A 57,196-nucleotide genomic window follows, 5' to 3' on the forward strand; every position below is an offset into this window, starting at 1 on the left:
TCGGGCATTCTTATGGGTGTTCATCCGGTTTGGAAAGTTGAGTTCACTGGGGGTTTGGCGATTCCCAGTCTCTCAAAACCTCTCCGGGTGAACACCCGCAATAACCTATTGAACCTTCACACCTAGCCAAGCTGCGCGGCGACCGCCAGGGCGGAGCGCACGGCGCCTTCGAGCGTCGCCGGGTACGGGCCTTCCACATAGTCCCCGCAGGCCCACAGGCCGGGTGCGACGGTGATCGGCGGCCGGCGCAGGCCGGGAAGGCAAGCGAAGGTCGCGCGTTTCTCCACGACCGTCTGCAGCGGCTGCAACTGCCAGCCCAGGGCGCCGGCCTGCGCCAGCACTTCGGACTGCAGGGCCTCTTTCTCGCGCAGGCTGGCGCTGGCCACGAAAGCGAGCAGGCCCTCGGGTCCGCCCAGCTGGCCGCGGTCGAACACGAATTGCGCCGGGCCACCATGCAGCGCGAGCATCGGCTGCGGCAGGCGCGGCCCGCCCCGTGCGTACACGGTGGCGATCGCCTCGAAGGACAGCGAGCGGGCCGCTGCGATCCAGTCCGGCGCCGCGATTGTGCTGTCCGCCACCAGCCGTGCCGCTTCCAGCGAGGGCGTGGCGAGCACCACGGCATCGAAGCCTTCACCGTCCAGAGTCCACGCCTTGCCCGAGCGCGCCAGGCCCTGCACGCGCGCACCGATGCGCACCTGGGCGCCATGCGCCGACAGCCACGCGCTCGCCGCTTGCGGGAACAGGCGCCCCAGGTCGTGCCGCGGCAGCAGCAGGTTGGAGCCGCCCCAGTCCCCATGGCCGCGGCCGAACAGGGAATCGTGCAGGACGCGCAGGAAGACCTGCGCGCTCGCCCGGTCGGCCGGCGTGTTCAACGCCGCCACGCACAAGGGATCGATCAGGCCTTCCCGCACGCGCGGCGCCAGCCCGCGGGTGAGCTCCGCCACGGTCAGGGCGGCGTCACACCGGAAACCCGAGAGCCGCCAGCCGAGCGCCGCGCGCAGCAGCGAGAGCTTGTCGCGCGCATCCCAGCCACGCGCCGCCAGGATGCCGCCGAACGCGTCCCAGGGGGCGGGCCAGGAGGGCAGGGCGAGGCCGTGCCCGCGCGTGTCCTGCAGCACGAGCGGCAGGCGCAGCAGGCCGGCGTGCAGGTCGACGCCGACCGCTTCCATGAGGGCCAGCGTTTCGACATAGGCCCCGATCAGGATGTGCTGGCCGTTGTCCACGAACACCTCGCGGCCGTCGGGGAGCGCCAGCGGCAGGCTGCGCGCGCGTCCTCCCGGCGTGCGGGCGGCCTCGAAGACGCTCACCTGGTGGCCGCGGCGCACGGCATCCACGGCCGCGGCCAGGCCGGCCCACCCGGCGCCCACGATGGCGACGCGCCGCCTCACGTGCGGCCCAGGGCCTGCACCTTCCAGGCGAGCCACAGCTTGCGCACGGGAGTGAGGCTGATGCGCTGGTTCAGCACCTGGAAGTCGTCCGCTTCGATCTCGCGCAGCAGGGTGCGGTAGATGCTGGCCATCATCAGGCCGGGCTTTTGCGCGCGCCGGTCCTGCGCCGGCAGCAAGGCCAGGGCCTCTTCGTACAGGCCGTGCGCCCGTCGCGCCTGGAAGCGCATGAGCGCCACGAAGCGCTCGGAGTGCTTGCGCTGCAGGATCTCGTTCGCCTTGACGTCGAATTGCTGCAGCTCGCTCACCGGCAGGTAGATGCGCCCGCGCATGGCGTCCTCGCCCACGTCGCGGATGATGTTCGTGAGCTGGAAGGCGAGGCCCAGCTTGTGGGCGTACTCGGTGGTCCGAGGCTGCGTCTGGCCGAAGATGCGCGCCGCCACTTCTCCTACGACGCCGGCGACGAGGTGGCAGTAGCGCTGCAGCCCGGGGAAGTCGAGGTAGCGGGTCTGCTCCAGGTCCATGTGGCAGCCGCGGATCACGGCCTGCAGGTGCTCCTGCTGCAGGTCATAGGGCGCGACGTGCGGCATCAGCGCCAGCATCACCGGATGCGAAGGCTTGCCCGCGAAGGACTGGGCCACCTCGGACTGCCACCAGGCGAGCTTGGTGTGGGCCACGCCCGGGTCGGTCACCTCGTCCACCACGTCGTCCACCTCGCGGCAGAAAGCGTAGAAGGCCGTGATGGCGGCGCGCCGCGGCGGCGGCAGGAAGAGGAAGGCGTAATAGAAGCTGCTGCCCGAGGCGGCGGCTTTCTGCTGGACGTACTGTTCCGGCGTCATGTGGTTCTTGTCAGAGCCGGGATTTTCACATCCGCGCCGCATGCCACAGCATCGCGGGCAGGTCGAAGGCGCGCAGATTCGGCCGCTGCTGCAGCGTCCGGTGGCCGAGCGCGTCGATGTGCCGCAGGATGCGCAACCCGCCTTGGACGACCAGGCGCAGCTCCCAGCCGGCGCGGCCGGGCACCGTGTGCACCAGGGGCGCGCCTGCCAGCATCAGCGAGCGGGCCCATTCGCACAGCTCGCGCACGAGGGCAGGCGCTTGCGGGTGCGCGGGCCAGCTCGCGGGGTTGGCAGGATCGAGGCCGTGGCGTCGGCAGTCCTCGGCGGGAAGGTAGTAGCGGCCGCGGGCGACGTCCTGGCCCAGGTCCTGCCAGAAGTTGATCAATTGCAGCGCGGTGCAGATCGCATCGCTCTGCGCGAGTGACTGGGCGCCGCCGACGCCATAAAGATGCAGGAGCAGCCGGCCGACCGGGTCGGCGGAGCGGCGGCAGTAATCCTGCAACTCGGCCCGGTCTGCATAGCCTTCGCCAGCCCCGGTCTTGCGCACGTCCTGCCGGAAGGCGTCGAGCAGGTCGTAGAGCGGCTGGCCGGGCAAACCGAACGCGCGCACGGCCTCGCTCAGTGGAGTGAATACGAAAGGCCACTGTCCAGAAGGAGCCCTGTTGCCGGCAAGGCACGCAGCAAGGTCGTTTCTGTATGTAAGCAGCTCTATGTCACGCTCGCCTGCTGTCGAGTTGCCCTCATCCGCGATATCGTCAGCCGTACGGGCGAACCAGTAGATCGCCGCGACCGGTTGACGCAGCCGGGGAGGGCAGAGCCAGGAAGCGACGGGGAAGTTTTCGTAGTGGTCGACCGGCCGGTGCCGGTCGTCGGGGCGGGAGCTCACGTCCTGATTGTCGCTTGACAAGCTCTGCGGCCGATCCTAGATTACTAACCGGTCAGTCATTAGCGCGCCGTGCTGCTCTGCAACAGTCGCGCGCGCGCCCTGAGTTCACGGATTCCGCCAATGGTCACATCCCACCCCTCCCGCCACACCCTTGTCCTGGCACTGGCCATGCTGCCCGCCACGTGGCTCGCCGGTTGTTCCCACGGCGAAGCGCCGCCGGAGCCGGTCCGTGCGGTCAAGGTGGTCACCGTCGGCGCATCCGCCATGCAGTCGCAGAACGAGTTCTCCGGCGAGGTGCGCGCCCGCGTGGAGGCACGCCTGGGCTTCCGGGTCGCCGGCAAGATCACGCAGCGGCAGGCGGAGATGGGACAGCATGTGGAGGCCGGCGCGCTGCTCGCGCAGCTCGATCCGCAGGACTACCGTCTTGCCGCCGAAGCGGCGCGGGCGCAGGTCGCCGCTGCGGCCACCAATCGCGATCTCGCCGCCGGGGACTACAAGCGCTACCAGACCTTGCGCGAACAGAACTTCATCAGCGGCGCGGAGCTGGAGCGCCGCGAGAGCACCTTGAAGGCGGCGCAGGCCCAGCTCGAACAGGCGCAGGCGCAGCTGGCTTCGCAAGGCAACCAGGCGCGCTACACGACGCTGGTCGCCGACGTTTCGGGCGTGATCACGGCGGTGGAAGCGGAAGTGGGTCAGGTGGTCGCGGCCGGCACGCCGGTCGTGCGCATTGCCGTCGATGGTCCCCGGGATGTGGTGTTCGCGGTCCCGGAAGACAAGATCGCGGCCGTGCGCCCGGGCACCGAGGTCACCGTGCGGCAGTGGGCGAGCAACGGCACGTTTGCCGGCCACATCCGCGAGGTGGCCGCCAGCGCCGACCCCGTGACGCGCACCTACGCGGTCAAGGTCTCGCTGGACCCGGCGGCGCAGCCCCCCCTGGGCGCCACCATGGCCGTCGCGCCGCAGGCCCTGGGCCATGCGGGCGCGGTCGTCATCAAGATCCCGACCAGCGCGCTGCGCCAGGAAGGGCAGGGCTCCGCCGTGTGGGTGCTCGATCGCGCCACCATGACCGTCAAGCTGCAGCCGGTCCAGGTCGCCACCGCCGACGGCAACGACGCGGTGATCTCCGCCGGCCTGCAGCCGGGGATGACCATCGTCGCGGCCGGCGTGCACGTCCTCTCGCCGGGCCAGAAGGTCACGGTCTGGCAGGACAAGACCTCCGCCGTGCCGCCGGTGGCCACGCAGGACCCGGCCAAGGCGATGGGCGCGGCCCAGGCGGCCACCTTGCCCGCTACGCGCTGAGGCCGGCATGGACGACACCGACAAGCGCGAGCGCTTCAACCTCTCGCGCTGGGCACTCGAACACCCGGCGCTGACGCGCTACCTGATGGTCGTGCTGCTGGCGCTGGGCGTCGCCGCCTATTTCCAGCTCGGACAGGACGAGGACCCGCCCTTCACCTTCCGCGCGATGGTGATCCAGGTGTTCTGGCCGGGCGCGACGGCGCAGCAGGTGGCCGACCAGGTCACCGACAAGATCGAGCGCACGCTGCAGGAAGTGCCGTACACGGACATCATCCGCAGCTACGCCAAGCCCGGCGAGACCCTGATCGTGCTGCAGATCAAGGACTCCTCGCGCGCCTCCGAGGTGCCCAACATCTGGTACACGGTGCGCAAGAAGGTGGGTGACATGCGCGGCACGCTGCCCGCGGGCGTGTCGGGCCCCTTCTTCAACGACGAATACGGCGACGTCTATGGCGTGATCTACACGATCGAGGCGGAAGCGGGCTACAACTACGCCGAGCTCAAGGACTTCGCCGACGACGCGCGCCAGCAGTTGTTGCGCGTTCCCGATGTCGCCAAGGTGCAGCTGTTCGGCGTGCAGGACGAGAAGCTGTTCATCGAGGTCTCCCAGAAGCGCCTCTCGCAGCTCGGGCTGGACTTCAACCAGGTGCTCGCGCAGCTGGGGCAGCAGAACGCCGTGGAGTCCGCCGGCACGGTGCAGACCCCGTCGGACGTGCTGCAGGTGCGGGTGGCCGGGCAGTTCCAGGCGGTGGAGCAGCTGCGCTCGATGCCGATCCGCGGCGCTTCCGGCAACCAGATCCGCCTGGGCGACATCGCCGAGGTCAAGCGCGGCTACGTGGACCCGCCGCAGGTGAAGGTGCGCCACGACGGCAAGGAAGTGATCGCGCTGGGCGTGTCCATGGCCAAGGGCGGCGACATCATCCGCCTTGGCGAGTCGCTCAAGACCGCGACCAGCCGCATCGACGACAACCTGCCCGCCGGCGTGCGGCTGGTGCAGGTGCAGGACCAGCCGCGGGCGGTCTCCTCCTCCGTCAACGAGTTCGTGCACACGCTGGTCGAGGCGGTGGTGATCGTGCTGGCGGTGAGCTTCATCAGCCTCGGCCTGCACCGGCGCCCCGGCGCGGCCGCCCTGCCGTTCTGGCGCCGCTGGTACGTCGACACGCGGCCGGGCCTGGTGGTCGGAATCACCATCCCGCTGGTGCTGGCGGTGACCTTCCTGGCGATGTCCTACTGGGGCATCGGGCTGCACAAGATCTCGCTGGGCTCGCTGATCATCGCGCTGGGGCTGCTGGTCGACGACGCCATCATCTCGGTGGAAATGATGGTGCGCAAGATGGAAGAGGGCTACGACAAGGTGCGTGCCGCTACCTTCGCCTACGAGGTGACCGCGATGCCCATGCTCACCGGCACGCTGATCACCGCCACGGGCTTCCTGCCGATCGGCATGGCCCGCTCCACCGTGGGCGAATACACCTTCGCGATCTTTGCCGTCACCGTGATCGCGCTGGTCCTGAGCTGGTTCGTCTCGGTCTACTTCGTGCCTTACCTCGGAACGTTGCTGCTCAAGGCCAAGCCGGTGTCCGCGGAGCATCACGAGCACTTCGACACGCCCTTCTACCGCGGCTTCCGGGCCACCGTGGACTGGTGCGTGGAACACCGGTGGAAGACGATCGCCGCGACCGCCGCGGTGTTCGCGCTGGGCGTGCTGGGCATGGCGAAGGTGCAGCAGCAGTTCTTCCCCGATTCGAGCCGGCCGGAGATCCTGGTGGACATCTGGTCCGCCGAGGGCACGTCCTTCGCCGCGACCGAGGACGTGACGCAGCGGCTGGAAAAGCGCCTGCTGCGCACGCCCGGCGTGGTGGACGTGACCAGCTGGGTGGGCTCGGGCGTGCCCCGCTTCTACCTGCCGCTGGACCAGATCTTCCCGCAACCGAACGTCGCGCAACTGATCATCCTGCCCAAGGACCTGGCCATGCGGGAGAAGCTGCGCAGCCAGCTCCCGGCGCTCCTGGCCCACGAATTCCCAGAGGTTCGCGCCCGCGTCAAGCTGCTGCCCAACGGACCGCCGGTGGCGTATCCGGTGCAGTTCCGCGTGCTCGGCCCCGACCCGGTGCAGCTGCGCCAGCGTGCCGACGAGGTGAAGGCGGCCATGCGGCAGAGCCGCAACACGCGCGGCGTGAACGACAACTGGAACGAGTCGGTCAAGACGCTGCGCCTGGAAGTCGACCAGGACAAGGCGCGCACGCTGGGCGTGACCAGCCAGTCCATCGCACAGGCGAGCCGCACCATCCTGAGCGGCACGCCGGTCGGCCAGTACCGCGAGGGGGACAAGCTGATCGACATCGTGCTGCGCCAGCCGCTGGACGAGCGCAACGCCATCACCGACATCGCCAACGCCTACCTGCCGACGGCCTCGGGCAAGTCGATCCCGCTGACCCAGATCGCCAAGCCGGTGTTCACCTGGGAGCCCGGCGTGATGTGGCGCGAAGGGCGCAGCTACGCGATCACCGTGCAGTCCGACGTCGTCGAAGGCTTGCAGGGCGCCACCGTGACCGAAGAGCTGCTGCCCAAGCTGCGGGCGCTGGAGCGCGCCTGGCCGACGGGCTACCGCCTCCAGGTCGCCGGTGCGGTGGAAGAGAGCGGCAAGGGCTCCGGCTCCATCATGGTGGGCCTGCCGGTGGCCGCATTCATCATCTTCACGCTGCTGATGCTCCAGTTGCACAGCGTCAGCCGTGCGCTGCTGGTGTTCGTGACGGGGCCCCTGGGCATCGCGGGCGTCGCCGCCTCGCTGCTGGTGCTGAACCGGCCTTTCGGCTTCGTCGCCATGCTGGGCGTCATCGCGCTCATGGGCATGATCCAGCGCAACTCGGTCATCCTCATCGACCAGATCGAACAGGACCGCGCTCGCGGTGTCCCGGCCTGGGAGGCCATCGTCGAGGCTGCCGTGCGCCGCCTGCGGCCCATCGTGCTGACCGCCGCTGCCGCCGTGCTGGCCATGATCCCGCTGTCCCGCTCCGTGTTCTGGGGGCCGATGGCGGTCGCGATCATGGGCGGCCTGGTGGTCGCGACGGTGCTGACCTTGCTGGCGCTGCCGGCGATGTATGCGGCCTGCTTCCGGGTGAAGCGGGCCGATTCTTCCCGGATCGAAGGCCATCCGCAGGCCTTGCCCGCATAAAGGCTAAAATCGACGGTTGACCGGATTCGAGCGGGCTGCCGGGTTCCCCTGGCGGCCCGCTTTCCCTTTCAGTGACCAGCGCGGGTGGCGAAATTGGTAGACGCACCAGGTTTAGGTCCTGACGCCTTCACGGGCGTGTCGGTTCGAGTCCGACCCCGCGCACCACGCGTTTAACCCCTCTCGAGAGCATCATGGCCGTGACCGTAGAAACCCTGGACAAGCTGGAACGCAAGATGACGCTGACGCTGCCCGTCAACGCCATCCAGTCCGAAGTCGATTCCCGCCTGAAGAAGCTGGCGCGCACCGTCAAGATGGACGGCTTCCGCCCGGGCAAGGTGCCGATGTCCGTCGTGGCACAGCGCTACGGCTACTCGGTGCAGTACGAGGTGATGAACGACAAGGTCGGCGAGGCGTTCGCCGCGGCCGCCAACGAGGCCAAGCTGCGCGTGGCCGGCCAGCCCAAGATCACCGAGAAGGAAGGCGCGCCCGAGGGCGAGCTGGCTTTCGACGCCGTGTTCGAGGTGTACCCGGAAGTGAAGATCGGCGAGCTCGCGGAAGCCGAGGTCGAGAAGGTCAGCACCGAAGTGACGGACGAGGCCATCGACCGCACGCTGGACATCCTGCGCAAGCAGCGCCGCACCTTCGCCCAGAAGCCTGCCGGCAGCAGCGTCGAGGCCGGTGACCGCGTGACCGTGGACTTCGAAGGCAAGATCGACGGCGAGACCTTCTCCGGCGGCAAGGCCGAAGACTTTCAGTTCATGGTCGGCGAAGGCCAGATGCTCAAGGAGTTCGACGAGTCCGTGCGCGGCATGAAGGCGGGCGAGAGCAAGACCTTCCCGCTGGCCTTCCCGGCCGACTACCACGGCAAGGACGTCGCCGGCAAGACCGCCGACTTCATGGTCACCGTCAAGAAGATCGAGTCCGCCAACGAGCCGGAGGTGAACGAGGCCTTCGCCAAGTCGCTGGGCATCGCCGACGGCACCGTCGAGGCGCTGCGCGCCGACATCCGCAAGAACCTGGAGCGGGAAGTCAAGTTCCGCCTGCTGGCCCGCAACAAGCAGGCCGCCATGGACGCCCTGGTCGCCAAGTCCGAGCTGGACCTGCCGAAGTCGATCGTGCAGAACGAGATCGACCGGCTGATCGAGAGCCAGCGCAACGAGCTCAAGCAGCGCGGCCTGAAGGACGTGGAGAAGCTGCCGATCCCCGAGGAGATCGTCCGCCCGCAGGCCGAGCGCCGCGTGCGCCTGGGCCTGGTGGTCGCCGAGCTGGTGCGGGCCAACGGCCTGGAAGCCAAGCCGGACCAGATCAAGCAGCACATCGACGAACTGGCGGCCTCGTACGAGCGCCCCGCGGACGTGGTGCGCTGGTACTACGGCGACAACCGCCGCATGGCCGAGGTCGAGGCGATCGTGATTGAAAACAACGTGACCGAATTCGTCTTCAACAAGGCCAAGACCGTCCAGAAGAGCGTCGGCTTCGACGAGCTGATGGGGCAGAACCAGGCGTAAGCCACGCCGCGGTTGCCCGGGGCCTGGATGCTCTTGCGAAAGGGTGTCCAGGCCCCAAGTTCATTCAGGCTAAAGTACAGCCAGTCTTCGGAGCGAAATCCCCCCATGAGCGCACTTGATACCCAGGCCCTGGGCCTGATCCCCATGGTCATCGAGCAGTCCGGCCGCGGCGAGCGGTCGTACGACATCTATTCGCGGCTGCTGCGCGAACGGGTGGTGTTCCTCGTCGGCCCGGTGAACGACCAGACAGCCAACCTGGTGGTCGCCCAGCTGCTGTTCCTCGAGTCCGAGAACCCGGACAAGGACATCTCCCTCTACATCAACTCCCCGGGCGGCAGCGTCAGCGCCGGCATGGCGATCTACGACACGATGAACTTCATCAAGCCGTCGGTGTCCACCCTGTGCATCGGCATGGCGGCGTCCATGGGCGCCTTCCTGCTGGCGGCGGGCGAGAAGGGCAAGCGCTTCGCCTTGCCCAACTCCAAGATCATGATCCACCAGCCTCTGGGCGGCATGCAGGGCCAGGCGACGGACATCGAGATCCACGCCCGGGACATCCTGCGGACCAAGGGCACGCTGAACAAGATCCTGGCGGAGCGCACCGGCCAGCCCCTGGAGAAGATCGAGCGCGACACCGATCGCGACTATTTCCTCGAGGCGGATGAGGCCAAAACCTACGGCCTCGTGGACCAGGTCATTGCAAAAAGACCGTAATCCCGCCACAGCGCGGTTGCAGGACAGCAACGACGGCGCCTCCGGGAAACCGGGGCGCCGTTTGTTGTATGGTTATCATTGAACACGTCACATAGGCAGCACACATGGCCGACCGAAAAGGCTCCTCCAGCGAGAAAACGCTTTACTGCTCGTTCTGCGGGAAGAGCCAGCACGAGGTCAAGAAGCTGATCGCGGGACCCTCGGTGTTCATCTGCGACGAGTGCATCGACCTGTGCAACGAAATCATCCGGGATGAGCTCCCCGCGGGCGACGAACAGCGCGAGGCGCGCGGCGACCTGCCGACGCCGGCGGAGATCAAGGGCAACCTCGACAACTACGTGATCGGGCAGGAAGCCGCCAAGCGCGCGCTCTCCGTCGCGGTCTACAACCACTACAAGCGCCTGCGCCACAAGGACAAGGCCAAGAAGGACGAGGTGGAGCTCACCAAGAGCAACATCCTCCTGATCGGCCCCACCGGCTCGGGCAAGACGCTGCTGGCGCAGACGCTCGCGCGCATGCTGGACGTGCCCTTCGTGATGGCCGATGCCACCACGCTGACCGAAGCCGGCTACGTCGGCGAGGACGTCGAGAACATCATCCAGAAGCTGCTGCAGAACTGCAACTACGAGGTGGAGCGGGCCCAGCGCGGCATCGTCTACATCGACGAGATCGACAAGATCTCGCGCAAGTCCGACAACCCGTCGATCACGCGTGACGTGTCCGGCGAGGGCGTGCAGCAGGCGCTGCTCAAGCTGATCGAAGGCACGATGGCCAGCGTGCCGCCGCAGGGCGGTCGCAAGCACCCGAACCAGGACTTCCTGCAGATCGACACGACCAACATCCTGTTCATCTGCGGCGGCGCGTTCGCCGGGCTGGAGAAGGTGATCGAGCAGCGCACCGAGGCGTCCGGCATCGGTTTCTCGGCGCGCGTGCGCAGCAAGGCGGAGCGCAGCCTCACGGACATGTTCCGCGAGGTGGAGCCCGAAGACCTGATCAAGTTCGGCCTGATCCCCGAGCTGGTGGGCCGCCTGCCGGTGGTGGCGACGCTCGCGGAACTGACCGAGGACGCGCTGGTGCAGATCCTCACCGAGCCCAAGAACGCGATGGTCAAGCAGTACGGCAAGCTGCTGTCCATGGAAGGCGTGGAGCTCGAGGTGCGCCCCAGCGCCCTGAAGGCGATTGCCCGCAAGGCGCTCAATCGCAAGACGGGAGCGCGCGGCCTGCGCTCGATCCTCGAGCAGTCGCTGATCGACACGATGTTCGAACTGCCGAACATCAGCAACGTCGAAAAGGTGGTGGTCGACGAGTCCACCATCGAGGAGAACAAGCCCCCGCTGCTCGTGTACCGAGAGGCGGCGAAGAAGGCATGACCTTCGCGCTTGCGCTTCACATCACGCCGGCATCGCCGGCCCTGACGCGGTCTTCCTCCGCATGATGAAATGACCTTGCGGCTCACCGGTCATTTCATCATCGAGCGCTGCGAGGTCATTCCGTCCTTCTTTTCCCCTGGTTTTCGACCCAGTCCGACCCTGAAAGGGAGCGGCCGGGTTGAAAATGGCTTTTTGCCGGCTATCTATGGCTGGTCACCCTGAGGATTTCCATGTCCGCATCCACAAACCTGCCTTCCGAGCCCATGGACCTGCCGCTCCTGCCTTTGCGGGACGTGGTGGTGTTCCCCCACATGGTCATCCCCCTGTTCGTCGGCCGGCCCAAGAGCATCAAGGCCCTGGAAGCCGCGATGGAGGCCGAGCGCCGCATCATGCTGGTCGCGCAGAAAGCGGCCGCCAAGGACGAACCCTCCGTCTCCGACATGTTCGAGGTGGGCTGCGTCTCCACGATCCTGCAGATGCTGAAACTGCCGGACGGCACCGTGAAGGTGCTCGTCGAGGGACAGCAGCGCGCCCGCGTGGCCAAGATCACGGACGGCAACGCCCACTTCACCGCCACCGTCATCCCGGTGGATTCCGGTGAGGGCACCGATGCCAAGTCCGCGGAGATCGAGGCGCTGCGCCGCGCCGTGCTGCAGCAGTTCGACCAGTACGTCAAACTGAACAAGAAGATCCCGCCCGAGATCCTGACGTCCATCGCTTCGATCGACGATCCGGGCCGGCTCGCGGACACCATCGCGGCGCACCTGCCGCTGAAACTGGACAACAAGCAGGTCGTCCTGGATCTCGCCGAGGTCAAGGAACGCCTGGAGAACCTGTTCGAGCAGATCGAGCGCGAGGTCGAGATCCTCAACGTCGACAAGCGCATCCGCGGCCGCGTGAAGCGGCAGATGGAGAAGAACCAGCGCGACTTCTACCTGAACGAGCAGGTCAAGGCCATCCAGAAGGAACTCGGTGAAGGCGAGGAAGGTGCCGACATCGAGGAGATCGAGAAGAAGATCAAGGCCGCCAAGATGCCCAAGGACGCCAAGAAGAAGGCGGACGCGGAACTCAAGAAGCTCAAGCTGATGTCGCCGATGTCGGCCGAGGCGACGGTGGTGCGCAACTACATCGACGTGCTCACGGGCCTGCCGTGGGCGAAGCGCACCAAGGTGAAGCACGACCTCGCGTACGCCGAGGAGGTGCTGAACGAGGACCACTACGGCCTCGAGAAGGTCAAGGACCGCATCCTCGAATACCTCGCGGTGCAGCAGCGCGTCGACAAGGTCAAGGCGCCCATCCTGTGCCTGGTCGGCCCTCCGGGCGTCGGCAAGACCTCGCTGGGGCAGTCGATCGCGCGCGCGACCGGCCGCAAGTACGTGCGCCAGGCCCTGGGCGGCATGCGCGACGAAGCCGAGATCCGCGGCCACCGCCGCACCTACATCGGGGCGCTCCCCGGCAAGGTGCTGCAGTCGCTGGCGAAGATCGGCACGCGCAACCCGCTGTTCCTGCTGGACGAGATCGACAAGCTCGGCCAGGACTTCCGCGGCGACCCGGCCTCCGCGCTGCTGGAGGTGCTGGACCCCGAGCAGAACCACACCTTCAGCGACCACTACGTCGAGGTCGACTTCGACCTGTCCGACGTGATGTTCGTGGCGACGTCGAACTCGATGAACATCCCGGCGCCGCTGCTGGACCGGATGGAAGTGATCCGCCTCTCCGGCTACACCGAGGACGAGAAGACGGCGATCGCCATGCGCTACCTGCTGCCCAAGCAGATGAAGAACAACGGCGTGAAGGACGAGGAACTCGACGTCACCGAGGATGCGGTGCGCGACGTGGTCCGCTACTACACGCGGGAAGCCGGCGTGCGTTCGCTGGAGCGCGAGCTCTCCAAGATCTGCCGCAAGACGGTCAAGGGCCTGCAGCTGAAGAAGATGACGCCGCAGGTCGTGGTCACGCCCGAGAACCTCAACGACTTCCTGGGCGTGCGCAAGTTCACCTACGGGCGGGCGGAGCAGCAGAACCAGGTCGGCCAGGTGGTGGGCCTCGCGTGGACGGAAGTCGGCGGCGACCTGCTGACGATCGAGGCCGCGCTGATGCCCGGCAAGGGCAGCATCCTGCGCACCGGTTCGCTGGGCGACGTGATGAAGGAATCGGTCGAGGCCGCACGCACGGTGGTGCGCAGCCGCGCCCGCGCCCTGGGCATCAGGGACGAGATGTTCGAGAAGAAGGACATCCACGTCCACGTGCCCGATGGCGCCACGCCCAAGGACGGTCCGTCCGCGGGCGCCGCGATGACGACGGCCATGGTGTCCGCGTACACGGGCATCCCCGTGCGCGCCGACGTCGCCATGACCGGCGAGATCACGCTGCGCGGCGAAGTCACCGCGATCGGCGGCCTGAAGGAGAAGTTGCTGGCGGCCCTGCGCGGCGGCATCAAGACGGTGCTGATCCCGGAGGAGAACACCAAGGACCTGCAGGACATCCCCGAGAACGTGAAGAGCGGGCTGGAGATCGTGCCGGTCAAGTGGATCGACAAGGTGCTGGAGGTCGCGCTGGAGCGCCAGCCGACCGCCTTGCGCGACGACGAGCCGCCGACGGTTGCGCCGGTGGCCACCGACCCCAAGCCGGTGGCGGTGCAGCACTGAGCCGGATGCGGTGCGGATCTTCAGGGCCTCGTCAGGAGGCCCTGAAAACTCCGCTATAATTTCGGCTTCGACGCGGGAATAGCTCAGTTGGTAGAGCGCAACCTTGCCAAGGTTGAGGTCGCGAGTTCGAGTCTCGTTTCCCGCTCCAGAATCAGCACAAAGGGCGCTCTGCGCCCTTTGTGCATCTGACGTCGGCGCGTTAGCAAAGCGGTTATGCAGCGGATTGCAAATCCGTTTAGCTCGGTTCGACTCCGGGACGCGCCTCCAGTGTCGATGCGGGAATAGCTCAGTTGGTAGAGCGCAACCTTGCCAAGGTTGAGGTCGCGAGTTCGAGTCTCGTTTCCCGCTCCAGATCACGAACAGGGAAGCCACGTGCTTCCCTTTTTCGTTGGCGCGGGTCGCTTTCACGCATGCCTTACAGTCGCCTGTACCGCCTCGATGGTGAAATCGGTAGACACAGCGGACTTAAAATCCGCCGCCCCTCAACAAGGCGTGCCGGTTCGATTCCGGCTCGAGGCACCACCCGTCTTCCCCAAGAACTAGAAACCGGCCGGATGAGTCCAAAATAGGGCCGGAGAGCACCATGTCCCAATACGACGCCCCCTTCGAGATCCATGTGCACGGCGACGTGCCGCTGCGCAGCGGGGTGACTTATGCCCAGTTGCAGGAGGCGCTCAAGCCCTTGTGGACGTACGCCGGGGCCAAGTCCCTGGCCGACGGCGCCGAGAGCGCCTACGAGGAAGAGCCCGGCATCAAGTTCGATGCGCAGGAGAGCCTGCTGACCATGTGCTGGACGGTCGCCGGCGACATGGATTTCCGCCAGCAGCTCGACGAGATGTGCATGTCGCTCAACGAACTGGCCGAAGAGGGCGCGGCCATCGAGATCACCTTCTACGACGCGGAGTTCGACGAGGAAGAGGCCGAACCGGACGACGAGTCGCGCGACGACTTCGTGATGCTCTTCGTGGGTCCGACGCCGGCGGCCATCATGCAGGTGCAGCGCGACCTGCTGGTGCAGGACGTGGTGAACCTCATGGAGCGCCACTTCGAGGCCGGCGAGCTCGATGGCGTGGTGGGCGAGATCGACAAGCTGTTCTCCGACCGCTTCGACAAGCTCGTGAGCTCGCTGGAGCTGGGCAAGCCGCCGCGCGGCAGCGGCGGGGGCTCCTCGGGGGGCGGACACGGCGGCGGTCGGCGCCCGCGCCACCTGCATTGAGCGCGCTCTTTTCCCGGGACGCACTGAACCCGGGCGTGCGCAAGCGCGAGGTGTTCGGCTGGGCGATGTACGACTTCGCCAACTCCGGCTACACCACGGTCGTCATCACGGCGGTCTTCGCCGCGTACTTCGTCGGCGGGATCGCGCAGAAGGCCGAATGGGCGACCTTCGCCTGGACCGCGGCGCTGAGCATCTCGTATGCGGTGGTGATGCTCACCATGCCCACGCTGGGCGCCTATGCGGACCTGCGCGCGGCCAAGAAGCGCGTGCTGGCGGTGGTGACGGCGGGTTGCGTTCTCAGCACCGCCGCCCTGGCCTTCGCCAGGCCCGGCGGCGTGGCGCTGGCGATGGTCCTCATCATCGTCTCCAACATCTTCTACAGCTACGGCGAGTCGCTGACGGCCGCCTTCCTGCCGGAGCTCGCGCGGCCCGAGTCGCTCGGCAAGGTGAGCGGCTGGGGCTGGAGCTTCGGCTACTTCGGCGGGATGCTGGCGCTGGGCATCTGCCTGGCCTACGTGCTGTGGGCGCAGGGGCAGAAGATTCCGGCGGCGGACTTCGTGCCGGTGACCATGGTCATCACCGCGGTGCTCTATGGCGCCGCCTCGCTGTTCACGTTCCGGCTGCTGCGCGAGCGCGCGCAGCCGAATGCGCAGGCTGCGCAACAGGGCGGGGTTGCCGCGTCGCTGCAGCAGCTGCAGCGCACCTTCGCCGAAGCGCGCCGCTACCGCGACTTCATGTGGCTGCTCGCGTGCATCGTGTTCTACCAGGGCGGCGTGGCGGTTGCGATCTCGCTTGCCGCGATCTATGCCGAGAGCGTGATCGGTTTCCAGCAACAGGAAACCATGATGCTCGTGTTCGTCCTGAACCTCGCAGCGGCGGGTGGCGCTTTCGCCTGGGGTTACCTGCAGGACCGCATCGGCCACAAGATCGCCCTGGGCAGCACGCTGGTGGGCTGGATCGCCACCTGCGTGATCGCGGCGCTCTCCGCGACCAAGGGCCAGTTCTGGATCGCGGCGGCGATCGCCGGGCTCTGCATGGGGTCCAGCCAGTCCGCGGGCAGGGCGCTCGCCGGCATCTTCGCGCCGCGGGCGCAGCTGGCGGAGTTCTACGGCCTGTGGTCCTTCGCCACGCGGCTTTCCAGCATCATCGGTCCGCTCACGTACGGCGCGATCACCTGGGCCACGGGGGGCAATCAGCGCATCGCCATCGTGTCGACGGCGCTGTTGTTCGCGGTGGGACTGGCGTTGTTGCTCAAGGTGGATGTGGCGCGCGGGCGCGAGGCGGCGTTGCGCGTGGGCTGAACGCGCGGCGCCACCCCTGACGCATCACGTGGGTTTCGCAGGGTGGTGGTGAGCCCAGCGAACCCCACCGAACGCCGTCAGATCCCCAACCACCGCGCCGCCGCGCCGCGCAGGGCCTCCGGCGACCCCGTCGTGTGCCAACCCACCTGGCCCGTCCCGGCCGGATTGAGCAACTCCTTCTGTTCCAGCAGCCGCCGCGTCTGCCGCGCCACCGGCTGCCCGGTCTCCACCAGCTGGATGTCCGGCCCGAGGAGTTCGCGGAAAGTCTCCGCGGCAAAGGGATAGTGGGTGCAGCCCAGGACCAGGGTGTCGATCTCGCCGGGGCCCGTCCCGAAGCAGCACACGTCCATCGTGTACCTGCGGCACAAGGCGCGGATCCGTTCCGCGTCATCAGACTCGATCGCTGCCGCCAGACCGTCGCAGGGCACCAGCACGAACTCCGCCTGGTCCTGCAGCGAGGCCTGCAAGGCCTGGAACTTGGCGCTGGCCAGCGTCCCGCGCGTGGCCAGCACGGCGACGTGGCCGGTCTTCGTCAGGGCCGCCGCCGGCTTCAGCGCCGGCTCCACGCCGACCACCGGCAGGTGCGTGTGCCTGGCGCGCAGCAGGTGCACCGCCGCCGCCGTTGCCGTATTGCAGGCGACCACGAGTCCCTTGATGCGGTGCTGCTCCAGCAGGTCCACCGCGATCGCCAGCGAACGGCCGGACACGAAGTCCTCGCCCTTTTCGCCGTAAGGCGCGTGCCCCGCGTCGGAGAAGTAGACGAAGTCCTCCCGCGGCAGCTCGGCGCGCAAGGCGCGCAGGATGCTCAGGCCTCCCACGCCGCTGTCGAATACCCCGATGGGACGGTCACGGTCCATGGCCGCAACTCTACCGGTGCGGCGGCGCAGCGCCGCGCCAGACAAGTTCAGGCCGCCGCGACAGGAATCTTCTTGAATTCGCCGGTCGCGATCTTCCTGCTCCACTCGGCCGGGCCGGTGGTGTGCACGCTGGTCCCGTTGGAGTCCACCGCCACCGTCACCGGCATGTCGACCACGTCGAATTCGTAGATCGCTTCCATGCCGAGGTCCGCGAAGCCGAGCACCTTGGACTTCCTGATCGCCTTGGACACGAGGTAGGCCGCGCCGCCGACGGCCATGAGGTAGGCCGCCTTGTGCTTCCTGATGGACTCGATCGCCTCCGGGCCGCGCTCGGACTTGCCGATCATGCCGATCAGGCCGGTCTCGGCCAGCATCATGTCGGTGAACTTGTCCATGCGGGTGGACGTCGTCGGGCCGGCGGGGCCGACCACCTCGTCACGCACCGGGTCCACCGGGCCGACGTAGTAGATGACGCGGTTGGTGAAATCCACGGGCAGCTTCTCGCCCTTGGCGAGCATGTCCTGGATGCGCTTGTGGGCGGCATCGCGGCCAGTGAGCATCTTGCCGTTGAGGAGCAGCGTCTGGCCGGCCTTCCAGGTGGCGATCTCTTCCTTGGTCAGCGTGTTCAGGTCGACGCGCTTGCTCTTCTGGGTGTCGGGCGCCCAGTCGATCTTCGGCCACAGGTCCAGGCTCGGCGGGTCGATGTAGGCGGGGCCGGAGCCGTCCAGCTCGAAGTGCGCGTGCCGGGTGGCCGCGCAGTTGGGGATCATCGCCACCGGCTTGCCGGCCGCGTGGCAGGGGAACATCTTGATCTTGACGTCCAGCACGGTGGTCAGGCCGCCCAGGCCTTGCGCGCCGATGCCCAGGGCGTTGACCTTCTCGTGCAGTTCCAGCCGCATTTCCTCGACGTTCGACAGCTTCTCGCCGCGCGACGACTTCGCCTGCAGCTCGTACATGTCGATGTCTTCCATCAGCGCTTCCTTGGCCAGCAGCACCGCCTTTTCCGCGGTGCCGCCGATGCCGATGCCCAGCATGCCGGGCGGGCACCAGCCGGCGCCCATGGTCGGCACGGTCTTGAGCACCCAGTCGACGATGGAGTCGCTCGGATTGAGCATCATCATCTTGCTCTTGTTCTCGCTGCCGCCGCCCTTGGCCGCGACGGTCACCTCCACCTTGTTGCCCGGGACCAGTTCCACGTTGACCACCGCCGGCGCGTTGTCGTTGGTGTTCTTGCGCGCGAAATGCGGGTCGGCCACGACCGATGCGCGCAGGGTGTTGTCCGGATGCAGGTAGGCGCGGCGCACGCCTTCGTTGACCGCGTCTTCCAGGCTGCCGCTGAAGCCCTCGAGGCGGCAGTCCATGCCGATCTTCAGGAACACGTTGACGATGCCGGTGTCCTGGCAGATGGGGCGGTGGCCCATCGCGCTCATCTTGCTGTTGGTCAGGATCTGCGCGATCGCGTCCTTCGCCGCGGGGCTCTGCTCGCGCTCGTAGGCGCGGGCGAGGTGGGCGATGTAGTCGGCGGGGTGGTAGTACGAGATGTACTGCAGCGCGGCCGCGATGGATTCGGTCAGGTCGGCTTGCTTGATGGTCGTCGGCATGGTCGTCAGACGGTAGGGAGGGGCTTGGGCCGATTATCCCAGACGCTGCTGAGCCCCTTCTGGCCGCGCTTGGGCAGCACAAGTCAGCACGAAACCGGAAAAACACCCCGCGCGCGGACGCCTCCCGGATCAAGATGGCTTGCCGCCACAAGAAGGAGGTACGCCATGGTCACCACGGGATTGCTGGTCCGGCTCGAAGCGCAGCACGGACGGGAAGCGGAACTCGAGGACTTCCTGCGCTCGGCGCAGGCGCTGGTGGCGCAGGAGCCGGCCACCAGCGCGTGGTTCGCCGTGCGCTTCGGCCGGCTGGAGTACGGGATTTTCGACGTGTTCCCGGACGAGGCGGGCCGGCAGGCCCATCTCGCCGGCCCGGTCGCTGCGCAGCTGATGGGGCCCGGGCGGCAACTGCTCGCGCGCGACCCGCAGATCCAGCGGCTGTCCGTGCTCGCGCACAAGCTGCCGCAGCCGACGGAGCAAGCAGCAGTCGCGGTCACGCGCGGGTTGCTGCTCACCTTCAAGGCGAAGCAGGGGCATGCGCCGGAGGTGGAGCGCTTCCTGCGCGATGCGCAGGCCCTCGTGGAGCGCGAGCCCGGCACCGTGGCGTGGTTCGCCCTGCAGCTGGAAGACGGCGAGTACGGCATCTTCGACGTCTTCCCGGACAACATGGCGCGGCTGTCCCACCTCAGCGGGCAGGTTCCGCGCGAGCTCACGAAGCACGCGCTGTCGCTGCTGGGAAGCGTGCCGGACATGGACATGCTGCAGGTGCTGGCCGCGCGCTTCGCGCCGACCGCGCACTGATGCAGGCGGTGCGAAGGCCCCTCCTCAGGCCGCCAGCTGCCGGGCGAGCACCAGGTGGCGATAGCGCAGGTTGAGCAGCACGTAGCAGATCATGGTCGCCGTGATGCCCGCCAGCATGGCCCCGAGCCCGAGCGGCAACATCAGCACGAGTGCCGTCAGGGCGAACACGGCCGCCGTGTTGGACAGCAGGTAAGGCCGCAGCTCGGGGACCTCCATGTAGTAGCCGTACTGCTTGCCCACGAAGAACAGCACCGTGCCGGCGGCGGCCAGCTTGCGGAAGTCGCCCGGGTCGAGGTCGTCCAGGATCGCATGCCGGATCAGCGAGGCCAGGATCGCCAGGCCGATGAACAGGAAGAAGTGCGAGTAGAGGATGGAATGCCCGGTCGCCAGCTTGCGGTGTTCCAGCAGGTGGAAGCTGTCGTAGTAGATCCACCAGATGGCCGACACCATGACGAAGCCGCTGACCGCGGCGATGACGTTGGACCGGTCCCAGGTGATGCCCGCCAGTGCCGCGGAGATGCTGATCACCGATTCGCCCAGCATGATGATCGTCAGCGAGCCTACCCGTTCGACCAGGTGTGCCGCGTGCGCCGGCACGACGTGCAGGCGACGGTTCAGCACCACCAGGGCCGCCATGTCGAACAGGATGCCGGCATAGAAGACCAGGTAGCGCCAGGGCGCGTCCAGCAGGACCGAGCAAAGGCTGATCGCGGCGCCGACGGCGAACACGGTGCCCACCGTCGTCGCGAAGCCACCCCGGTCGTGGTGCTTGCGCCGGGAGACGAAGTACATCGCGGCGATGATCAGCCGCGCCCCGCAGTAGCAGGCCACCGCCAGCGCGTAGTGTTCCTGGGCGCCGGCCGGGAACTGCGCCGAGATCACGATCAGCAGGAACATGATCAGCAGCGTCGACAGCCGGTGCTGGCGGCTGTCGGTGTCGAAGCGGTTGGCGTAGATCGTGTGGCCCGCCCAGATCCACCACAGCGGCAGGAACACCAGCACGAAGCGCAGGAACTGCTGCGCCCCGATGTGGCCCTCGTGCGCGTCACTCAGGATCTCGCTGGCATCGCTCAGGGCCACGACGAAGATCAGATCGAAGAACAGCTCCAGCCAGGTCGCGCGCCGGTGCGGGTCGAAATAGCGCAGGTCTTTCACCGGGCCATCGTAGGCCGTGGAGCCCGGCCATGCGCTAGTCCGGGGTCGTTCCAGCGCGGTCGGCGACCTGGATCGTGCTCGTCATGGCGGGAACCTGCTGGGAACCCGCCATGACCCCATCGCCCATCCGCCTGCCTCTACCGCGCCGTGCTCGGGTCAGGCGGCCCCGCGCGGCATGAACTCGGTCATGTCGAAGCCCGTGCCGTCCTCCCGATAGCGGCACCACATGACCAGCATCAGCATGCCCACGAACCCGCCGGCGAGCAGCAGGGGATAGGCCGCCATGATCTCCAGCAGGGAGTACTTCCAGGACAGGGGGCGGCCGACGCCGAGCAGCGCCGCATAGAGCCAGGACACGCCGGAGATGGTGCCGGCGAGCAGGGCGAAGACCGTGCGGGAGAAGTTCAGGCGCAGCACGGAGCCGGCCTTCTTCACCCAGGGCAGGACAGAGTGGTGCAGCACGACGCCGTTGACCGTCAGGATCGCGACCATGAGGATCTTGGCCTGCAGCTTCGGGTTGGCGAAGTACTGCCAGCCGCCCTTGAGCGAGGCGTCGAGGGCGCAGATCGCGATGCCGGTCACCCACAGCGCGGCCAGCGCCTTGACCACGATGGACTGCAGCATGTCCATCTGGCGGATCTTGTTCCGGTCGGGGACAGAGCCACTGATGAGGTCGCGGACCATGGACAGGTCGCTGACGATCACCAGGCCCAAGGCGATGCAGCACGAGATCAGGTGGACGTACACGAGGCCCAGGCGTGCGAATTCCTGGACGAGCTCCTGGTTCAAGACAAACATGGACATTGCTCCGTCGGCGCGGCGGCCGTAGTTGAAAGATGCCAGCACCCCTACGGAACGCGCTGGCTCGATGGTTTTTGTTCGGAGCCTGGATTGCACACGGAAAGACCACACCGGAAGTACTCATTTTGTGCCGGGCCGTGAGACGTCGTAAGGAGACGCGACGCCGCCGCAGCCGCAACGGCCGGGCAGAGTCCCGAAAATTTCCGCTGCCTACACCACGCTTGGCCTGCACGCAACGGTCGCGCTGATTTGGGTCGTCCCGGGCACAAGGTCACACCAAAAAATCACGACCGAGGGTAAACCCGAATCGTTCATAAAGGTAAGCACTAGTTACAGTAAAGTTACATATGGCGGAGGTCCTGCAATGAGTTTTACAGATAAGTTCCGGCAGCAGCATGTCGAGATCCTTGCGATCGTCGGTGAGCTCAACGACCACCTCAAGGCCAAGGCGGATGCGCAGGTGTTGCGCAGCGTGCTGTCGAACCTGGCGGGAAAGCTCAACTTCCACCTCGCGATGGAGGACAAGGCCCTCTACCCGCGCATCATGACCAAGGATGCCAAGGCAAATGCGCTGGCGACGAAGTTCATGAACGAGATGGGCGACCTGGGTGACGCCTTCGCCGCCTACAACAACACGTGGCAGACCGCGGCGATCCGCAAGGACCCCGCCGGCTTCGCGGCCGAAACGCGCAAGGTCTTCAACGCGCTGGGCAAGCGCATCGCGCGCGAGAACGCCGAGCTGTATCCGCTGGCGGACAGCTCGTCCTGATCAACAGCCGCGCAACCCGCGGCACGCCGTCCCAGTGACCACCTTCGTCGTTTCCCGCAACGGCGTGCCCGCGCATGCGCCCAGGCACGGCATGGCTTGCCTCTGCGCCGGCGTCACGCTGGCGGAGGTGGACGAGTGCATCGCCGCCGACCCCAAGTGCACGGTGCAGTCCCTGGGCGTCGTGCTGGGCTGCGGCTTGCAGTGCGGCAGCTGCGTGCCGGCGCTGCGGGAGGCGCTGGGGCAGGACGCCTGGTACCCGGCCATGGCCAGCTGCCGGCCCCTGACCAAGGCACGCGACCTGCGCGGCATGGACCGCCTGATCTACAAGGTGGACATCGCCCTGGCCGACGGCCGCGGCTACCCGGTCGCCCGCCCCGGCCAGCACGTCGTGCTGCGCGGCCAGACGGAGCAGGGCCCGGTCGAGCGCACCTATACGGTGGTCGCCCAGGACGTGGATGCCGGCCGCCTGACGGTCGCGATCCGCCGCAAGCCGGACGGGCAGCTCACGCCCTGGCTCTTGCAGACGCTGGGGGAGGGCGCTGGACGCGAGATCTCGGTGTCGGTTCCCGGCGGCCCCGGGCTGCACGCGGCCGGCACGAAGTCCGCCGTGTTCTTCGCGGGCGGCGTCGGCATCACGCCCGCGGTCGCCATGACCAATGCGCTGTCGGCGTCGGCGACCTTGCACCTCGACTACAGCGTCGATCACGCCGACGATGCGGCCTTCCTGCCCAAGTTCGAGGCGCGCGCCAAGGACCGGCCCGGCTTCAGCTACACCCTGCGGGAGACGGCAGCCACCGGCCCGCTGCGCCAGAAAGACGTGCAGGCCCTGGAGGAGCGCTTTCGCGGCTCCAAATTCTTCATCTGCGGCCCGCAGGGCTACGTCGATTTCGTGCACCGCGCGCTGCGCAAGGCCAAGGTGCCGCCCGACCGCATCCACGTCGAGCTGTTCGCGTTGTCGCCGACCAAGGCGCCGGTGCGCTCCTTCCGCTTCAAGGCCTATGTGGCCGGTGCGCTGCTCGCCTTCGCGCCGCTGGCGCTGCTGCTGCCCGCCGCGCAGGAAGTGCGGCCCCACGGCCAGCCCAACGTCGGCCACGAGAAGCTGGAGTGCGTCGCGTGCCACGTCGAGTCGCCGGCATCCACGCGCCAGACCTTCCAGGCCAAGGTCAAGCACGCCCTCGGCCAGCGGCAGACCGGCGCGGTGCTCGGCATGCAGCCGGTCACCAACGCCACCTGCGTGCAATGCCACGCCAACCCGGACGACCGGCACGCGCCCAACCGCTTCCTCGAGCCGCGCTTCGAGAAGGCGCGCGCGGACACCGGCGCGCAGCAATGCATCAGCTGCCACCGCGAGCACGCCGGGACGCGCCTGACCATCGCCAATCCCGGCTACTGCGCCAGCTGCCACCAGGACCTGAAAGTGAAGGACGACCGCACCTCGCCCACGCACGACCATCTCGTGGCCACGAAGCAGTGGGGCACCTGCCTGCAGTGCCACGACTACCACGGCAACCACAAGGCCCGTGCGCCCCTGCGCCTGCAGGACGCGCACACCGTGGAAGCGCTCAACCGGTACTTCAAGGACGGCATCTCGCCGTACGGCAGCACGGTCGTGAAGGCCAGGGAGAAGCCGCAATGAAGATCACCGCGACCGGCGCCGGCGCCACCGCGGCCGTCGTGCTGCTGGGCATCTACCTGTTCGTGTCGGCGCCGCCGGAGCTGCCCGACACCGCGGCGACCGGCCGCATGGTGCCGGCGGAGACCGCGCTGGCCTTGCTCGATGCCGAGAGCGCGGCGATCCGCGCCATGTACACGCGCGAGATCGTGGGCGAGGGCACGAAGCAGGGCCTGGCTTTCCGCGAGGACTGGAAGAAGGACGGCGTGCAGGCCGGCCCGCTTCCCGCCCTGCTGCTGCGCGAAACCTCCAACCGCCTGCAGATGCAGGTGCCTGCGCTGGGGCTCTTCCTCGGATCCGATTTCCCGCTGGTCAAGGAGAACCTGTTCAAGGGCGAGCAGGCCGCGCACTACCAGGAGGTGAAGCGCACGATGCAGCCGAAGTATTTCTTCGACCAGGCGCAGGGCCGCACCACCGCCATGTTCCCGGACCGCGCCGCGGCGCCCGCCTGCGTGAGCTGCCACAACGAGCACCCCAACACCCCCAAGAAGGACTGGGTGCTCGGCGAGGCCATGGGCGCGACGACGTGGTCCTATGCCGGCAGGCAGGTGTCCTCGGAAACGATGCTGGCCATGGTCCGCCAGTTGCGACGCTCCGCGGTGGACGCGTACGGGTCGTATCTGGAGAAGGTCGCTTCCTATCCGGCCGCGGCGCGTCCCGCTGTGGGTGACAAGTGGCCGCGCGAGGGCTTCTTCCTGCCGGACCGCGAAGCCTTCCGCAAGGCGCTGGAGGCGCAGAACTCCGCCGCCACCCTCAACCGGTTGTTCGCCGCCGTCGAAGACAAGCCCGCCGGCGCGGGGGCCCGCCGGTGAATTCCGGTTTCGCGCCGCTCACCCTTCCGGGCGCCCTCGCGCCGCGCGTGCGCACGCGCCGCAAGGCGGACCTGCGCCTCGCCTGGTGCGTGCTGGCCACGATCTTGCTGGTCGAGGTCGCGCTGCTCTTCTTCCCGCAGGCGATGCTGCTGCACTCCCTGCAAGGCACGGTGCTGTTCAAGCAGCTCTCCGGCTACACGATGGTGACGCTCCTCGCCGGCGCGATGGCTTTCGGTTGGCTGCGCCGGCGGCCCGCGCTGGCGGCGCACCACCGGCTCCTGAGCGACATCCACCAATTCGGCGGGTTGCTGATCCTGCTGCTGCTGTCGCTGCACGTGGCGACGCGGCCCAGCGGCTTCCTGGTCCTCATGTTCCACGCGATCGCCATCGCCCAGGGCGCGGGCGCGCTGCGCGCCCTGGTCGGCAACCGCCTCGGCCGCTCCGTGTCGACGACGCTGCTGGCCGTGCACATCACGCTGTCCTGCCTGGTGAGCGCCGCGGTGCTGCTGCACCTCTGGTTCGTCTACGCGTACACCGCCTGAGTTCCAGGCGCGCGTCGAACACCCCGCCGCCGGCCGGGTCACACCAGCTTCCGCGTCAAAGGTGTTAGCGTGCGGCCATGGCCATGCGCATCGAATACGACACCTTCGGACCCATCGAGGTCCCTGCCGAGCGCCTGTGGGGCGCGCAGACGCAGCGCTCGCTGCAGAACTTCGACATCTCCGGCGAGCGGCAGCCACGCGAGATCATCCGGGCCCTCGCGCAGATCAAGCGCTCGTCCGCGGTGGTGAACCACCTGCTGGGGCTGCTCGACCAGGAGAAGGCCGCGGCCATCGTCGCCGCCGCCGATGAGGTGCTGGCCGGCGCGCACGACGAGGAGTTTCCCCTCGTCGTGTGGCAGACGGGCTCCGGCACCCAGACGAACATGAACGTCAACGAGGTGCTGGCCAACCGCGCGAGCGAACTGCTGGGGGGCCCGCGCGGCGAGGGCCGCAAGGTGCATCCCAACGACGACGTGAACAAGAGCCAGTCGTCCAACGACGTCTATCCCACGGCCATGCACCTGGCGGCCGTCGATGCCATCCGCAACCGCCTGCTGCCTTCGCTGGCCTTGCTGAAGGAGACGCTCGCGGCCAAGGCAGACGAGTTTCGCGACATCGTCAAGATCGGCCGCACGCACCTGCAGGACGCCACGCCCTTGACCCTGGGCCAGGAGTTTTCCGGCTACGTCGCGCAGCTCGAACAGGCCGACCGCCACCTGCACGCGGCGCTGCCGCACCTGTGCGAGCTGGCGCTGGGCGGCACCGCGGTGGGCACGGGGCTCAATGCGCCCAAGGGCTATGCGGAACAGGTCGCCGCGGAACTCGCGCGGCTGACCGGCTTGCCCGTGACGACCGCCGTCAACAAGTTCGAGGTGATGGCCGCCGCGGACGCGCTGGTGCACGCGCACGGCGCGCTCAAGACGCTGGCGGCAAGTCTCATGAAGATCGCCAACGACGTGCGCTGGCTGGCCAGCGGCCCGCGCAGCGGCATCGGCGAGATCAGCATTCCGGAGAACGAGCCGGGGTCCTCGATCATGCCGGGCAAGGTGAACCCCACCCAGAGCGAAGCGGTCACCATGCTGTGCTGCCAGGTGTTCGGCAACGACGTCGCGATCAACTTCGGCGGCGCCTCCGGCAACTTCGAGCTGAACGTGTTCCGGCCCGTGATCGCGCACAACTTCCAGCAGAGCGTGCGCCTGCTGGCCGACGGCATGCGCAGCTTCAACGACCACTGCGCCGTCGGCATCACGCCCAACCGCGAACGCATCGCCGAACTCGTGCAGCGCTCGCTCATGCTGGTGACCGCGCTCAACCCGCACATCGGCTACGACAAGGCGGCCGCGATCGCGAAGAAGGCGCACAAGGAAGGCACCAGCCTGCGCGAAGCCGCCGTTGCCTCGGGCCACCTCACCGGCGAGCAGTTCGACGAGTGGGTGCGGCCGGAGAAGATGACGGGGGCGTGATGCGCGCCTCGGTGGGGGTTCGCTCGCGCTCCCCGCGCCCGGGGTAAACCCTGAATGCTTTCTTCCTTCAGTGTCGACGTTAGGGTCTGAAGTGTTGACACTTTGACCAACGCTCTCCAAGATGCGCCGCAGCGGTCCACGAAGGCCGCGTCAAGGAGACAAGCAATGTCCGTCAAGCCTGCCGCCGCCCTGGCGCTCGTGGCCGCCCTGGCCGCCGGTGCTGCGCATTCCCAAGCCCCCGCTCCCTACGACGCGACGCCGCAGCTGGTCGCCGCCGCGCAGAAGGAGGGCAAGGTCGTCTGGTACTCGGCGACGGACGTGCAGGTCGCGGAGAAGCTCGCCCGTGCGTTCGAGGCCAAGTACCCCGGCATCAAGGTCCAGGTGGAACGCTCGGGGGCCGAGCGCATCTTCCAGCGCATCAACCAGGAGTACGGCAGCAAGATCTACACGGCCGACGTGGTGGAGACCTCGGACGCCGTGCACTTCATCCACTTCAAGAAGAACGGCTGGCTGCAGCCCGCCGTGCCCAGCGACGTCGCCAGGTTCTGGCCCAAGGACGAGAGGGACCCGGACGGCCAGTTCGCCGTCTACCGCGCCCACCTGTCTGTCATCGCATACAACACGAAGCTGATCCCCAAGGAGCAGGCGCCGAAGTCGCACGCGGACCTGCTGGACGCCAGGTGGAGCGGCAAGATGGTGAAAGCGCACCCCGGCTACAGCGGCACGATCATGACCGGCACCCAGGCGCTGTCGCAGGCGATCGGCTGGAAGTACTTCGAGCAGCTGGGCAAGCAGAAGGTGATGCAGGTGCAGTCCTCCACTGAGCCGCCCAAGAAGCTCGCGGCCGGCGAGCGCCCCGTCATGGCCGACGGCAACGAATACAACGTGTTCCTGCTCAAGGAAAGCGGGGTGCCGATCGAGCCGGTGTACGCGCCGGAGGGCACGCCGCTGGTCGAAGGCAATGCGGCCGTCCTGAAGAACGCGCCCAACCCCAATGCGGCGAAGCTGTTCTACCACTTCATGTTCACGAAGGAGGCGCAGCAGCTCAATAGCGACGTGGGCGGCCTGCGCTCCTTCCACCCCGAGGTGAAGGAGAAGGCCGGGCGCACGCCGCTGTCGCAGATCAAGCTGCTGCACTCGGACCCCGAGAAACTGGACCCCGAGTCGATCAAGAAGAAGTACGAAGAGTACTTCGGCACCTGACGCGATGACGGTCGCCGTTGAAGCTTCCGAGGCGATCGCCAAGCCGCAATTCCGGGTCGACCTGCTCAAGCCGGTGTTCTGGGCACTGGCCGCGGTGCTGGCCGTCCTGGTGGTGCTGCCCCTGGCCTGGCTCGCCTACTACGCGGTCGTCGACAAGAACGGGCAGCTGACGCTGGCCAACTTCGCGGCGCTGGTGAGCGACGCGACGCTGCGCAAGCCTTTCCTGGTCGCAATCGGCATGGCCCTGAGCGTGGGCGCGGTGTCGTGCGCGATCGCGACGCCGCTGGCCTGGCTCGTGTCGCGCACCAACCTGCCGGGCCGGCGGGTGGTGCGCGCGCTGGTCACCGCCTCCTTCGTCACGCCGCCCTTCCTGGGCGCGATTGCGTGGGAGATCCTGGCCGCGCCGAACAGCGGGCTGATCAACGTGTTCTGGCGCCACGTGACCGGCGCACAGCAATACGACGCGCTGGTGAACATCTACAGCTTCGGCGGCCTGGTGTTCGCCATCGCCTGCTACACCTTCCCCTACGTGTTCACGCTGGTGGCCAACGGGCTGGACCGCGTGCCGGCGGACCTGGAGGACGCGTCCTCCATCCTGGGCGGCCGCGCCTGGACCACGCTGCGGCGCATCACGCTGCCGCTGGTGCTGCCCGCCATGCTCGCCGGTTCCCTGATCGCCATCCTGCAGGCCCTCACGATGTTCGGCTCGCCGGCCATCCTCGCCCTGCCGGCGGGCTTCCATGTGATCACCACCAAGATCTGGAGCCTGTTCCAGTTCCCGCCCAAGCCGGGGCTGGCCGCCGCCGCCGCGTTGCCGCTGCTCCTGATCACCGTGCTGCTGCTGCAGGGCAAGAGCTGGATCCTGGGGCGCAAGGGCTACACGGTGCTGGGCGGCAAGAGCGGCGAGCCGCGCGTGACGCAGCTCGGCATGTGGATGCCGCTGGGCCTGGCCTTCGTGTTCATCGTGCTCTCCCTCACCGTGCTGCTGCCGTACGCCGCGCTGCTGAAGGCGGCATTGACGAAGAACGGGGTCGAGGGCATCACGCTGCACAACTTCCACTTCGTGTTCTTCGAGTTCTCGGCGACGCGGCTGGCGATGTGGAACACCTTCCTCCTCGGCTTCTCCACGGCCACGATAGGCACCGGGCTCGCGCTGCTGGCGGCCTACATGGTGGCGCGCGCGCCGGTGCGCGGCTCCGCGGTGTTGGGGATGCTGGCGACGGCGCCGGTCGCGATCCCGGGCATCGTGCTGGGGGTGGGCCTGTTCCTGACCTACTCGCACCCGCAGCTGATGCTGTACGGCACGCTGTGGATCCTGCTGGTCGCCTTCCTCACCATCGAGATGCCCGCGGGCTACCAGCAGATGTCCGCGGCCTTCCACGGGATCCATCCGGAGCTGGAAGAGGCCAGCCGCATCCTGGGGGCCAGCCGCCTGAAGACGCTGCGGCTGATCACCGCGCCGCTGCTGCGCACCAGCGTGATCGCCACCTGGTGCTTCGTGTTCATCGGCACGATCCGCGAGCTGTCCGCGACCATCCTGCTCACCACCGCGAACACCAAGCTGGTGTCCGTGATCATCTACGACCTCAACGAAAGCGGCGACATGGGGGCGATCTCCGTCCTCGGGATCATGCTGCTGCTCGTGTCCTTCACCGTGGTCGTGATCGCCAACCGCCTGCCCCTGCTGGGCGGCCCGCGCCTGCCGGCGCTGCGTTGAGAAGAAGAACGAGCATGGGATTCCTGGAACTCAAGGGGCTCACCAAGCGCTACGCCGGCGCGCCGGTGGTCAAGGACGTGTCGCTGTCGGTGGACAAGGGCCAGCTCGTCTGCCTGCTGGGGCCTTCGGGCTGCGGCAAGACGACGACGCTGCGCCTGATCGCCGGCTTCGTGGAGCCCGACGGCGGCGAGATCCGCGTGGGCGGCCGGCGCGTGTCCTCGCCCGGGGACAGCGAAGCGCCCGAGCGGCGCAACATGTCCATGATCTTCCAGAGCTACGCGCTCTGGCCGCACATGACGGTGTACGACAACGTCGCCTACGGCCTGAAGCTGCGCGGCCTGTCGAAGGGCGACACGCAGCAGCGCGCCGACACCATCCTCGCCGCCACCAAGCTGTCGCAGCTCGCGCAGCGCTATCCGGGCGAGCTGTCCGGTGGCCAGCAGCAGCGCGTGTCGTTGGCGCGCGCGCTGGTGGTCGAGCCCGAGACGCTGCTGCTGGACGAGCCGCTGTCCAACCTCGACGCCAACCTGCGCGAGGAGATGCGCTTCGAGATCCGCCGGCTGCACGACAAGTACCGCTACACCACGGTCTACGTCACGCACGACCAGGCCGAGGCGATGACCACCGCCGACGTGATCGTCGTGATGAACCAGGGCGTGATCGAGCAGGCCGGCTCGCCCGAGGACGTGTACCAGCGGCCGCGCACCGAGTTCGTCGCGCGCTTCATAGGCGGCACCAACATCCTGCGCGGGCGCTGGGACGGGCAGGATGGCGTGGTCGCCGCCAACGGACTGGTCCTGCGCTGCGGCTCCGGCGACTTCGCGCCCGACGGCGACACCGCCGTCTCCGTGCGCCACCACGACGTGCAGCTGAGCGCCGCGAGGCCCGCGGAGACCAACTGCGTGCAGGGCACGGTGGCCCGCCAGATCTACCTGGGGTCGCACCGCGACTACCTGGTGACGCTGCCCGACGGCGAAACGGTGCGCGCCGTCGCGCCTTCTCACTTCAGCATCGCGCCCGGCGAATCCGTGTGGCTGCACATGCCGCCGGAGCACTGCCGCGCGCTGGCCCATTGAAACCGGCAACACCGATACACCAAGAGGAGTCCAAGTGAGCATCACCCAGCAACAGGCCGCGGAACACCTGACGCACTACGTGGCCGATTTCGTCTGCAGCACGCGCGTGCAGGACCTGCCGCAGGACGTCGTGGGCCTGGGCAAGAAGTCCATCCTCGACGGGCTGGGGCTCGCGCTCTCCGGCGGGGCCAGCCACTGCGGCGGCCTCGTGCGCCGCCACCTCGCGGACCTGCACCTGGGCAGCGGGCCGGCCACCGTGATCGGCACGCGCCTGAAGGTCGCGCCGCGCTTTGCCGCGTTCGCCAACGGCGTGGGCATCCATGCGGACGACTACGACGACACGCAGCTCGCCGTCGCCACCGACCGCGTGTACGGCCTGCTGACGCATCCGACCGCACCCGCCCTGCCGGCCGCGCTCGCCGTGGCGGAGGCGCTGGGCGCGAGCGGCGCCGACGCCATGCTGGCCTACCACCTCGGCGTGGAAGTCGAGTGCAAGATCTCGGAGGCGATCAACCCGCGCCACTACCAGACGGGCTTCCATTCCACCGCGACCTGCGGCACCTTCGCGGCCGCGTCCGCCGCGTCGCGCCTGATGGGCCTGTCGGAGGAGGCGACCTGCCGCGCGCTGTCGATCGCCGGCAGCCAGTCCGCCGGCTTGCGCGAGAACTTCGGCACCATGACCAAGCCGTTCCACGCGGGGCGCTCCTCGGAGAGCGGCGTGGCCGCGGCGCAGTTCGCCTCCTACGGCTGGACCGCCACCGACAAGATCCTGGAGGCCCCGCGCGGATTCTTCAGCGCCGCCGGCGGCGGCTACGACGCCGGTGCGATCGCCGGCCGCCTGGGCAGGCCCTGGACCTTCGCGGAGCCGGGCGTGTCGATCAAGCCGCACCCGTCCGGCTCGCTCACGCACCCGGGCATGACCGAGATGCTGCGCCTGATCCGCGAGAACCGGATCCAGGCCAAGGATGTCGTGCGGGTGCGCGTGGGCACCAACCACAACATGCCCAACGCGCTGATCCACCATCGCCCGACGAACGAGCTGCAGGCCAAGTTCTCCATGGAGTTCTGCATGGCCATCCTGCTGCTGGAAGGCCGCGCGGGCCTCAACGAATTCACCGACGAGGTCGTGCTGCGCCCCGACGTGCGGAAGATGATCGAGAAGGTCGACTTCGTGGTGGACCCGGAGGCGGAAGCCGCCGGTTACCACAAGATGACCACCCTCATCGACATCGAACTGGCCGGCGGCCGCAAGGTGAGCGGCCGCGCCGACTTCGGCAAGGGCAGCCCCGCGATGCCCATGACCTACAACGAGGTCGCCGACAAGTTCCGCCAGAACGCGGAGTTCGCCGGGTTCCCGAAGCAGAAGGCCGAGGAAGTCGTGGCGATGGTGCGCGAGCTCGAGACGCTGCCGGCCATCTCCCGCCTGATGGACACGCTCGCCCATGACCGCAGCTGACGCAAGGCCCTTGCTCGGGCTGATGCCCGGCGACATGACCGGCATCGGTCCCGAGATCACGGCCAAGCTGCTCGCGAGCGGCAAGCTGCGCGACGTGGCGCGCATCGCGGTGATCGGCGACGCGCGGGTGTTCGAGCTCGGCTGCCGCGACGCCAAGCTGCAGACGCCGTGGCGCCGCTATGACGCGGTGTCCGCCATCGACTGGGCGCGCAGCGAGATCCCGGTGGTGGACCTCGGCAACATCGACCCGGCGAAGCTGCCGCGGCGCGAGAACTCGCCCGAGTCGGGCCGCCTCACGGGCGAGACCCTGCAGCACATGACGCAGCTCGCCCAGGCGGGCGAGATCGAAGGCGTGTCCTTCGCGCCGCTGTCCAAGGCGGCGCTGCACCAGGGCGGCTGGAAGTACCTCGACGAGCACCAGATGTTCGCGGCGTGGAACGCGCACCAGGGCTTCTTCGGCGAGATGAACGTCATCGAGCAGTTCTCGACCTTCCGCGTCACCTCGCACGTGGCGCTGCGCCAGGCGCTGGAGATGATCACGCCGGAGCGCATCGCTTCCGCCGTGCGACTGGCGGACCGCAGCCTGCGCGAGGCGGGGCACGCCAGGCCGCGCATCGGGGTCGCGGCGCTGAACCCGCATTGCGGCGAGGGCGGCCTCTTCGGCGACGAGGAGATCCGCCTGATCGCGCCGACCGTGCGCCGCCTCGCGGAGGAAGGGCTCGCCGTGAGCGGGCCGATCTCCTCCGACGCGATCTTCCTCAAGGCGCTCAAGGGCGAGTACGACGGCGTGGTCATGATGTACCACGACCAGGGCCAGATCGCGACCAAGCTCCTGGGCTTCGCCAAGGGCGTGACGGTGACGGCGGGGCTCAAGACCGTCTACACGACGCCAGCCCACGGCACGGCGTTCGACATCACCGGGCAGGGCAAGGCGGAAACGGGCGCGCTGGAGCAGGCGCTGCGCATCGCCGCGCGCATGGCGCTTGCGCGCAGGAAGGGCCGGGTGGCCGCATGAAGGACCCGCACCTGGTTCTCGGCGTGCTGGAGGGCGACGACATCGGCCACGAGGTCGTGCCGGCGTCCGTGCAGGTGGCGTCCGCCGCGGCGGAAAAGCACGGCTTGCGCATCGAGTGGAAGCCCATGCCCGTCGGCCGCCGCGCGCTGGACACACACGGATCCACCTTGCCCGCGGGCACGCTGGAGACGCTGGCCACCTACCACGGCTTCGTGCTGGGCCCCATCGGCCACCGCGAGTATCCGAAGGTGCCGGGCGCGATCAACCCGCACCCGATCATGCGCAAGCACTTCAACCTGTTCGCCAACGTGCGGCCCACGCGGTCCTACCCGGACATCGGGTGCCTGCGCGACGACGTGGACCTGGTGATCGTGCGCGAGAACAACGAAGGCTTCCAGCCGGACCGCAACGTGGTCGCCGGCTCCGGCGAGTTCCGGCCCAGCGAAGACATGACGATCTCGGTGCGCGTCATCACGCGCAAGGGCAGCGACCGGGTCGCGCGCGTGGCGCTGGCGCTGGCGCGCAGCCGCCGCAAGAAGCTGACGGTGGTGCACAAGAACACCGTCTTCAAGCTGGGCTGCGGCATGTTCGTCGAGGAGTGCCTCAAGGCGGCCAAGGACTTCCCGGACGTGGCGGTCAACGAGGTGATCGTCGACACCATGGCCATGCGGCTGGTGCGCGACCCGCAGAACTTCGACGTGGTGGTCACCACCAACATGTTCGGCGACATCCTCACCGACGAGGCCGCGGGCCTGGTGGGCGGCCTGGGCATGGCGCCCGGCCTGTGCATCGGCGACGGCGACTTCGCGATGGCGCAGGCCACCCACGGCTCGGCGCCGGACATCGCGGGGAAAGGGATTGCCAATCCCTACGCGATGGTGGATTCGACGCGCATGCTGCTGGATTGGCTGGGGCGCAGGAAAGCGATTCCGCAGGCGGTCGCCGCGGCGGCGAGCATGGAGCAGGGCCTCACGCGCGCCCTGGCGGATGCGAACGCCCGCACGGGCGACATCCGCGGCAAGGGCACCACGGAGTCCTTCACCCGCGCCGTGATCGGCAACTTGTAGGGGCGCCCGGCAGCCGCGTCATGTGTGTAGAGTGAACCCCACCGCCCCCGCCGCGCAGCGGTTCAGCGTTCGTCCGCCAGCGCCAGCAGCCGCTGCCGCCCCGCCTGGATGTGCTCCTCGGCGTACTGCTTCGCCTTCGCCGCATTGCCCTTGGCGATCGCCTCGTAGATCCTGCGGTGCTCCACGTTCGAGCGCCGCATGTTGCCCGGCGCGTTGAAGTTCTGGCGGCGGTACAGGTGCAGCTCCTTGACGTAGCTCTCGTACAGCTGCCGCGCCCGCTCGTGTCCGGACAGGCGCAGCACCAGCTCGTGGAAGCGCACGTTCAGCTCGTAGTAGCGGCCGCTGTCGTTGTCCTGTGCAGCCCGGTCCATGCCGTCCAGCAGCGCCTCGAAGCTTGCCCGGTCCTCGTCGCGGATGTGGTCGCAGGCCCGCTCCGCGGCGAAGCCGAAGACCAGCGCGCGCAGCTCGTAGATCTCCAGCATCTCCTGGATCGAGACCTTGCGCACGAAGACGCCGCGGTTCACCACCGGGGTGACCAGCCCGGTGCCCGTGAGGATGCGGATCGCCTCGCGGATCGGCCCGCGGCTGGTGCCCATGCGCACCGCCAGGGCCGCCTCGTTCAGGCGGTCGCCGGCCCGGAACTCTCCCGCGTAGATCAGCTCCTTGAGCTGCTCGGCGATCTGGCGCGAGAGGCCTTCGGTGGTCAGGATGGGAGGGATGGCGCTCATGGACGGCATCGCCGCCGCGCGGGCGGGGATGTCGGCAATTATAAGAAGGGTGTCGACGCTGTCACGCGAATTGTCGACACTTCGGCCTTCAGAGTTCTTCGGTGTTGCGGTGCGGCGCCGGCGCCATCACGCGGTCGGTGAAGGCGATGGCGAGCGCCGACAGCAGGAACGTCATGTGGATGACCGTCTGCGCGATCAGCACCTTGTCCGTGTAGTTGCCCGCGTTGATGAAGGTCTTGAGCAGGTGGATCGACGAGATGCCGATGATGGCGGTGGCCAGCTTGACCTTCAGCACCGAGGCGTTCACGTGGCTGAGCCACTCCGGCTGGTCGCGGTGGCCCTCCAGGCCCATGCGGCTGACGAAGGTCTCGTAGCCGCCGACGATGACCATGATCAGCAGGTTGGAGATCATCACCACGTCGATCAGCGCCAGCACCACCAGCATGATGATGGTTTCGTTCAGCGCGGTCACGGGCGCGCCGCTGTAGCCGATGCTGTTCACCAGGTGCTGGAGCGCCTCCTGGCCGCCCGCCGCGGCGAGCACGAGGTACCAGAGTTCCAGCAGGAAGTGCACCACGTACACCGCCTGGGCGGCGATCAGTCCCAGGTACAGCGGCAGCTGCAGCCAGCGGCTGGCGAAGATCAGGTTCGGCAGCGGGCGCAGCGGCGAGGCGGAACTGACGTCGGGTTGTTTTGGTCGCATGGTCAGGGGGTTACTACGGATGCGGCCAGATTGTAGAGAACCGGCCGGGCGCGACAGAATGGGGCGGCAAGTGCGCCAGTCAGTGGCTTGTAAGACCCCCCGACCACAGTGGCGCGCAATTCATTCCACCGGAGAGACAAGCATGAGCGCCATCGAATCCGTCCTCGTCGAAAACAGGGTGTTCCCGCCCAGCGATGCCGCCGTGAAGGCGGCGCGCATTTCGGGCATGGGCGCCTACGACGCCCTGTGCAAGGAAGCCGAGCAGGACTTCGAGGGCTTCTGGACGCGCCTGGCGCGCGACAACATCCGGTGGACCAAGCCCTTCACCAAGACCCTGGACGAGTCCGCGGCGCCGTTCTACAAGTGGTTCGAGGACGGCGAGCTCAACGCCAGCGCCAACTGCCTGGACAAGCACGTCGGCACGCCGGTGGAAAACAAGGTGGCGATCGTCTTCGAGTCCGACGACGGCAAGGTCAGCCAGGTTACGTACAAGGAACTGCTCGCACGCGTGAGCCAGTTCGCCAACGCGCTCAAGGCGCAAGGCATCAGGAAGGGTGACCGTGTCATCGTCTACATGCCGATGACCGTCGAGGGCGTGGTGGCGATGCAGGCCTGTGCGCGCATCGGCGCGACGCACAGCGTGGTGTTCGGCGGCTTCTCGGCCAAGTCGATCCAGGAGCGCGTGATCGACGCCGGCGCCGTCGCGGTGGTCACCGCCAACTACCAGATGCGCGGCGGCAAGGAGATGGGCCTGAAGTCCATCGTCGACGAGGCCCTGGCCATGGGCGGCTGCGAGTCGGTGAAGACCGTGCTGGTGTACGAGCGCACCCCCACGCCCTGCAACATGGTGGCCGGCCGCGACAAGACCTTCGCCGAGGTGCTGGAAGGCCAGTCCACGGAATGCAAGCCGGAACCGGTGGGCGCGGAGCATCCGCTGTTCATCCTCTACACCTCGGGCTCCACGGGCAAGCCCAAGGGCGTGCAGCACTCCACGGGCGGCTACCTCCTGTGGTCCAGGCTCACGATGGACTGGACCTTCGACATCCAGCCGAAGGACGTGTTCTGGTGCACCGCGGACATCGGCTGGATCACCGGCCACACCTACGTCGCCTACGGGCCGCTCGCCGCCGGTGCGACGCAACTGATGTTCGAAGGCATCCCCACCTTTCCGCACGCGGGCCGCTTCTGGCAGATGATCGAGAAGCACAGGGTGACGGTGTTCTACACGGCGCCGACCGCGATCCGCTCGCTGATCAAGGCCGCCGAGACCGACGAGAAGGTGCATCCGAAGAACTGGGACCTGTCCTCGCTGCGCATCCTGGGCACGGTGGGCGAACCGATCAACCCGGAAGCGTGGATGTGGTACCACCGGAACGTGGGCGGCGAGCGCTGCCCGATCGTCGACACCTTCTGGCAGACCGAGACCGGTGGCCACGTGATCACGCCGCTGCCGGGCGCCACGCCGACGGTCCCGGGCTCGTGCACGCTGCCGCTGCCCGGCATCATGGCCGCCATCGTCGACGAGACCGGCAAGGACATCCCCAACGGCTCCGGCGGCATGCTGGTGATCAAGCGGCCCTGGCCCTCGATGATCCGCACCATCTGGGGCGACCCGGAGCGCTTCAAGAAAAGCTATTTCCCCGAGGAAATGGGCGGCAAGCTGTACCTGGCGGGCGACGGCGCCGTGCGGGACGCGAAGACCGGATACTTCCGCATCACGGGCCGCATCGACGACGTGCTGAACGTCTCCGGCCACCGTCTGGGCACGATGGAGATCGAGTCGGCGCTGGTCTCCAAGACCGACCTGGTGGCCGAAGCGGCCGTCGTGGGCCGGCCCGACGACCTCACGGGCGAGGCAGTGTGCGCCTTCGTGGTCCTCAAGCGTTCGCGGCCGACCGGCGAGGAGGCGACGAAGATCGCCAACGAGCTGCGCAACTGGGTCGCCAAGGAGATCGGCCCCATCGCCAAGCCCAAGGACATCCGCTTCGGCGACAACCTGCCCAAGACCCGCAGCGGCAAGATCATGCGCCGCCTCCTGCGCAGCATCGCCAAGGGCGAACAGATCACGCAGGACACCACGACCCTGGAAAACCCGGCGATCCTCGATCAGTTGGCGCAGACGAACTGATCGAAGGGACCTGCACCGCACAGGCGTAGGGAGCGCAGAGGGCCGCACAGGGATTCCAGGATTGCCCTGCGTTTCCCCTGCGCCTCTGCGGAACGCTTTTCGATTCCTATGAAGCCGCCGCCTGCCTGGCCAGCCGGCGCTTCTCCCGTGCCCGGATGTTCAGCGCTTCCACGCCGAGCGAGAACGCCATCGCGACGTAGATGTAGCCCTTGGGCACGTGCACGTCGAAGGCCTCCGCGGTGAGGGCCATGCCGACCATCACGAGGAATGCCAGCGCGAGCACCTTCACCGAAGGGTGCCGGTCGACGAATTCGCCGATCGGACGCGCCGCCAGCAGCATGATGCCCACCGACGCGATCACCGCGGCCGCCATGATCTCGATGTGGTCCACCATGCCCACGGCGGTGATCACCGAGTCCAGCGAGAACACGATGTCGATGATCGCGATCTGTCCGATCACCGACCAGAACAGCACGCGGCTGCCGGCGCGGACGGCGGCGGAATCCGTTTCCGGCGGCCCTTGCTCGTCGCGCGCCTCCACCTCCATGAAGATCTCGTGGGAGGCCTTGTAGAGGAGGAAGAGCCCACCGGCCAGCAGGACCAGGTCGCGGCCGCTGATGCCCTTGCCGGCGACGCTGAGCAGGTCGGCCCGCAAGCTCATCACCCAGCTGAGCGACAGCAGCAGCAGCAGCCGCGTCACCATCGCGAACCCCAGGCCCAGGCGCCGCGCTTTCTCGCGCACGTCGGTCGGCAGTCGCCCCACCAGGATGGAGATGAAGATGATGTTGTCCACCCCGAGCACGATCTCCAGGGCGGTCAGCATGCCGAATGCGATCCAGGTGTTGGGGTCGAGAAAGATGTCCATCGCCGCATGATGGCAGGGCGGCGGCCGGATTGGCTATCCGGGCGGCGGGAAGGACGCCGGGCGGCATGGATCCCGGCTGTGCCGCGACGACCCCGCCTCGCCACGAAAACGGCCCGCGTGAGCGGGCTTCTTTCAGGGCTGCGTGCGGCTCACTTCAGGCTCAGCACCCAGGCGGCCAGCTTCTTCGCCTCGGCCTCGCTCACCTGCGCGTTCGCCGGCATGGGCACGGGGCCCCAGACACCGGCGCCACCCTTGAGGATCTTGGCACTGAGGCGGTCCACGGCGTCCTTCTGGCCGGCGTACTTGGCGGCGACGTCCTTGTAAGCCGGGCCGACCAGCTTCTTGTCCACCGCATGGCAGGCCATGCAGTTCTTGGCGGTCGCCAGCGCCTGGTCCGCCAGAGCGGGCGCAGAGACGGCGGCCAGGGCTGCCAGAGCCAACAGGGCTCGTTTCATAAGGGATCCTCGCTCGTTGAGTTACATTCCTTCAACGGCATTGTACGGACCGGCGTTGACCCGCCCGGCCGTACGGCATTCGGAAGTCTTCACAAAGCGACGGAGTCGGAGGGGCGTGGCATGTATCTGCTCGGACTGGGCATCATCCTGCTGGCAATGAAATACCTGGAGATCGGCCCGCCGGCCGAGTGGTCCTGGTGGGCCGTGCTGTCGCCGTTCGGCCTGGCCGCCTTGTGGTGGGCCTGGGCGGACTACTCCGGCTACACCAAGCGCAAGGCGGTGCAGCGCGAGAACGACCGCAAGCAGGCGCGCCTGGACAAGCAGCGCGACCAGCTGGGCCTGGGCACCAGGAAGTCCGGCCGGCGCTGATCAGACCGTGCCGCCGCCCAGGCGCGGCACCAGCTTGCGTTTCAGCCCGCTGAGGGCGGGGCCTTCGATCACGGTGCCGTCCGGGCGGAAGCGGCTGCCATGGCAAGGGCAATCCCAGCTGGTTTCCACGCTGTTCCAGTGCACCTTGCAGCCCAGGTGCGGGCAGACATTGGACACGGCGAACAGCTCGCCCGCCGGTGAGCGGTACGCCGCGAAGCTCTCACCCTCCACGTCCACGATCGCGCTGTCGCCCGGCTGCAACTGCGCCAGCTTCTCGTCCTGCCGGCTGGTGACGTAGTCCTTCACCAGCTGCTTCACCACCGTCACGTTCTCCTCCAGGATGGTCCTTGCGCCCTTGACCGGCGAGAGGCGGTTCGGCCGCACGAGTTCGGCGAACGCCGCCTTGTGCCCCAGGAGTTCCGCGGCGACCAGGCGCGCGGCCACGGTGCCCCAGGTCAGGCCGTCGGTGGCGAAACCGGTGGCAATGAAGCAGCCCGAGGCGTTGCGGCCGATGTAAGGCAGGCCGTCGGCGCCGCGGTAGTTCTGGGCGGACCAGCGATGGGTGACGGCGCGCTCGCCGAAATACTTGTTCGCCAGCATCTCCAGTGCCATCAGGCCCGCCGTCGCGTTGTGGATGCCCACCTTGTGCTCCTGCCCCGCGCAGACCAGGAAGTGGCGCCCGCCGGCCTGCAGCGTGCGGATGGACAGCTGCTCCGCGCCTTGCCACCAGAACGTTCCCGGCCCGGGCGGCGCATCCGGGAACCACTCCAGGGCGATGGCGTACTCGCGGTGCACGGGCATCTCGGCGTGCACCAGGTGCAGCCCCTTGGGCGTGTGCGTCGCCATCACGATTTCCTTCGCCGTGACGGAACCGGATGCGGTGACTGCGCGCTTGGCCTTCGTGTCCAGTTCCAGCACGCGCGAGTGCTCGTGGATGGCGGCGCCCGCCTCGGCGGCGCGCCTGGCGAGCGCGACGACGTAGGCCTGGGGCTGGAACTGCGCCTGCCCCGGCAGCACCAGGACCTCGCCTTCGGCCGCCGGCAGCGGCGAAGGCACGGACCCGCCGCGTTCCACCTTGCAGCCCGCGGCCGTGAGCGCATCGAACTCCTTGCGGATCTGTTCCTCGTGGCCGGCGTCGGCCCATTGCACCAGCGGGCAGCGCCGGAAGCCCACGTCGGGCAGCAGGCTGCAGCGCTCCTCGATGAAGGCGACGGCGGTGCGGCGCTCGTCCGCCACGCGCCTGGCCACATCGGCGCCCCAGCGCGTGACCACCTCGCGCATGCCGCCGGAGAGCGTCTCGTACAGGTTGCCGGTGGAGTTGCCTGTGCTGCCGCTGCCGATTTCATCGGCTTCCAGCAGCACCACCTTCGGCTTGTCGGCCGTCTTCTTCTCGGCGAGCAGGTCCGCCAGCGTCACGCCGCTGATGCCGCCGCCGATGATCAACACGTCGGCGGTGATGTCCCCGTCCAGCATGGCATGACCCGAAGGCGCCGCCGTGCCCCGCCAGAGCGAAAGGGTGTCCATGACGTTCTCCGAGGGGAAAACGCCATGCTAGGCAGGGCGGCGGACGCTGCCCGTAGGACGGGGACGACAACGCCGGACCCACGATCCATGGGGCGCCTGGTCACCCGCGCCTTGGGATCCCGGCGCAAGGCCCGGAATGACCGGCCCGCGGCAGCGTCAGGCGAAGTCGTCCAGCACCGCGCCTTTGCTGGCGCTCGACGCGGCGAAGGCGAACTTCGCCTGCACGCCGCGCGTGTAGCGCGGTGCGGGCGCGGTCCAGGCGGCCCTGCGCTGGGCGATCTCGGCGTCCGGCACGTTGAGCTGCAGCTGCAGCTTGTGCGCGTCGATGGTGATCGAGTCGCCTTCGTTGACGAACGCGATCGTGCCGCCGGCGGCCGCTTCCGGCGCGACGTGGCCCACCACCATGCCCCAGGTGCCGCCGGAAAAGCGGCCATCGGTGATCAGGCCCACGCTCTCGCCGAGGCCCGCGCCGATCAGCGCGCCGGTGGGCGCGAGCATCTCGGGCATGCCCGGGCCGCCCTTGGGCCCCAGGTAGCGCAGCACCATCACGTCGCCCGCCTTGATCCTGCCGTCCAGGATCGCCTGCAGCGCCGACTGCTCGTCGTCGAACACGCGGGCCGGGCCGGTGATCACCGGGTTCTTCAGGCCCGTGATCTTGGCGACGGCGCCTTCGGGCGACAGGTTGCCCTTGAGGATGGCCAGGTGGCCTTCCTTGTACATCGGCCTGGAGATCGGGCGGATCACGTCCTGGTCCGCGCGCGGGTGGTCCGGGATGTCCTTGAGGGTTTCGTTGATCGTCTTGCCGGTGATGGTGATGCAGTCGCCGTGCAGCAGGCCCGCCTTGAGCAGCACCTTCATCACCTGCGGGATGCCGCCGGCTTCGTGCAGGTCGACCGCGAGGTACTTGCCCGAGGGCTTGAGGTCGCAGATCACCGGCGTGCGCTTGCGGATGCGCTCGAAGTCGTCGATGGTCCATTCCACGCCGGCCGCGTGCGCGATCGCCAGGAAGTGCAGCACCGCGTTGGTGGAGCCGCCGGTGGCCATGATCACCGCCACGGCGTTCTCCAGCGACCGGCGGGTCACGATGTCGCGCGGCTTGAGGTCGTTGCGGATGGCCTCCATCAGCACCTTGGCCGATTCCTTGGCCGAGTTCTGCTTCTCGTCGTGCGGGTTGGCCATGGTGGAGGAGAAGGGCAGGGACATGCCCAGCGCCTCGAAGGCGGAGGACATGGTGTTGGCCGTGTACATGCCGCCGCAGGAGCCGGTGCCGGGGATGGCCGCCTGCTCGATCTCCTTGAGGTCCTGGTCGCTGATCTTGCCGGCGGCGTTCTGGCCCACGGCCTCGAACACGCTGACGATGTTGAGGTCCTGGCCGCGCCACTTGCCCGGCAGGATGGTGCCGCCGTACACGTAGATGGCAGGCACGTTGGCGCGCAGGATGCCCATCATGCCGCCGGGCATGTTCTTGTCGCAGCCGCCCACGACCAGCACGCCGTCCATCCACTGGCCCTGCACGCAGGTCTCGATGCAGTCGGCGATCACCTCGCGGCTGACCAGCGAGTACTTCATGCCTTCGGTGCCCATCGCCATGCCGTCGGAGATCGTCGGCGTGCCGAAGATCTGCGGGTTGCCGCCGGCTTCCGCGATGCCCTCCACCGCCGCGTCGGCCAGCTTCTGCAGCCCGCTGTTGCACGGCGTGATGGTGCTGTGGCCGTTGGCCACGCCCACCATCGGCTTGCCGAAGTCGGTCTCCTTGTAGCCCATGCCGTAGTACATGGAGCGGTTGGGAGCGCGCGACTTGCCTTCGGTGATGTTGGCGCTGCGCAGCTGGCGGATGGGGATGGTCTTCTTGTCCATGGGGGCGGAGGATACGCCCGCGCCCTGATTCTTTCCAATCCGTTTCCGCGCGGCGATTAATATGCGCCGCGTATGAAGGAACCCGTCATCGAACTGCGCTTGTGGCGCCAGTTCGCCGCCGTCGCCGAGGAGCTGCACTTCGGCCGTGCGGCGCGCAGCCTGCACATGACCCAGCCGCCGCTCACGCAGGCGATCGCCCAGCTCGAGCGCCTGCTGGACGTGCGCCTGTTCGAGCGCACCAAGCGCAGCGTGCAGCTCACGGCGGCCGGCCAGGCCCTGCTGCCGCAGGTGCGCGAGCTGCTCGCGCGCGCCCGCGAGCTGCCGGCGCAGGCCCGGGCGGCGGCCGGCGGGGAGCTCGGGCGGCTGCGCATCGCCTTCGTCTCCACCGTGGGCTTCGCCTTGCTGCCGCTGTGGTTGCGCGCCTTCCGGGCCAAGCATCCCCAGGTGCAGATGGAACTCATCGAGGCCACCGGCGACGTGCAGCTGGACGCGTTCGCCCGCGGCGAGATCGACGCCGGCTTCATGCTGCATTCGCCCGGCTTCGCTCCGCGCGGGCTGCAGCACCGCCAGGTGGCCCGCGAGCCGCTGGTGCTGGCCCTGCCGGAGTCGCATCCGCTCGCCGGCACGGCACGCCTGTCCCTGGCGCAGGTGCTCGCCGAGCCGCTGGTGATCTTCCCGCGCCGCATCGTCCCCTCGCTGCACGACGCGGTGCTGGGCATGTACCACGCGGCCGCGCGCGAGCCGCGCATCGTGCAGGAAGCCATCCAGATGCAGACCATCGTCAACCTCGTCTCGGCCGGCCTGGGCCTGGCCTGGGTCCCCGAAAGCGTGCGCCAGTTCCAGCGCCCCGGGGTGGTCTACCGCCAGATCCGCGGCAAGCAGGGCGCCGGCGTGCCGGAGTGCGAGACGACGCTGGTGTGGGAGCGGATGACGCCGGTGCTGGAAAGGTTCGTGGAGGTGCTGGGGTGAGGTGTCCCCAGCCCCGCGACACCTGCGCCACAATCACCGCCCATGCTGGTTCACCCCAAGATCGATCCCGTCGCGCTGCAGCTCGGCCCCGTTGCCATCCACTGGTACGGCATCACCTACCTGGTGGCCTTCGGGCTGTTCATGTTCCTGGCGCACCTGCGCCTGAAGCACGAGCCTTACCGCTCCATCCAGGGGCCGGGCGCCTGGTCGCGCAAGGACGTGGAGGACATGCTGTTCCTCGGCGTGCTCGGGGTGGTGGCGGGCGGCCGCCTGGGCTACTGCCTGTTCTACAAGCCCGGGTTCTACCTGGAGAACCCGCTGCAGATCTTCTACGTGTGGCAGGGCGGCATGAGTTTCCACGGCGGGCTGCTCGGCGTCATCGTGTCGCAGATCTGGTTCGCGCGCAGCCGCGGCAAGCCCTTCTGGCAGGTGATGGACTTCGTCGCGCCCTGCGTGCCGCTCGGGCTCGGCGCCGGACGCGTGGGCAACTTCATCAACGGCGAGCTGTGGGGCCGGGCGGCGGACCCGGACCTGCCCTGGGCGATGGTGTTTCCCCAGAGCGGTTCGGCCTTGCCGCGCCATCCTTCGCAGATCTATGAATTGCTGCTGGAAGGCATCCTGCTGTTCCTCGTGGTGTGGCTCTATGCGCGCCGGCCGCGCAAGGAGGCGCAGGTGTCGGCGGTGTTCCTTCTCGGCTACGGGGTGGCGCGCTTCACGGCGGAGTACTTCCGCGAGCCCGACGCGCACCTCGGCATCCTGGCGTTCAGGATGAGCATGGGCCAGTGGCTGTGCATCCCCATGATCCTGGGTGGCGTGCTGCTGTGGGTCTGGGCGGAGACGCGCGTCGATCCCGCCGCGCCGCGACCGGCGGCCCCCCGCTCGCCGGCACGCTGAGCGCCGCCGTCCGTCCGGACGAGGATTTTCCCTAGGCAGCCGCGACCCCACGCGGCTCAGCCTTTCCTCATCATTGCCGGGAACGAGCAGCCCAATGGCGCTGCGCGAACCTGCACGCGGCCGTCGAGGGAGCCGCGTGGGGCAAGGAATCGCAACTTCGGCAAAGGCGGCCCGAGATGAGCCCCGTCGACTGGATCTCCCGTGGCGCCGCACTGTGGCGCCCCGGCTTCGAAGCCAAGGCAGCGGCCGGTCCGGGCCGCGAGCGCCCGCCCACGGCCGCCGCGGCGGTGGCGCATCTGCCTGCACCGCCGGCCCCGGCGCAGGCGCCGTCGGCCCGCACCACCCGCGAACGGCTGCAGGCCACGTGGCGGCGCGGCGAGGAGGCCCTGTCGCCGCGCGTGCTGCGGCGCACGCTGGCGGAACTGCAGGCGATCGTCGACCCGCGCGCGAGCGAGGTCGAGGGCGGCCGGCGCGCCAGGGCCTTCGCCCAGCGCTACGCCCTGGCGCCGGCGCAGGAGCGCCACGATGCCTGGCTGCTCATGAGCGAGCAGTTCGGCCCCGACCCGAAGAAGGTCCAGGCGGCCCGCGAGCACTACGAGGCCGCGCATGGCACGCCGGAAGAGGGCGCCACCGAGATCAAGCTGCGCCGGGCGCTGGTGTCGCCGCGCACCCGCCTGCTGCAACGCTTCGCCGCCTTTGCCGACGGCATGCGCTTCCTGGTCGACCTGCGCGCCGAACTGCTGCCGCACCTCAAGCACGACAAGCGCCTGCTGCCGCTGGACGCCGAACTGGAAACGCTGTTCTCCACCTGGTTCGACGTGGCCTTCCTCGAGCTGCGGCGCCTGTCCTGGGACTCGCCGGCGTCGCTGCTCGAGAAGCTGATCAAGTACGAGGCCGTGCACGACATCCGCAGCTGGGCCGACCTGAAGAACCGCCTGGACAGCGACCGGCGCTGCTACGGCTTCTTCCATCCGCGCCTCGACGGCGATCCGCTGATCTTCGTGGAGGTCGCGCTCACCGACGGCATCTCCGACTGCATCACGCCGCTGCTGGACGAGACCGCCGCCGCCGGGGACCTGGCCAAGGCGACGACCGCGATCTTCTATTCCATCAGCAACTGCCAGACCGGCCTGCGCGGCGTGAGCTTCGGCGACTCGCTGATCAAGCGCGTGGTGGAAACGCTCAAGGAGGAGTTCCCCAGGCTCAGGACCTTCGCCACCCTGTCGCCCATCCCGGGCTTTCGCGCCTGGCTTGCCAGGCAGGTGCCGGCCGGGAAGATGGCGGATTGGGACAAGCCGCTGGAGCTCGGCCCCAAGTCGCCCGAGCGCGAGGAACTGCTGTCCTGGGCCGCGCGCTACCTCGGCAAGGAGCTGCAGGACGGCAAGCCGGTGGACCCGGTCGCGCGCTTCCACCTCGGCAACGGTGCGCGCGTGGAGCGGCTGAACTGGGCCGGCGATCCCTCCGTTAAGGGTGTGAAGCAGTCTTTCGGCCTCATGGTGAACTATCTGTACGATCCCAGGCGGCTCGACAAGCACCGCACGATGCTGGCGCACGGTGAAATACCGATGGCCGGCGCGGTGTCCGACCTGTACCGTTGACCGGTTCGTCGTTCCGGTCGCGGCATTCACCAAAGAGGAGACAGAAGATGCATTCCCCCCGCCTCACCCGGCGTGAAGTCCTGCGCGCGGCGGCTGCCGCAGGCGCCACGGGCCTCGTGCCGTTCGCCCAGGCCCAGGGCTCCGGGTGGCCCGCCAAACCGGTCATGATGACCGTGCCCTTCCCGGCAGGCGGCGGCACCGACGCTTTCGCGCGCCCGCTGGCGGCGCAGTTCGCCAAGCAGACCGGCAAGCAGCTGATCATCGACAACCGCGGCGGCGCCGGCGGCACGGTGGGGGCCGCGCTGGCCGCGCGCGCCGCGCCGGACGGCTACAACCTGTTCATGGGCGCCGTGCACCACACGATTGCGCCTTCGATCTATCCGCGCCTGGACTACGACCTGCAGAAGGACCTGGTCCCGATCACGCTGGTGGCGCGCGTGCCGCAGGTGGTCGTCATCAACCCGACACGCGTGCCCGCCAAGGACTTCAAGGAGTTCCTGGCGATGGTCAAGGCCAACCCCGGCAAGTACAACTACGGGTCCGCCGGCAACGGCACCTCGCACCACCTGGCGGGCGAGCTGTTCAAGCTGCAGACCAAGACCTTCATCACGCACATCCCGTACCGCGGCGCGGGCCCTGCCTTGCAGGACCTGATCTCGGGCAACTGCGACATCATGTTCGACGGCCTCGGCTCCTCGGCCAACCACATCAAGGGCGGCCGCATCAAGGCCTTGATGGTGTCCGGCGCGAAGCGCAACGCGGCGATCCCGGACGTGCCCTGCGCCAGCGAGGTCGGCCTGCCCGACTACACGGTGACCACCTGGTACGGCATCTGGGCGCCCAAGGGCACGCCGCAGGACGTGCAGACGCACGTCGCCGACGAGGTCCGCAAAGCGATCCAGACGCCGGAGCTGCAGGCGATCTGGGCCCAGCAGGGCGCCGAGTTCCCCAACTTCAACCAGCAGCAGTTCGCCACCTTCATCGACGGCGAAGTCAAGCGCTGGGCGCAGGTCGTCAAGGCTTCCAACGTCAAGGCAGACTGAAGCCATGCCCGGTCAGGTGCGGCTCGCGCTGCTCGGGCCGGTGGCCCGCGTGACGCTGTCGCACCCCGGCAAGCTCGACGCCATGTCGCGCGCGATGTGGCGCGAGCTGCGCGATGCCTTCCTTGCGATCCAGGGCCACCGCGACCTGCGCTGCGTGGTCGTGGCCGGCTCCAACGGCGGCTTCTGCGCCGGCGGCGACATCGCGGAGTACCCGCTGTTCCGCTTCCATGCCGACACCTTGCGCGAGTTCCACGAGGTCGACGTGTGGGGCGGCCTGTCGGCCATGCTGGCCTGCGAGGTGCCGGTGCTCGCGCAGCTCGAGGGCGCCTGCATGGGCGCCGGCCTGGAGATCGCCTGCTGCTGCGACATCCGCATTGCCGGCACCGGCGCGCGCTTCGGCGCGCCGATCGCGCGCCTGGGCTTTCCCATGGCGCCGCGCGAGGCGCAGCTGGTCGCCGCGGTGGCCGGCGAGGGCACGCTGCGCGAGATGCTGCTGGAGGCCGTGCAGCTCGACGCGCGCGAGATGAAGGCGCGCGGCTTCCTGCAGCGGGTGGTGCCCAACGAGCATCTCGCGCTGGAGGTGCAGGCCGCGGCCGACCGCATCTGCGCGCTGGCGCCGCAGGCGGCGCGCATGAACAAGCGCACGCTGCGCCGCCTCGCCGGCCGCAGCGCGGACGCAGCCCCGCCGGCCGACCTGCTGGAACGCGCCTACGACTACGCCACCAGCATCGAGCATCGCGAAGGCATCTCGGCCTTCCTCGAGAAAAGAACCCCGCGTTTTTGAGAAGCATCCGACATGGACAACCGCAACCTGTTCGCGGCGCTGCGCGCCGCCTTCCCGCAAGACCTGGACACCGTCGCCGTCGAAACCGACAACGGCCTGGCCTACAGCTGGCGCGACCTCGAGCGCGGCACGGCGATGATCGCCAACTACCTGCAGTCCCTCGGCATCGAGGAGGGCGCCCGCATCGCCGTGCAGGTGGAGAAGTCCGTCGAGGCCATGATGCTGTACCTGGCGACCCTGCGCGCCGGCTACGTGTTCCTGCCGCTCAACACCGCCTACCAGAAGGCGGAGATCGAGTACTTCGTCGGCAACGCGGAACCCGCTGTCGTCGTGTGCACGCCGGCGAACTTCGGCTGGGTCAGCAAGATCGCCTTCCAGGCCGGCACGCACCACGTGCTCACGCTGGGCGACGACCGCAGCGGCTCGCTGCTGCAGCGCGCGGCCCTGCAGTCCGACCAGCAGCAGCCGGTGGAGCGCGGCGACGACGACCTGGCCGCCATCCTCTACACCAGCGGCACGACCGGGCGGAGCAAGGGCGCCATGCTCACGCACGGCAACTTGCGCTCCAACGCCGAAGTGCTCAAGACGTACTGGGGATGGCGCGAGGGCGACGTCCTGATCCACGCACTGCCCATCTTCCACGTGCACGGCCTGTTCGTCGCCATCCATGGCGCGCTGCTCAATGGCAGCAAGATGATCTGGTTCGGCAAGTTCGACCCGAAGAAAGTGATCGAACGCATGCCGGACGCGACGGTGTTCATGGGCGTGCCCACGCTGTACACGCGCCTGCTGGCCGAATCGCGGCTGAACAAGGTGGTGGCGCGCAACATGCGCCTGTTCATCTCCGGCTCCGCGCCGCTGCTGCTGGAGACCTTCAACGAATGGCGGGAGCGCACGGGCCACACCATCCTGGAGCGCTACGGCATGAGCGAGACGATCATGCTGACGTCCAACCCGTACGAAGGCGAGCGCCGCGGCGGCACGGTGGGCTTCCCGCTGCCCGGCGTGCAGCTGCGCGTGCGCGACGACCAGGGCAATGAGCCCGCCGCCGGCGAGATCGGCGGCATCCAGGTGAAAGGGCCCAATGTGTTCAAGGGCTATTGGCGCATGCCGGAGAAGACGCGGGAGGAGTTCACCGCCGACGGCTTTTTCCGCACCGGCGACGTGGGCAAGGTGGATGCGCGCGGCTACGTCACCATCGTGGGCCGCAGCAAGGACTTGATCATCAGCGGCGGCTACAACGTCTACCCCGCGGAGATCGAGGGGTATATCAACGAGATGGCGGGCGTCGCCGAGAGCGCGGTGGTCGGCGTGCCGCACCCGGATTTCGGCGAAGTCGGCGTGGCCATCGTGATCGCCAAGCCCGGCGCCGAACTCGAGCCGGAGGCGTTGATCGGGACGCTGAAAGACCAGCTCGCGAACTTCAAGATCCCGAAAAAGTGCTTCGTGGTCAACGAGCTTCCGCGCAATACCATGGGCAAGGTGCAGAAGAATCTTCTGCGCGAACAGCACAAGTCCCTGTTCGTGTGAATGTACGTATCCGTACATCGGCAGTCCCGCGCGGTGACTGTTACGCACTTACTTGAGGGGCATAGGCACATGGGTGTTCCCATCGCGGGCCAGGGTACGTAAACTGCACTTTCCCGCACCCGCCCCTTCATGTCCGCGACCCAAGCTCCCGCCCTCGACGCCATCGCGTTCCAGCTCGCCGCGGCCCTGGAGCAGTACGGCAACGACGTGGAGCGCATGGTCGATACCTGGCTGGACATGGAGCTGTACCAGCAAGTGAGCGACCAGGTGGAACACGTGCGGATGCTCAGCGCCGCACTGCCCCAGCTGAGCGTGCACTGGGTCGAGCTCCTCATCACCCATGCCGAGCTGGTGCACTCCCTGTGGCGGCTGCGTTTCCAGGAGGACGGGTCCGACCGCGCCAAGCTGCTCGCGGTGCGCGAGCGCCACGCGTCCTGCGTCACCTCCCTGCGCGGGCGCTGCCTGCGGCTGATCACGCGCAAGCCCGGCTGAGGCCGGCCCACGACGCGCGCCTGGCGGCGCACAATGGGCGATGGCGACCCCATCTCCCAATGACCGCCTGGTGGTGGTCGGTGCTTCGACGGGAGGCATCGCATCCCTGCTCACGCTTGCGCGCACCCTGCCGGCGGGTTTCGCTGCTCCCATGTGCATCGTGCAGCACATCGGAGTGAACCCCAGCATCCTGCCGGAGCTGCTGGCGAACAACGGGCCCCACCCGGCGCTGCATGCACGCGACGGCCAGATCCTGACGCCCGGCGTGCTGCACATCGCACCTCCCGACCACCACATGCTGGTGGAGGGCCGCCACCTGCGCCTGACCCGCGGACCGCGCGAGAACCACACGCGCCCCGCGATCGATCCCCTGTTCCGCTCGGCGGCGCTGGCCTGGGGCGCGCGGACCATCGGCGTGGTGCTCTCCGGCGCGATGGACGACGGCACTGCGGGGCTGGCCGCGATCAAGAACCGCGGCGGCTTCGCCATCGTGCAGGACCCCGCGACAGCCGAAGAGCCGGGGATGCCCGCCAGTGCCCGCGAGTGCGTGGACGTCGACGCCAGCTTGCCGCCCGAGGCGATCGGCCCGCTGCTGGCGCGCCTGGTGCAGCAAAGGCCGATGGCGGAACTGCCCGCGTCGGAGGAGCTGCAGCGGGAAGCGGCGATCAACCGCGACGAGGACCTGTTGCCCAACCTGGTGGCCATCGCCGCGCCTGCGGGACTCGGTTGTCCGGACTGCGGCGGCGGATTGTGGGAAGTGCGCGGCGGCCGGCCGCTTCGCTACCGCTGCCACACGGGGCACGCCTTCTCAGCCCGCAGCCTGCAGGAGGCGCAGGCGGGCGTTGCCGAAGCCGCCATGCGCGCGGGCGTGCGCGCCCTGCAGGAGCGCGAGATGCTCCTGCGCCGCATGGGTGCCGTGTCGCAGGCCACGGGCGAACCCGCCCAGGCCCAGGCGGCGCGCGGGCAGGCGGACCGCCTGCGGGCGCAGGTGCGCGAGCTGACCACGCTGGCGGCCGCGACCAACGACGCCCCCCACGAGGCCACGAATTATCATGAGCGGCCCCCGCCATGACCACTGAATTCGACCCCGACCACGCCGAGGAGCAACTCGGAAACCAGATGGACGCACCGGTCCCCTGGCAGGGCGATCGCTCGCTGCCTCTGGTGGGTATCGGCGCGTCCGGGTCGGCCCTGCAGCAGGTCCAGGCCCTGCTGCATGGGATGCCCGTGGACAGCGGCATGGCCTTCGTGGTCCTGCGCCACGATCCGCCGGATACCGTGGCGGAGGATTGGCATGCACCGCTGGCCGGCGCCACCAAGATGCCGGTCGTGCCGCTGGATGCATCGCACCGCATCCAGCCCGGCACGGTGTACCTGGTCCCGGCCGGCCGCGGCGTGCGCTCCATGGATGGCTCGCTCCTGCCCACGGACGGCGAGCTCGAGCACGGCCGCATGGTCATCGACCTGTTCCTGCGCAGCATTGCCGACACGCATGGCTCGCAGGCGGCTGCCGTGGTGCTTTCCGGCCCGGGGGCCGACGGGGCCATCGGTGTCAAGCGCATCAAGGAGCGCGGCGGCCTGACCGTGGCCCAGGACCCGGACGAGGCCCTGCTGGACGCGATGCCGCGCGCCGCGATCGGCACCGGCATGGTCGACTGGATCCTGCCCGCAGCCGACATGCCGCAGCGCCTGCTCGCCTACTTCAAGCTCGAGCCCCAGATCCACCTGCCGCCCGAGGACGGCGCCCAGTTGCTGGAGCTCACGCGCTCGGTTCCCGACGGGGACGCGCCCCTGCGCGACATCCTGACCCTGCTGCGCACGCGCACCGGCCGCGACTTCGCGCACTACAAGCGGGCCACCATCCTGCGGCGCATCGGCCGGCGCATGCAGGTCAACGCGGTGGAGACCCTGCCGCAATACCTGGACTGCCTGCGCACGCGCCCCGGCGAGCCGGGGGCGCTGCTGCAGGACCTGCTGATCACCGTCACGAACTTCTTTCGCGACGCGGCGTGCTTCGCCGCGCTGGAGCAGCAGGTCATCCCCCAGCTGTTCCGGGGCAAGGGCCTGCACGACACGGTGCGCGTCTGGGTCCCGGCCTGCGCGACGGGCGAAGAGGCGTACAGCCTTGCCATCCTGCTGGCCGAACATGCCCGCACGCTGGACGCGCCGCCGCTGATCCAGGTGTTTGCGACCGACCTGGACGAGGACGCGATCGCTGCCGCGCGCGATGGCATCTATGCCGAGGCGCTGGAGGCGGACGTGAGCGAGGAGCGCCTGCGCCGCTTCTTCGTCAAGGAGCACCGTGGCTACCGCGTGCGGCGCGAAGTGCGCGAGACGGTGCTGTTCGCGGTCCACGACGTGCTGAAGGACTCGCCCTTCTCGCGGCTGGACCTCATCAGCTGCCGCAACCTGCTGATCTACCTGACGCGCGAGGCGCAACGGCGCGTGTTCGACATCTTCCACTTCGCGCTGCTGCCGCAGGGCAAGCTGTTCCTGGGCTCGTCCGAGGCGGTGGAGGACGGCAGCCCCCTGTTCACCGTCCTCGACAAGAAGCACCGCATCTACGGCCAGCGGTCGGCGCTGCGCACGGGACTGCCCATTCCGTCGGCGCCCAGCACGCTGGTGCAGTCGCTGCACCTGCAGCATGACCTGAAGGAGGCGCCGGCCGTCGCCAGTCGCTCCTTCCCGCAGAACCTGCCGGGGGCGGTCCGCCCGCGTCCCCCCGCCGACCGCGTGGCGTCCTGGGGCGAGTTGCACCTGCGCCTGCTGGAGCACATGGCGCCGCCGTCCATCCTGGTCGACCACGAATACGACATCGTGCACCTGTCCCCCAGCGCCGGGCGTTACCTGCAGTTCAGCGGCGGCGAGCCCACGCGCAACCTGCTGCGCGCCGCGCCCGCCGCGCTGCGCATCGAGCTGCGCGCGGCACTGTACCGGGCCGCGCAGTCGAACGCCGTGGTCGAGGTGCCCTCCGTGCCGGTGGAGCTGGCGGGCCGGGCGGGAGGCCTGGTGTCCATCCGCGTCACGCCGGCGAGCGACATCGGCTCGGCCCTGTACCTGGTGGTGCTGCAGGAACAGGCCGCGTCCGTGCCCTCGCCGGAGCCCGAGGCGCCCCGGAGCGTCGTCGATCCCGTGGCGCATCACCTGGACCGCGAGATCGAACGCCTGAAGTCCCACCTGCGCGAGACCGTGGAGCAGTACGAGGCCTCGACCGAGGAGCTCAAGGCCAGCAACGAGGAGCTGCAGGCGATGAACGAGGAGCTGCGCTCGGCCACCGAGGAACTGGAGACCAGCCGCGAGGAGCTCCAGTCGATCAACGAGGAGCTCACGACCGTCAACCACGAGCTCAAGGGCAAGGTGGACGAACTGGGGCATGCCAACAGCGACATGCACAACCTGATGGACGCCACGGCCATCGCCACGGTGTTCCTCGACCGCCGGCTGCGCATCACGCGCTACACGCCATCGGCGGTGAGCCTGTTCAACCTGATCTCCACCGACATCGGCCGGCCCCTGACCGACCTCACGACCCACCTGCACTACCCCGACCTGGGAGCGGACGCCAACCGCGTGCTGGAGCGGCTGGTGCCCGTCGAGCGCGAGGTGGGGCAGTCCGATGGCAGCTGGTACCTGGCGCGGCTGCTGCCGTACCGCACGATCGAGGACCGCATCGCCGGCGTGGTGCTGTCCTTCGTGAACATCACGGAGCGCAAGCAGGCCGAGGAGGTGCGCCTGTGGCTGTCGGCCGTAGTGAACTCGACCACCGACGGCATCATCAGCTGCTCGCTGGACCAGACCATCCTGTCCTGGAACTCGGGCGCCGAGCGCATTTTCGGCTACACCGCGGAAGAAGCGATCGGCCAGCCGCTGTCGCTGCTCGGCCCGGCGGACGGCGAGCAGGCCAGGATGGCGGCCTGGATCGAGTCGGCGCAGCGCGTCGAGCACGTGGAGACGGTGCGGCGGCGCAAGGATGGCAGCGAGGTGCACGTGTCGGTCACGGTGTCCCCCGTGCGTGACCGCGAGGGCAAGCTGATGGCCGCCACGGCCATCGTGCGTGACATCTCCGCCGCGCGCGCGGCCGCCGAGGCGCTGCGGGCGAGCGACGAGAAGCTGCGCCAGACCATGGAGCGGACGCAGCAGGCCCTGCGCGAACAGCAGCTCGCCGCCGACGAGATCCGGCTGCATGCCGAACGGCTGCTGCAAGGGCAGCTCACGCGCGAGCAGAAGGACCTGGCCGAGGCGATCCGGCGCGACGCACTGCCCCTGCAGGACGCCATCCGCAAGCTGCTCGACGTCCCCGGCTGAACGGCCGCGGCGAGTGCTGGCCTCCCGCTCGGGCGAGGCCTACACTCTTGCGCGAGGCCCCCGTGAACGCTCCATGCGCACCCCGCCCACAAGCCTGCAGCATCGTGGCGCTCGTCACCTCCGCCGGCGGCCTCGAGGCGTTGTCGGCGGTGCTGGGTCCGCTGCCCGCCGGGTTCCCGGCGGCGGTGGTGGTGGGACAGCACCTGGGCGAGTCCAGCGTCCTGGTCGACATCCTGGCGCGCCGGCTCGCCCTGCCGGTGGCCTGGGCGGGCGAGGGCATGCGGCTGCGGCCTGGCCGGGTGTACGTCGGACCGCCCCACTGCCGCTTCGAGATCCGGCCCGACCTGACCTGCGCGGTGGCGCCCCTGTCCGGCGAGTTGCTCCGGGTCCGGCCGCTGGACCTGCTGCTGGAGTCGCTCGCTTCGGCCACGGGTCCGCAGGGCCTGGCGGTGGTACTCACCGGCACCGGGGAGGACGGCGCCAGCGGAGCGCGCGCGGTACGCGAGGCGGGCGGCCGCGTCATCGCGCAGAGCGAAGACACGGCCACCTTTGCCGGCATGCCGCATGCCGCCGTCGCGCTCGGCGCCGCGCAACAGGTGCTCCCGCTGCCCGCCATCGGCGAGGCGGTCATCGCCTGGTGCACGCCCGCCGCCAGCCCGCAGCCGCGATGAACACGCCACAATGTCCGCTTTCGCGCAAGGAGACGCCATGAAGGCTGCCAACATCCTCGAGACCATAGGCCGCACGCCGCACATCCGGATCAACCGCCTGTTCGGCGACCGGCACCAGGTGTGGGTGAAGTCGGAGCGCTCGAATCCGGGCGCTTCCATCAAGGACCGCATCGCGCTGTCCATGGTGGAGGCCGCCGAGCGCAGCGGCAAGCTGCAGCCGGGCGGGACCATCATCGAGCCGACCTCCGGCAACACCGGCATCGGCCTCGCCATGGTCGCGGCGGTCAAGGGCTACAAGCTGGTGCTCGTCATGCCGGACAGCATGTCCATCGAGCGCCGTCGCCTCATGCTGGCCTACGGCGCCAGCTTCGACCTCACGCCGCGCGAGAAGGGCATGAAGGGCGCGATCGCCCGCGCCCAGGAGCTCGCGGCGCAGACGCCCGGCGCCTGGATCCCGCAGCAGTTCGAGAACGCCGCCAACGTGGAGGTGCACGAGCGCACCACGGCGCGCGAGATCCTCGAGGACTTCCCGCAGGGCATCGACTACCTGATCACGGGCGTGGGCACCGGCGGGCACATCACGGCGTGCGCGAAGGTGCTCAAGGCCAAGTGGAGCAAGCTGCAGGTCTTCGCGGTGGAGCCGGTCGCATCGCCCGTGCTCTCCGGCGGACAGCCCTCGCCGCACCCGATCCAGGGCATAGGCGCGGGCTTCGTGCCCGCCATCATGGACACCTCGCTGCTGGACGGGATCATCCTCGTCGATGCAGAACCAGCGCGCGAGATGGCCCGGCGCTGCGCGCGGGAGGAGGGCATCCTGGTGGGCATCTCCTCGGGCGCCACGCTCGCCGCCATCGCGCAGAAACTCAAGGACATCCCCGAGGGAGCGACCGTGCTCGGTTTCAACTACGACACGGGCGAGCGCTACCTGTCCGTCGAAGGCTTCCTGCCCGCCGCGACCTGACGCAGGGCCCGGAGTTCCAGGGCCGTTTGCGACAAGTGAAACCAAGTGCCCCCGCAAAGGGCACGGGGCGCGCACAATGCTGGCGTCTCCTCACGGGAATGCAGTGACCACCGTGCAAGTTCCACTGTCCGACCAGGTCGACGTCGCTGGCTTCCACACCGAAGCGACGCGCCTCCTGGCCCAGCAGGTGCCCCCGGGCGACGTGCACTGGAGCGCCGCGCCTGCCCAGGGCGTGAGCGAGGAATGCCTGGACGAGGACCGCGCCGCCATCCGCAACCGTGCCGCGCGCGCGATCATCCCGCAGTCCTTCGTCCGGATGAGCGAGCTCGTGGTCCTGCACCGCGACGCGGACCGGTTCGACCTTTTGTACCGCACGCTCTGGCGCCTCGTCTACGAGCCGGAGCTCAAGCACGATTTCGGCGACGCGGACATGGCGCGCCTGCGGCAGATGGCGCAGGCCGTGCGCCGCGACGTGCAGAAGATGAAGTCGCGTCTCGCCTTCCGCACGCTGGCCGTCCGGGGCGAGGACACATCCGTGGCCTGGTTCGAGCCGGCGCACTACGTCTGTGAAATCGTGGGCGCCTGGCTGGCCAAGGCGCAGCCGGGCAAGAAGTGGATCCTGCTCACCCCCGACCGCAGCCTGCGCTGGGACGGCGCCAAGCTGCTCAGCGCTCCCGCGGTCGCTCCGGCGTGCCAGCCCATGGCGGCGCGCGCCGACGCGGAGTGGGCGCAGCTGCTGGAATCCCTGCCCTGGGTGTGATCAGGTGCCGGGGGTGGTCATCCCCGTCTCGCTCGAGAAGCTGAAGTCGCTGCGCGTGTGGCGCCATTCGGTGTTGGCGTCGCCGATCAGCTCGCGGCAGCGCAGGAACAGCGTGTCGAGGGCGGCGTCCTGCGTGTCGCGCAGCTGGTGGTAGCGCGGGTCCGCGTAGTAGGGCCGCTGGTGCCCCGCGTGCGTCATGCGCAGGATGTTCTCCT

At 68.6% G+C, this 57,196-nt stretch carries 49 protein-coding genes and 5 tRNA genes (1 of these 54 cut by a window edge); 40 read left to right on the plus strand and 14 right to left on the minus strand.

Features of this window, described 5'->3' with window-relative positions; all coding sequences use genetic code 11:
* Positions 1–122: 122 nt before the first annotated feature.
* The 3 genes from hpnE to hpnC are packed head-to-tail and all read right to left on the minus strand — an operon-like array spanning position 123 to position 3,110.
* Positions 123–1,388 (minus strand): hydroxysqualene dehydroxylase HpnE, encoded by a 1,266-nt coding sequence (gene hpnE / locus AC3EGR_RS22275; RefSeq protein WP_488548719.1) that lies wholly within the window; start codon positions 1,386–1,388, stop codon positions 123–125.
* Positions 1,385–2,224: a presqualene diphosphate synthase HpnD gene (gene hpnD / locus AC3EGR_RS22280; RefSeq protein ID WP_488548720.1), complete on the minus strand. Its 840-nt coding sequence runs from the start codon at positions 2,222–2,224 to the stop codon at positions 1,385–1,387. The genes hpnE and hpnD overlap by 4 nt, the downstream gene beginning before the upstream one ends.
* A gap of 25 nt (positions 2,225–2,249) precedes the next feature.
* A complete protein-coding gene (gene hpnC, locus AC3EGR_RS22285) occupies positions 2,250–3,110 on the minus strand; it encodes a squalene synthase HpnC (protein WP_488548721.1) in 861 nt (286 codons plus the stop codon).
* A 120-nt stretch (positions 3,111–3,230) separates the two neighbouring features.
* Between hpnC and AC3EGR_RS22290 the strand changes: the two genes are divergently transcribed.
* The 14 genes from AC3EGR_RS22290 to AC3EGR_RS22355 all read left to right on the plus strand — a co-directional run bounded on the left by AC3EGR_RS22290 (position 3,231) and on the right by AC3EGR_RS22355 (position 16,341).
* Positions 3,231–4,409 (plus strand): efflux RND transporter periplasmic adaptor subunit, encoded by a 1,179-nt coding sequence (locus AC3EGR_RS22290; protein WP_488548722.1) that lies wholly within the window; start codon positions 3,231–3,233, stop codon positions 4,407–4,409.
* 7 nt (positions 4,410–4,416) lie between these two features.
* Positions 4,417–7,584, plus strand: a complete 3,168-nt coding sequence (locus AC3EGR_RS22295; RefSeq protein WP_488548723.1) for an efflux RND transporter permease subunit — start codon at positions 4,417–4,419, stop codon at positions 7,582–7,584.
* A 78-nt stretch (positions 7,585–7,662) separates the two neighbouring features.
* Positions 7,663–7,749, plus strand: a tRNA-Leu gene (locus tag AC3EGR_RS22300).
* Positions 7,750–7,775: 26 nt separating this feature from the next.
* Positions 7,776–9,092 carry a trigger factor gene (gene tig / locus AC3EGR_RS22305; RefSeq protein WP_488548724.1) on the plus strand — a complete coding sequence of 439 codons (1,317 nt, stop codon included), beginning with the start codon at positions 7,776–7,778 and terminating at the stop codon, positions 9,090–9,092.
* Positions 9,093–9,197: 105 nt separating this feature from the next.
* Positions 9,198–9,806, plus strand: coding sequence for an ATP-dependent Clp endopeptidase proteolytic subunit ClpP (gene clpP, locus AC3EGR_RS22310; RefSeq protein ID WP_488548725.1), 609 nt, complete (start codon positions 9,198–9,200; stop codon positions 9,804–9,806).
* A gap of 104 nt (positions 9,807–9,910) precedes the next feature.
* Entirely contained in the window at positions 9,911–11,176 is a 1,266-nt protein-coding gene (gene clpX, locus AC3EGR_RS22315; protein WP_488548726.1) for an ATP-dependent Clp protease ATP-binding subunit ClpX, read from the plus strand.
* 69 nt (positions 11,177–11,245) lie between these two features.
* Positions 11,246–11,398: a hypothetical protein gene (locus AC3EGR_RS22320; protein WP_488548727.1), complete on the plus strand. Its 153-nt coding sequence runs from the start codon at positions 11,246–11,248 to the stop codon at positions 11,396–11,398.
* 8 nt (positions 11,399–11,406) lie between these two features.
* Complete coding sequence (gene lon / locus AC3EGR_RS22325; protein ID WP_488548728.1) at positions 11,407–13,824, plus strand: endopeptidase La; 2,418 nt, start codon at positions 11,407–11,409, stop codon at positions 13,822–13,824.
* 72 nt (positions 13,825–13,896) lie between these two features.
* Positions 13,897–13,972 (plus strand) — tRNA-Gly (locus AC3EGR_RS22330).
* A 45-nt stretch (positions 13,973–14,017) separates the two neighbouring features.
* Positions 14,018–14,091 (plus strand) — tRNA-Cys (locus tag AC3EGR_RS22335).
* 8 nt (positions 14,092–14,099) lie between these two features.
* Positions 14,100–14,175 (plus strand) — tRNA-Gly (locus AC3EGR_RS22340).
* An 81-nt stretch (positions 14,176–14,256) separates the two neighbouring features.
* Positions 14,257–14,346, plus strand: a tRNA-Leu gene (locus tag AC3EGR_RS22345).
* A gap of 61 nt (positions 14,347–14,407) precedes the next feature.
* Complete coding sequence (locus AC3EGR_RS22350) at positions 14,408–15,040, plus strand: DUF6806 family protein (RefSeq protein WP_488548729.1); 633 nt, start codon at positions 14,408–14,410, stop codon at positions 15,038–15,040.
* On the plus strand, positions 15,037–16,341 hold the full coding sequence (locus AC3EGR_RS22355) for an MFS transporter (RefSeq protein WP_488548730.1): 1,305 nt from the start codon (positions 15,037–15,039) through the stop codon (positions 16,339–16,341). The genes AC3EGR_RS22350 and AC3EGR_RS22355 overlap by 4 nt, the downstream gene beginning before the upstream one ends.
* A 77-nt stretch (positions 16,342–16,418) precedes the next feature.
* Here the strand turns inward: AC3EGR_RS22355 and murI are convergent, their stop codons facing one another.
* Positions 16,419–17,198, minus strand: a complete 780-nt coding sequence (gene murI, locus AC3EGR_RS22360; protein WP_488548731.1) for a glutamate racemase — start codon at positions 17,196–17,198, stop codon at positions 16,419–16,421.
* Positions 17,199–17,245: 47 nt separating this feature from the next.
* Complete coding sequence (locus AC3EGR_RS22365; protein ID WP_488548732.1) at positions 17,246–18,799, minus strand: fumarate hydratase; 1,554 nt, start codon at positions 18,797–18,799, stop codon at positions 17,246–17,248.
* Positions 18,800–18,964: 165 nt separating this feature from the next.
* Here AC3EGR_RS22365 and AC3EGR_RS22370 point away from each other — a divergent pair, with 165 nt between their 5' ends.
* Positions 18,965–19,597 carry a putative quinol monooxygenase gene (locus AC3EGR_RS22370; protein WP_488548733.1) on the plus strand — a complete coding sequence of 211 codons (633 nt, stop codon included), beginning with the start codon at positions 18,965–18,967 and terminating at the stop codon, positions 19,595–19,597.
* Positions 19,598–19,621: 24 nt separating this feature from the next.
* On the opposite strand, the gene AC3EGR_RS22375 is transcribed toward AC3EGR_RS22370, so the two are convergent.
* Positions 19,622–20,752 (minus strand): low temperature requirement protein A, encoded by a 1,131-nt coding sequence (locus AC3EGR_RS22375; RefSeq protein ID WP_488548734.1) that lies wholly within the window; start codon positions 20,750–20,752, stop codon positions 19,622–19,624.
* 156 nt (positions 20,753–20,908) lie between these two features.
* Positions 20,909–21,550, minus strand: coding sequence for a hypothetical protein (locus AC3EGR_RS22380; RefSeq protein WP_488548735.1), 642 nt, complete (start codon positions 21,548–21,550; stop codon positions 20,909–20,911).
* A gap of 367 nt (positions 21,551–21,917) precedes the next feature.
* On the opposite strand from AC3EGR_RS22380, the gene AC3EGR_RS22385 reads away from it, so the two are divergent.
* The 11 genes from AC3EGR_RS22385 to AC3EGR_RS22435 all read left to right on the plus strand — a co-directional run bounded on the left by AC3EGR_RS22385 (position 21,918) and on the right by AC3EGR_RS22435 (position 34,345).
* Positions 21,918–22,322 (plus strand): hemerythrin domain-containing protein, encoded by a 405-nt coding sequence (locus AC3EGR_RS22385; RefSeq protein WP_488548736.1) that lies wholly within the window; start codon positions 21,918–21,920, stop codon positions 22,320–22,322.
* 34 nt (positions 22,323–22,356) lie between these two features.
* The gene (locus AC3EGR_RS22390) at positions 22,357–23,958 is read left to right on the plus strand and encodes an FAD-binding oxidoreductase (RefSeq protein ID WP_488548737.1); all 1,602 of its coding nucleotides are present in this window, start codon (positions 22,357–22,359) and stop codon (positions 23,956–23,958) included.
* Positions 23,955–24,806 carry a hypothetical protein gene (locus AC3EGR_RS22395; protein ID WP_488548738.1) on the plus strand — a complete coding sequence of 284 codons (852 nt, stop codon included), beginning with the start codon at positions 23,955–23,957 and terminating at the stop codon, positions 24,804–24,806. Before AC3EGR_RS22390 ends, AC3EGR_RS22395 begins: the two co-directional genes overlap by 4 nt.
* Positions 24,803–25,348 carry a hypothetical protein gene (locus AC3EGR_RS22400; protein ID WP_488548739.1) on the plus strand — a complete coding sequence of 182 codons (546 nt, stop codon included), beginning with the start codon at positions 24,803–24,805 and terminating at the stop codon, positions 25,346–25,348. The genes AC3EGR_RS22395 and AC3EGR_RS22400 overlap by 4 nt, the downstream gene beginning before the upstream one ends.
* Before the next feature lie 77 nt (positions 25,349–25,425).
* Positions 25,426–26,811, plus strand: coding sequence for a class II fumarate hydratase (fumC, locus tag AC3EGR_RS22405; RefSeq protein WP_488548740.1), 1,386 nt, complete (start codon positions 25,426–25,428; stop codon positions 26,809–26,811).
* Between the two features lie 165 nt (positions 26,812–26,976).
* Positions 26,977–28,014 carry an ABC transporter substrate-binding protein gene (locus AC3EGR_RS22410; RefSeq protein WP_488548741.1) on the plus strand — a complete coding sequence of 346 codons (1,038 nt, stop codon included), beginning with the start codon at positions 26,977–26,979 and terminating at the stop codon, positions 28,012–28,014.
* Between the two features lie 4 nt (positions 28,015–28,018).
* Positions 28,019–29,731, plus strand: coding sequence for an ABC transporter permease (locus AC3EGR_RS22415; protein ID WP_488548742.1), 1,713 nt, complete (start codon positions 28,019–28,021; stop codon positions 29,729–29,731).
* A gap of 14 nt (positions 29,732–29,745) precedes the next feature.
* Positions 29,746–30,807, plus strand: coding sequence for an ABC transporter ATP-binding protein (locus AC3EGR_RS22420; RefSeq protein ID WP_488548743.1), 1,062 nt, complete (start codon positions 29,746–29,748; stop codon positions 30,805–30,807).
* 34 nt (positions 30,808–30,841) lie between these two features.
* Positions 30,842–32,263: an MmgE/PrpD family protein gene (locus AC3EGR_RS22425; protein ID WP_488548744.1), complete on the plus strand. Its 1,422-nt coding sequence runs from the start codon at positions 30,842–30,844 to the stop codon at positions 32,261–32,263.
* Entirely contained in the window at positions 32,250–33,278 is a 1,029-nt protein-coding gene (locus AC3EGR_RS22430; protein ID WP_488548745.1) for a PdxA family dehydrogenase, read from the plus strand. Before AC3EGR_RS22425 ends, AC3EGR_RS22430 begins: the two co-directional genes overlap by 14 nt.
* Positions 33,275–34,345 (plus strand): isocitrate/isopropylmalate dehydrogenase family protein, encoded by a 1,071-nt coding sequence (locus tag AC3EGR_RS22435; RefSeq protein ID WP_488548746.1) that lies wholly within the window; start codon positions 33,275–33,277, stop codon positions 34,343–34,345. The genes AC3EGR_RS22430 and AC3EGR_RS22435 overlap by 4 nt, the downstream gene beginning before the upstream one ends.
* Positions 34,346–34,407: 62 nt before the next feature.
* On the opposite strand, the gene AC3EGR_RS22440 is transcribed toward AC3EGR_RS22435, so the two are convergent.
* Together AC3EGR_RS22440 and AC3EGR_RS22445 are read right to left on the minus strand one after the other, a co-directional pair.
* The gene (locus tag AC3EGR_RS22440) at positions 34,408–35,073 is read right to left on the minus strand and encodes a GntR family transcriptional regulator (RefSeq protein WP_488548747.1); all 666 of its coding nucleotides are present in this window, start codon (positions 35,071–35,073) and stop codon (positions 34,408–34,410) included.
* An 88-nt stretch (positions 35,074–35,161) separates the two neighbouring features.
* Positions 35,162–35,776, minus strand: a complete 615-nt coding sequence (locus AC3EGR_RS22445; protein ID WP_488548748.1) for a TIGR00645 family protein — start codon at positions 35,774–35,776, stop codon at positions 35,162–35,164.
* Between the two features lie 142 nt (positions 35,777–35,918).
* Here AC3EGR_RS22445 and acs point away from each other — a divergent pair, with 142 nt between their 5' ends.
* Positions 35,919–37,904: an acetate--CoA ligase gene (gene acs, locus AC3EGR_RS22450; RefSeq protein WP_488548749.1), complete on the plus strand. Its 1,986-nt coding sequence runs from the start codon at positions 35,919–35,921 to the stop codon at positions 37,902–37,904.
* Positions 37,905–38,010: 106 nt separating this feature from the next.
* Here acs and AC3EGR_RS22455 read toward each other — a convergent pair whose 3' ends face one another.
* Both AC3EGR_RS22455 and AC3EGR_RS22460 read right to left on the minus strand, forming a co-directional pair.
* A complete protein-coding gene (locus AC3EGR_RS22455; RefSeq protein ID WP_488548750.1) occupies positions 38,011–38,769 on the minus strand; it encodes a TerC family protein in 759 nt (252 codons plus the stop codon).
* Between the two features lie 149 nt (positions 38,770–38,918).
* The gene (locus AC3EGR_RS22460; RefSeq protein WP_488548751.1) at positions 38,919–39,224 is read right to left on the minus strand and encodes a c-type cytochrome; all 306 of its coding nucleotides are present in this window, start codon (positions 39,222–39,224) and stop codon (positions 38,919–38,921) included.
* A gap of 120 nt (positions 39,225–39,344) precedes the next feature.
* On the opposite strand from AC3EGR_RS22460, the gene AC3EGR_RS22465 reads away from it, so the two are divergent.
* Entirely contained in the window at positions 39,345–39,593 is a 249-nt protein-coding gene (locus tag AC3EGR_RS22465) for a TIGR04438 family Trp-rich protein (protein WP_488548752.1), read from the plus strand.
* Here AC3EGR_RS22465 and AC3EGR_RS22470 read toward each other — a convergent pair whose 3' ends face one another.
* Positions 39,594–41,117, minus strand: coding sequence for an FAD-dependent oxidoreductase (locus tag AC3EGR_RS22470; protein ID WP_488548753.1), 1,524 nt, complete (start codon positions 41,115–41,117; stop codon positions 39,594–39,596).
* A 156-nt stretch (positions 41,118–41,273) separates the two neighbouring features.
* Positions 41,274–42,974: a dihydroxy-acid dehydratase gene (gene ilvD / locus AC3EGR_RS22475; RefSeq protein WP_488548754.1), complete on the minus strand. Its 1,701-nt coding sequence runs from the start codon at positions 42,972–42,974 to the stop codon at positions 41,274–41,276.
* A 72-nt stretch (positions 42,975–43,046) separates the two neighbouring features.
* On the opposite strand from ilvD, the gene AC3EGR_RS22480 reads away from it, so the two are divergent.
* From AC3EGR_RS22480 to AC3EGR_RS22535, 12 genes are all read left to right on the plus strand, one after another.
* Positions 43,047–43,943, plus strand: coding sequence for a LysR substrate-binding domain-containing protein (locus tag AC3EGR_RS22480; RefSeq protein ID WP_488548755.1), 897 nt, complete (start codon positions 43,047–43,049; stop codon positions 43,941–43,943).
* 42 nt (positions 43,944–43,985) lie between these two features.
* The gene (lgt, locus tag AC3EGR_RS22485; protein WP_488548756.1) at positions 43,986–44,837 is read left to right on the plus strand and encodes a prolipoprotein diacylglyceryl transferase; all 852 of its coding nucleotides are present in this window, start codon (positions 43,986–43,988) and stop codon (positions 44,835–44,837) included.
* Between the two features lie 176 nt (positions 44,838–45,013).
* Positions 45,014–46,435 carry a malonyl-CoA decarboxylase gene (locus tag AC3EGR_RS22490; RefSeq protein WP_488548757.1) on the plus strand — a complete coding sequence of 474 codons (1,422 nt, stop codon included), beginning with the start codon at positions 45,014–45,016 and terminating at the stop codon, positions 46,433–46,435.
* Positions 46,436–46,482: 47 nt separating this feature from the next.
* A complete protein-coding gene (locus AC3EGR_RS22495; protein ID WP_488548758.1) occupies positions 46,483–47,478 on the plus strand; it encodes a Bug family tripartite tricarboxylate transporter substrate binding protein in 996 nt (331 codons plus the stop codon).
* A gap of 4 nt (positions 47,479–47,482) precedes the next feature.
* Positions 47,483–48,262, plus strand: coding sequence for an enoyl-CoA hydratase/isomerase family protein (locus AC3EGR_RS22500; protein WP_488548759.1), 780 nt, complete (start codon positions 47,483–47,485; stop codon positions 48,260–48,262).
* Positions 48,263–48,274: 12 nt separating this feature from the next.
* A complete protein-coding gene (locus tag AC3EGR_RS22505; RefSeq protein ID WP_488548760.1) occupies positions 48,275–49,792 on the plus strand; it encodes a malonate--CoA ligase in 1,518 nt (505 codons plus the stop codon).
* 129 nt (positions 49,793–49,921) lie between these two features.
* On the plus strand, positions 49,922–50,284 hold the full coding sequence (locus AC3EGR_RS22510; protein WP_488548761.1) for a hypothetical protein: 363 nt from the start codon (positions 49,922–49,924) through the stop codon (positions 50,282–50,284).
* A 40-nt stretch (positions 50,285–50,324) separates the two neighbouring features.
* Entirely contained in the window at positions 50,325–51,356 is a 1,032-nt protein-coding gene (locus tag AC3EGR_RS22515; protein WP_488548762.1) for a chemotaxis protein CheB, read from the plus strand.
* Positions 51,353–54,589: a CheR family methyltransferase gene (locus AC3EGR_RS22520; RefSeq protein ID WP_488548763.1), complete on the plus strand. Its 3,237-nt coding sequence runs from the start codon at positions 51,353–51,355 to the stop codon at positions 54,587–54,589. The genes AC3EGR_RS22515 and AC3EGR_RS22520 overlap by 4 nt, the downstream gene beginning before the upstream one ends.
* A 104-nt stretch (positions 54,590–54,693) precedes the next feature.
* Positions 54,694–55,260 (plus strand): chemotaxis protein CheB, encoded by a 567-nt coding sequence (locus AC3EGR_RS22525; RefSeq protein WP_488548764.1) that lies wholly within the window; start codon positions 54,694–54,696, stop codon positions 55,258–55,260.
* A 37-nt stretch (positions 55,261–55,297) separates the two neighbouring features.
* Positions 55,298–56,221 carry a cysteine synthase A gene (cysK, locus tag AC3EGR_RS22530; RefSeq protein WP_488548765.1) on the plus strand — a complete coding sequence of 308 codons (924 nt, stop codon included), beginning with the start codon at positions 55,298–55,300 and terminating at the stop codon, positions 56,219–56,221.
* Between the two features lie 112 nt (positions 56,222–56,333).
* Complete coding sequence (locus tag AC3EGR_RS22535; RefSeq protein ID WP_488548766.1) at positions 56,334–56,981, plus strand: DUF4130 domain-containing protein; 648 nt, start codon at positions 56,334–56,336, stop codon at positions 56,979–56,981.
* Here AC3EGR_RS22535 and AC3EGR_RS22540 read toward each other — a convergent pair whose 3' ends face one another.
* Positions 56,982–57,196, minus strand: partial view of a hypothetical protein gene (locus AC3EGR_RS22540; RefSeq protein WP_488548767.1) — the final stretch only. The gene runs 337 nt beyond the window's last position; only the last 215 of its 552 coding nucleotides appear in the window; its start codon lies off the right edge, out of view; it ends in the stop codon at positions 56,982–56,984.

The sequence above is a fragment of the Ramlibacter sp. G4-7 genome (assembly GCF_057784995.1).

Bases quoted from the DNA above. Each gene is read 5' to 3' on its own strand.
- AC3EGR_RS22500 (WP_488548759.1), top strand. From the start codon at position 47,483: ATGCCCGGTCAGGTGCGGCTCGCGCTGCTCGGGCCGGTGGCCCGCGTG.
- AC3EGR_RS22350 (WP_488548729.1), top strand. From the start codon at position 14,408: ATGTCCCAATACGACGCCCCCTTCGAGATCCATGTGCACGGCGACGTG.
- acs (WP_488548749.1), top strand. From the start codon at position 35,919: ATGAGCGCCATCGAATCCGTCCTCGTCGAAAACAGGGTGTTCCCGCCC.
- AC3EGR_RS22320 (WP_488548727.1), top strand. From the start codon at position 11,246: ATGACCTTGCGGCTCACCGGTCATTTCATCATCGAGCGCTGCGAGGTC.
- lgt (WP_488548756.1), top strand. From the start codon at position 43,986: ATGCTGGTTCACCCCAAGATCGATCCCGTCGCGCTGCAGCTCGGCCCC.
- AC3EGR_RS22520 (WP_488548763.1), top strand. From the start codon at position 51,353: ATGACCACTGAATTCGACCCCGACCACGCCGAGGAGCAACTCGGAAAC.
- AC3EGR_RS22510 (WP_488548761.1), top strand. From the start codon at position 49,922: ATGTCCGCGACCCAAGCTCCCGCCCTCGACGCCATCGCGTTCCAGCTC.
- AC3EGR_RS22445 (WP_488548748.1), bottom strand. From the start codon at position 35,776: ATGCGACCAAAACAACCCGACGTCAGTTCCGCCTCGCCGCTGCGCCCG.
- ilvD (WP_488548754.1), bottom strand. From the start codon at position 42,974: ATGGACAAGAAGACCATCCCCATCCGCCAGCTGCGCAGCGCCAACATC.
- fumC (WP_488548740.1), top strand. From the start codon at position 25,426: ATGGCCATGCGCATCGAATACGACACCTTCGGACCCATCGAGGTCCCT.
- tig (WP_488548724.1), top strand. From the start codon at position 7,776: ATGGCCGTGACCGTAGAAACCCTGGACAAGCTGGAACGCAAGATGACG.
- AC3EGR_RS22460 (WP_488548751.1), bottom strand. From the start codon at position 39,224: ATGAAACGAGCCCTGTTGGCTCTGGCAGCCCTGGCCGCCGTCTCTGCG.
- AC3EGR_RS22380 (WP_488548735.1), bottom strand. From the start codon at position 21,550: ATGTTTGTCTTGAACCAGGAGCTCGTCCAGGAATTCGCACGCCTGGGC.
- AC3EGR_RS22430 (WP_488548745.1), top strand. From the start codon at position 32,250: ATGACCGCAGCTGACGCAAGGCCCTTGCTCGGGCTGATGCCCGGCGAC.
- AC3EGR_RS22290 (WP_488548722.1), top strand. From the start codon at position 3,231: ATGGTCACATCCCACCCCTCCCGCCACACCCTTGTCCTGGCACTGGCC.
- AC3EGR_RS22495 (WP_488548758.1), top strand. From the start codon at position 46,483: ATGCATTCCCCCCGCCTCACCCGGCGTGAAGTCCTGCGCGCGGCGGCT.
- hpnD (WP_488548720.1), bottom strand. From the start codon at position 2,224: ATGACGCCGGAACAGTACGTCCAGCAGAAAGCCGCCGCCTCGGGCAGC.
- AC3EGR_RS22435 (WP_488548746.1), top strand. From the start codon at position 33,275: ATGAAGGACCCGCACCTGGTTCTCGGCGTGCTGGAGGGCGACGACATC.
- cysK (WP_488548765.1), top strand. From the start codon at position 55,298: ATGAAGGCTGCCAACATCCTCGAGACCATAGGCCGCACGCCGCACATC.
- AC3EGR_RS22465 (WP_488548752.1), top strand. From the start codon at position 39,345: ATGTATCTGCTCGGACTGGGCATCATCCTGCTGGCAATGAAATACCTG.
- AC3EGR_RS22480 (WP_488548755.1), top strand. From the start codon at position 43,047: ATGAAGGAACCCGTCATCGAACTGCGCTTGTGGCGCCAGTTCGCCGCC.
- lon (WP_488548728.1), top strand. From the start codon at position 11,407: ATGTCCGCATCCACAAACCTGCCTTCCGAGCCCATGGACCTGCCGCTC.
- clpX (WP_488548726.1), top strand. From the start codon at position 9,911: ATGGCCGACCGAAAAGGCTCCTCCAGCGAGAAAACGCTTTACTGCTCG.
- AC3EGR_RS22395 (WP_488548738.1), top strand. From the start codon at position 23,955: ATGAAGATCACCGCGACCGGCGCCGGCGCCACCGCGGCCGTCGTGCTG.
- AC3EGR_RS22410 (WP_488548741.1), top strand. From the start codon at position 26,977: ATGTCCGTCAAGCCTGCCGCCGCCCTGGCGCTCGTGGCCGCCCTGGCC.
- AC3EGR_RS22440 (WP_488548747.1), bottom strand. From the start codon at position 35,073: ATGAGCGCCATCCCTCCCATCCTGACCACCGAAGGCCTCTCGCGCCAG.
- AC3EGR_RS22455 (WP_488548750.1), bottom strand. From the start codon at position 38,769: ATGGACATCTTTCTCGACCCCAACACCTGGATCGCATTCGGCATGCTG.
- AC3EGR_RS22470 (WP_488548753.1), bottom strand. From the start codon at position 41,117: ATGGACACCCTTTCGCTCTGGCGGGGCACGGCGGCGCCTTCGGGTCAT.
- clpP (WP_488548725.1), top strand. From the start codon at position 9,198: ATGAGCGCACTTGATACCCAGGCCCTGGGCCTGATCCCCATGGTCATC.
- AC3EGR_RS22415 (WP_488548742.1), top strand. From the start codon at position 28,019: ATGACGGTCGCCGTTGAAGCTTCCGAGGCGATCGCCAAGCCGCAATTC.
- AC3EGR_RS22365 (WP_488548732.1), bottom strand. From the start codon at position 18,799: ATGCCGACGACCATCAAGCAAGCCGACCTGACCGAATCCATCGCGGCC.
- AC3EGR_RS22295 (WP_488548723.1), top strand. From the start codon at position 4,417: ATGGACGACACCGACAAGCGCGAGCGCTTCAACCTCTCGCGCTGGGCA.
- AC3EGR_RS22505 (WP_488548760.1), top strand. From the start codon at position 48,275: ATGGACAACCGCAACCTGTTCGCGGCGCTGCGCGCCGCCTTCCCGCAA.
- AC3EGR_RS22420 (WP_488548743.1), top strand. From the start codon at position 29,746: ATGGGATTCCTGGAACTCAAGGGGCTCACCAAGCGCTACGCCGGCGCG.
- AC3EGR_RS22490 (WP_488548757.1), top strand. From the start codon at position 45,014: ATGAGCCCCGTCGACTGGATCTCCCGTGGCGCCGCACTGTGGCGCCCC.
- AC3EGR_RS22385 (WP_488548736.1), top strand. From the start codon at position 21,918: ATGAGTTTTACAGATAAGTTCCGGCAGCAGCATGTCGAGATCCTTGCG.
- murI (WP_488548731.1), bottom strand. From the start codon at position 17,198: ATGGACCGTGACCGTCCCATCGGGGTATTCGACAGCGGCGTGGGAGGC.
- AC3EGR_RS22370 (WP_488548733.1), top strand. From the start codon at position 18,965: ATGGTCACCACGGGATTGCTGGTCCGGCTCGAAGCGCAGCACGGACGG.
- AC3EGR_RS22515 (WP_488548762.1), top strand. From the start codon at position 50,325: ATGGCGACCCCATCTCCCAATGACCGCCTGGTGGTGGTCGGTGCTTCG.